The sequence below is a fragment of the Mongoliitalea lutea genome (genome assembly GCF_014652135.1).
GTDB lineage: Bacteria > Bacteroidota > Bacteroidia > Cytophagales > Cyclobacteriaceae > Mongoliitalea > Mongoliitalea lutea.
Genome location: NZ_BMYF01000005.1, coordinates 1 through 57,671, shown reverse-complemented (window position 1 = coordinate 57,671; position 57,671 = coordinate 1). Strand labels below are relative to the sequence as shown.

The 57,671-nt window shown below is 35.5% G+C and carries 44 protein-coding genes (1 of these 44 running past the window's edge); all 44 read left to right on the top strand.

All coding sequences use genetic code 11. From position 1 onward, the window contains the following. A protein-coding gene (locus tag IE080_RS05310; protein WP_189579421.1) for a Coenzyme F420 hydrogenase/dehydrogenase, beta subunit C-terminal domain crosses the window boundary here: on the top strand, positions 1–874 show its 3' portion. It extends 491 nt beyond the left edge of the window; only the last 874 of its 1,365 coding nucleotides appear in the window; the start codon falls outside the window, past its left edge; the stop codon is at positions 872–874. Between the two features lie 4 nt (positions 875–878). Beyond that, the gene (locus IE080_RS05305) at positions 879–2,033 is read left to right on the top strand and encodes a polysaccharide pyruvyl transferase family protein (protein WP_189579420.1); all 1,155 of its coding nucleotides are present in this window, start codon (positions 879–881) and stop codon (positions 2,031–2,033) included. Positions 2,034–2,043: 10 nt separating this feature from the next. Then, positions 2,044–3,168 carry a glycosyltransferase family 4 protein gene (locus IE080_RS05300; RefSeq protein ID WP_189579419.1) on the top strand — a complete coding sequence of 375 codons (1,125 nt, stop codon included), beginning with the start codon at positions 2,044–2,046 and terminating at the stop codon, positions 3,166–3,168. A gap of 47 nt (positions 3,169–3,215) precedes the next feature. Further along, the gene (locus tag IE080_RS05295; protein WP_189579418.1) at positions 3,216–4,091 is read left to right on the top strand and encodes a glycosyltransferase family 2 protein; all 876 of its coding nucleotides are present in this window, start codon (positions 3,216–3,218) and stop codon (positions 4,089–4,091) included. Then, the gene (locus IE080_RS05290) at positions 4,088–5,011 is read left to right on the top strand and encodes a glycosyltransferase family A protein (RefSeq protein ID WP_189579417.1); all 924 of its coding nucleotides are present in this window, start codon (positions 4,088–4,090) and stop codon (positions 5,009–5,011) included. The genes IE080_RS05295 and IE080_RS05290 overlap by 4 nt, the downstream gene beginning before the upstream one ends. 53 nt (positions 5,012–5,064) lie before the next feature. Then, positions 5,065–6,105 (top strand): hypothetical protein, encoded by a 1,041-nt coding sequence (locus IE080_RS05285; RefSeq protein WP_189579416.1) that lies wholly within the window; start codon positions 5,065–5,067, stop codon positions 6,103–6,105. 104 nt (positions 6,106–6,209) lie between these two features. After that, the gene (locus IE080_RS05280) at positions 6,210–7,340 is read left to right on the top strand and encodes an O-antigen ligase family protein (protein ID WP_189579415.1); all 1,131 of its coding nucleotides are present in this window, start codon (positions 6,210–6,212) and stop codon (positions 7,338–7,340) included. Position 7,341: 1 nt separating this feature from the next. Continuing rightward, positions 7,342–8,220 (top strand): glycosyltransferase family 2 protein, encoded by an 879-nt coding sequence (locus IE080_RS05275; protein ID WP_189579414.1) that lies wholly within the window; start codon positions 7,342–7,344, stop codon positions 8,218–8,220. Between the two features lie 11 nt (positions 8,221–8,231). Continuing rightward, on the top strand, positions 8,232–9,785 hold the full coding sequence (locus IE080_RS05270) for a right-handed parallel beta-helix repeat-containing protein (protein ID WP_189579413.1): 1,554 nt from the start codon (positions 8,232–8,234) through the stop codon (positions 9,783–9,785). A 4-nt stretch (positions 9,786–9,789) separates the two neighbouring features. Next, positions 9,790–11,454, top strand: a complete 1,665-nt coding sequence (locus IE080_RS05265) for a capsule assembly Wzi family protein (protein ID WP_189579412.1) — start codon at positions 9,790–9,792, stop codon at positions 11,452–11,454. Between the two features lie 98 nt (positions 11,455–11,552). After that, entirely contained in the window at positions 11,553–12,362 is an 810-nt protein-coding gene (locus tag IE080_RS05260) for a glycosyltransferase (RefSeq protein WP_189579411.1), read from the top strand. 10 nt (positions 12,363–12,372) lie between these two features. Then, entirely contained in the window at positions 12,373–13,770 is a 1,398-nt protein-coding gene (locus tag IE080_RS05255) for a nucleotide sugar dehydrogenase (RefSeq protein WP_189579410.1), read from the top strand. Positions 13,771–13,901: 131 nt separating this feature from the next. Continuing rightward, on the top strand, positions 13,902–14,777 hold the full coding sequence (rfbA, locus tag IE080_RS05250; protein WP_189579409.1) for a glucose-1-phosphate thymidylyltransferase RfbA: 876 nt from the start codon (positions 13,902–13,904) through the stop codon (positions 14,775–14,777). Positions 14,778–15,123: 346 nt separating this feature from the next. Further along, positions 15,124–15,846, top strand: a complete 723-nt coding sequence (locus IE080_RS05245) for a polysaccharide biosynthesis/export family protein (RefSeq protein ID WP_229800513.1) — start codon at positions 15,124–15,126, stop codon at positions 15,844–15,846. Between the two features lies 1 nt (position 15,847). Then, positions 15,848–18,193 (top strand): GumC family protein, encoded by a 2,346-nt coding sequence (locus IE080_RS05240; protein WP_189579407.1) that lies wholly within the window; start codon positions 15,848–15,850, stop codon positions 18,191–18,193. 11 nt (positions 18,194–18,204) lie between these two features. Beyond that, entirely contained in the window at positions 18,205–19,188 is a 984-nt protein-coding gene (locus IE080_RS05235) for a formyltransferase family protein (RefSeq protein WP_189579406.1), read from the top strand. 165 nt (positions 19,189–19,353) lie between these two features. Continuing rightward, on the top strand, positions 19,354–20,214 hold the full coding sequence (locus IE080_RS05230; protein WP_189579405.1) for an ABC transporter permease: 861 nt from the start codon (positions 19,354–19,356) through the stop codon (positions 20,212–20,214). 1 nt (position 20,215) lies between these two features. After that, the gene (locus tag IE080_RS05225) at positions 20,216–21,505 is read left to right on the top strand and encodes an ABC transporter ATP-binding protein (protein ID WP_189579404.1); all 1,290 of its coding nucleotides are present in this window, start codon (positions 20,216–20,218) and stop codon (positions 21,503–21,505) included. Next, positions 21,486–21,899: a sugar 3,4-ketoisomerase gene (locus IE080_RS05220; protein ID WP_189579403.1), complete on the top strand. Its 414-nt coding sequence runs from the start codon at positions 21,486–21,488 to the stop codon at positions 21,897–21,899. The genes IE080_RS05225 and IE080_RS05220 overlap by 20 nt, the downstream gene beginning before the upstream one ends. Continuing rightward, complete coding sequence (locus IE080_RS05215; protein WP_189579402.1) at positions 21,889–22,311, top strand: sugar 3,4-ketoisomerase; 423 nt, start codon at positions 21,889–21,891, stop codon at positions 22,309–22,311. Before IE080_RS05220 ends, IE080_RS05215 begins: the two co-directional genes overlap by 11 nt. An 11-nt stretch (positions 22,312–22,322) precedes the next feature. Further along, on the top strand, positions 22,323–23,432 hold the full coding sequence (locus tag IE080_RS05210) for a DegT/DnrJ/EryC1/StrS family aminotransferase (protein WP_229800512.1): 1,110 nt from the start codon (positions 22,323–22,325) through the stop codon (positions 23,430–23,432). Further along, the gene (locus IE080_RS05205) at positions 23,425–24,300 is read left to right on the top strand and encodes a glycosyltransferase family 2 protein (protein WP_189579401.1); all 876 of its coding nucleotides are present in this window, start codon (positions 23,425–23,427) and stop codon (positions 24,298–24,300) included. Before IE080_RS05210 ends, IE080_RS05205 begins: the two co-directional genes overlap by 8 nt. A gap of 3 nt (positions 24,301–24,303) precedes the next feature. After that, complete coding sequence (gene asnB / locus IE080_RS05200) at positions 24,304–26,163, top strand: asparagine synthase (glutamine-hydrolyzing) (protein ID WP_189579400.1); 1,860 nt, start codon at positions 24,304–24,306, stop codon at positions 26,161–26,163. Further along, the gene (locus tag IE080_RS05195; protein ID WP_189579399.1) at positions 26,153–27,394 is read left to right on the top strand and encodes a glycosyltransferase family 4 protein; all 1,242 of its coding nucleotides are present in this window, start codon (positions 26,153–26,155) and stop codon (positions 27,392–27,394) included. The genes asnB (IE080_RS05200) and IE080_RS05195 overlap by 11 nt, the downstream gene beginning before the upstream one ends. Then, a complete protein-coding gene (locus IE080_RS05190) occupies positions 27,381–28,628 on the top strand; it encodes a glycosyltransferase family protein (RefSeq protein WP_189579398.1) in 1,248 nt (415 codons plus the stop codon). Before IE080_RS05195 ends, IE080_RS05190 begins: the two co-directional genes overlap by 14 nt. Beyond that, positions 28,616–30,562, top strand: coding sequence for an asparagine synthase (glutamine-hydrolyzing) (gene asnB / locus IE080_RS05185; protein WP_189579397.1), 1,947 nt, complete (start codon positions 28,616–28,618; stop codon positions 30,560–30,562). Before IE080_RS05190 ends, asnB (IE080_RS05185) begins: the two co-directional genes overlap by 13 nt. Positions 30,563–30,811: 249 nt before the next feature. Next, on the top strand, positions 30,812–31,699 hold the full coding sequence (locus tag IE080_RS05180; protein WP_189579396.1) for a glycosyltransferase family 4 protein: 888 nt from the start codon (positions 30,812–30,814) through the stop codon (positions 31,697–31,699). Positions 31,700–31,974: 275 nt separating this feature from the next. After that, entirely contained in the window at positions 31,975–33,000 is a 1,026-nt protein-coding gene (locus IE080_RS05175; protein ID WP_189579395.1) for a glycosyltransferase, read from the top strand. Beyond that, positions 33,000–34,835, top strand: a complete 1,836-nt coding sequence (gene asnB / locus IE080_RS05170) for an asparagine synthase (glutamine-hydrolyzing) (protein ID WP_189579394.1) — start codon at positions 33,000–33,002, stop codon at positions 34,833–34,835. Before IE080_RS05175 ends, asnB (IE080_RS05170) begins: the two co-directional genes overlap by 1 nt. A gap of 177 nt (positions 34,836–35,012) precedes the next feature. Further along, positions 35,013–36,332, top strand: coding sequence for a hypothetical protein (locus IE080_RS05165; RefSeq protein ID WP_189579393.1), 1,320 nt, complete (start codon positions 35,013–35,015; stop codon positions 36,330–36,332). Continuing rightward, entirely contained in the window at positions 36,329–37,351 is a 1,023-nt protein-coding gene (locus tag IE080_RS05160) for a CgeB family protein (protein WP_189579392.1), read from the top strand. Before IE080_RS05165 ends, IE080_RS05160 begins: the two co-directional genes overlap by 4 nt. 99 nt (positions 37,352–37,450) lie before the next feature. Further along, a complete protein-coding gene (locus IE080_RS05155) occupies positions 37,451–38,428 on the top strand; it encodes a glycosyltransferase family 4 protein (protein ID WP_189579391.1) in 978 nt (325 codons plus the stop codon). A 34-nt stretch (positions 38,429–38,462) separates the two neighbouring features. Beyond that, the gene (locus tag IE080_RS05150; protein ID WP_189579390.1) at positions 38,463–39,458 is read left to right on the top strand and encodes a glycosyltransferase; all 996 of its coding nucleotides are present in this window, start codon (positions 38,463–38,465) and stop codon (positions 39,456–39,458) included. Positions 39,459–39,460: 2 nt separating this feature from the next. Next, positions 39,461–40,477 (top strand): glycosyltransferase, encoded by a 1,017-nt coding sequence (locus IE080_RS05145; RefSeq protein WP_189579389.1) that lies wholly within the window; start codon positions 39,461–39,463, stop codon positions 40,475–40,477. Positions 40,478–40,481: 4 nt separating this feature from the next. Then, positions 40,482–42,401: an asparagine synthase (glutamine-hydrolyzing) gene (gene asnB / locus IE080_RS05140; protein WP_189579388.1), complete on the top strand. Its 1,920-nt coding sequence runs from the start codon at positions 40,482–40,484 to the stop codon at positions 42,399–42,401. Beyond that, positions 42,376–44,511, top strand: a complete 2,136-nt coding sequence (locus IE080_RS05135; protein ID WP_189579387.1) for a bi-domain-containing oxidoreductase — start codon at positions 42,376–42,378, stop codon at positions 44,509–44,511. Before asnB (IE080_RS05140) ends, IE080_RS05135 begins: the two co-directional genes overlap by 26 nt. Further along, the gene (locus tag IE080_RS05130; RefSeq protein ID WP_189579386.1) at positions 44,493–46,439 is read left to right on the top strand and encodes a heparinase II/III domain-containing protein; all 1,947 of its coding nucleotides are present in this window, start codon (positions 44,493–44,495) and stop codon (positions 46,437–46,439) included. The genes IE080_RS05135 and IE080_RS05130 overlap by 19 nt, the downstream gene beginning before the upstream one ends. Next, positions 46,436–47,695: a glycosyltransferase family 4 protein gene (locus tag IE080_RS05125; protein ID WP_189579385.1), complete on the top strand. Its 1,260-nt coding sequence runs from the start codon at positions 46,436–46,438 to the stop codon at positions 47,693–47,695. The genes IE080_RS05130 and IE080_RS05125 overlap by 4 nt, the downstream gene beginning before the upstream one ends. Positions 47,696–47,731: 36 nt before the next feature. After that, entirely contained in the window at positions 47,732–48,337 is a 606-nt protein-coding gene (locus IE080_RS05120) for a sugar transferase (RefSeq protein ID WP_189579384.1), read from the top strand. Further along, positions 48,334–48,942: an acetyltransferase gene (locus IE080_RS05115; RefSeq protein ID WP_189579383.1), complete on the top strand. Its 609-nt coding sequence runs from the start codon at positions 48,334–48,336 to the stop codon at positions 48,940–48,942. The genes IE080_RS05120 and IE080_RS05115 overlap by 4 nt, the downstream gene beginning before the upstream one ends. Before the next feature lie 35 nt (positions 48,943–48,977). Further along, positions 48,978–50,144, top strand: a complete 1,167-nt coding sequence (locus IE080_RS05110; protein WP_189579382.1) for a DegT/DnrJ/EryC1/StrS family aminotransferase — start codon at positions 48,978–48,980, stop codon at positions 50,142–50,144. 7 nt (positions 50,145–50,151) lie between these two features. Then, positions 50,152–51,033 carry a polysaccharide deacetylase family protein gene (locus tag IE080_RS05105; RefSeq protein WP_189579381.1) on the top strand — a complete coding sequence of 294 codons (882 nt, stop codon included), beginning with the start codon at positions 50,152–50,154 and terminating at the stop codon, positions 51,031–51,033. Then, positions 51,030–51,815, top strand: a complete 786-nt coding sequence (locus tag IE080_RS05100; RefSeq protein WP_189579380.1) for a formyltransferase family protein — start codon at positions 51,030–51,032, stop codon at positions 51,813–51,815. The genes IE080_RS05105 and IE080_RS05100 overlap by 4 nt, the downstream gene beginning before the upstream one ends. Positions 51,816–52,054: 239 nt before the next feature. Then, a partial coding sequence (locus IE080_RS05095) for an FG-GAP repeat domain-containing protein (protein WP_229800511.1) occupies positions 52,055–57,671 on the top strand: 5,617 nt, incomplete at its 3' end.

The following is a 57,671-nucleotide window of genomic DNA, read 5'->3' as shown; positions in this document are numbered from 1 at the left end:
AATGACAGATTCTCTTGATTTTATTAGAAATAATGAGGGTAACTATGTAGTAACAGCTATCCCTTGTTTCAGTAAAGCATTGAGAAATTTGGCTAAAGAGGATCTAATTATCAATGAGAGACTGAAATATATCATCGGAGTCGTATGTGGTCATCTTAAATCAACTGCATTTGCTGAGTTATTAGCATGGCAGGTTGGAGTAGCTCCTCATGAACTCAAGGAAATAGAGTTTAGAGGAAAGCTCGAAGGGAAAAAAGCGAATGATAAAGGTGTTTTTGCAAAGGATCTCAAAGGAAATACTAGTGAGATAAAGTCTTCAAAGGAACTCTATGGTGGGAACTGGGGATATGGTTTCTTTAAGTACAAGGCATGTGATTATTGTGATGATGTTCTAGCGGAGACAGCAGATGTGTCTATCGGGGATGCTTGGCTTCCTGAGTACATGAATGACCATTTGGGAAACAATATAGTAGTGGTTAGGAATCCTGAGATTCATTCTGTTATTCAAGATGGTATGTCTTCTGGTAGGCTAAGTTTTGAAATTGTTAAGCCCGGAGCAATTGTGAAGTCCCAACTAGGTGGTATAAGGCATAGAAGGGAAGGTTTGGCCTATCGCTTGTTTTTGAGGAGAAAGGAGTGGCTTCCATCCAAAAGAGTTAAAGCATCTTCTAAAGGTTTGAATGCACGTAGAAAATGGGTGTATAAAGTGAGGGAGGAAGTTAGAGATGCCTCTCATAAGTTTTTCAAAATGTCAAAAGAACAAAATGATTTGAACCTGTTTATTTCAAGCCTTGACCCTTTGATTCATAAACTCAATACTCCCCCATTCTTTGTAAAAATAGTGGCTAGATTAAACAAAATTTTTAAATTCTAATCAAATGATCATAGAACTTAGAGGTGTTGAATTTGTAAATAAAGGAGCTGAATTAATGTTTCATGCCATTGTTGATCAATTCAACAAAAGAAATATTCATGTTACTTTTGTCATGGAAGTAACCGATCGCTCTCCCTTTAGCAAGATTCGTTCAGAGGGAGTCTATGCGAAAAGTAATATTCAGCGTAAAGGGATACAATGGAATCCAGTTTTAAGCATGCTTCCAATTAGCCTCAGAAGGAAGTTGGGGTTTGTTGCGGATCATGAAATTCAAGTGGTGATGGATGCGTCAGGATTTGCCTTTGGAGACAAATGGGGTGCAGCTAAGGCTGGAAAAAGAGCAGCAAATTTTATCAAGAAATGGAAGAAAGACGGGAAACAGGTTATTTTGTTACCGCAAGCTTTTGGACCCTTTTCTAAACTGGATTTATCTGCAAAAATGAAGACTATTCTTGAGAATGCTGATCTTGTGTGTGCAAGGGATGCTGTTTCAGAAAGCTATTTGAAAGAATTAAAGGTCAAAAATGCTCCGATTTTTCTATTCCCAGACTTCACTAATATGGTCAAGGGCACTTTTCCATCTTCTATAAAGAAGGATATTCTTGAACTTGTCATCATCCCGAACCAAAAAATGATGGAAACCGGTAATCAGGAAGATAATACTTGGTATCCTATTTTTCTACAAAAGGTAATTGAGATTGCACAACAAAAAGGAATAATGCCTGTATTCCTTATCCATGAATCAAAGATGGACGCTGCAATTGCAAAATTAGTAAATGATAGTCTTTTAAAGCCAATACCTGTTATTCACGAAGAAAATGCATTGCATGTTAAAGGCATTATCGGTGAGTCAAAAGCAGTAATTACTTCTCGATTTCATGGTTTGGTCAGTGCTTTATCCCAAGGGGTGCCTTGCTTAGCTACAGGCTGGTCTCATAAATATGAGATGTTGTTTAAAGATTATGAATATGAAGAAGGTCTTTGCTTATTGCATCAAAGTGATGATTACTATCAGGAAAAACTCACTTCTATACTAGATCCTGAAAAAGCTGAAAGTGTACGAAAAAAATTGGTTGCTCGCAGTACGGAGGAGAAAAAGCGTACCGAAGGTATGTGGAACATGGTTTTTGGATTGCTATCTCATATCCAAAAAAAATAACTACCCATAAATGAATATAGTTAAAATAGTGTATGGTCAGGATAGAGGAGGGATTTATAGCTGTGAAACTCAATACTTGCAATTTCTCAAAGAAAAAGGCGTTCATATAACCTTAGTAATTGTAGGAAAAGGTGATAGTGTTGAGACATATAAAAGTCTAGCCGACCAAACCATACAATTAGAAAATGTTGGAGTACGGTTTGAAGGGGGACTCATTAAACGTTTTCAATTGCTCTACAATGCGTATGCTTTTGGCAGGCGAAATGTTAATGAAGTTTTTAATGTAATCAATGCAGCAGAGGTAGATGCGGTAATTTATAGAAGGGAAGCTTACATGTTTTTAGGAAGCTTTATAGCTAAAAAACTGAAAACTTCTTGTTATTGGCATATGGCTAATTCAATCAATAATTCATCTAGTAGGTTATTACACAAGGTTTTGTCTAGAGTATTGGAGATTACGCCTATTGCAAATAGTATTTACACAAGTCAGACTTTCGGTAAAGGATGTGAACTAGTTGTTTATCCTGGTTTTAATGATGAAAGATTAATTCAAAATTCTTCTAATGACCAACTAGCCTTGGGGATAGACCCCACAAAACCAATTTATGGTATGATTGCCCGGGTATGCAATGAAAAAGCTCAAGATTTATTAGTTGAGGGTTTTGTACATTCCCAAGCAGCTGAGGAAGGCGCATATTTGCTTTTGGCAGGGAATTATTCTGATAAAGGCTTTTTTGAAAAAATTAGGCAAAAGGCAGGTAAACTTTGGGGATCCCAGGTCATTTATTTGGGATTATTAGAAGAGGTGGCTAGCTTTTATAATACAATAGATGTGGCTATTAATTCAAGAAGAAACGCAGAACCATTCGGGATTTCTATTGCGGAGGCATTATTTATGAAAAAACCTGTTATTTCTTACTACAAAGGAGGGCCTGAGGAAATGATTCAGCATGGTGAAAATGGTTGGTTAGTATATGAAATAAGCTCTGAAGCTTATGAAATGGCTTTTAATCAATCCTTCAATGATAAAAATAAATGGACTGAGATGGGCATACGCTCATTTGAAAAATCTCATAAGTTTAATTCGAAAGTGAACGTAGAAAAACTTCTGAAAATTATTTCCAAGCAGTATTGATGATTCATAATAACCTGTTAATTTTTTAATTTGACTTATTATTGTTTATGAGATTTTCGGTGATTATTCCGACGTATTTAGATTGGGACAGGCTTTCGAATTGCTTGGAAGCACTCAATAAACAACAATTTCCAAAAGAAGATTTTGAAGTGATTGTAATCAATAATCATTTGGAACATGAAGAGGGAAAACTACTAACAGGTTCAAATATAAAAATTTTGCATGAGCCTAAACCGGGTTCGTATGCTGCGAGGAACTTAGGGATTCAAAGTGCGAAAGGTGAGATTCTGGCATTTACAGACTCTGACTGTGTTCCCGACACCTTTTGGTTATCAAGAGCAGATGCATTTTTCAAAGAAAACCCTCATTTGCAACGAGGAGCAGGTAAAATTGAATTGCTTTATTCTAATTTGGATAATAATCCCGTTGAACTATACGAGTCAGTATACGCATTTAATCAACAAGAAAATGCGAAAAAAGGATTGTCTGTCACGGCTAATTTTTTTGCTTTCAGAAAATTATTTACTGAAATAGGTTACTTTGATGATTCCCTATTTTCCGGAGGGGATTATCAATGGAACAGGCTCGCTACCTCTTCAAATATGCCAATGGGTTATATAGCCGATGCCAAAGTTTTTCATCCAGCTAGGTGTTCTTTTGAGCAGTTGCAGAAAAAGGCCGTCAGAGTGGCAGCTGGAGAGTTTGGCGAAAATTTGAAAAAGATTTCAAAGGTGAGTTCTTGCATATTATTGTTAAAGGATTGTCGTCCTCCGTTGTTTGAAATAAAAAAAATCAGCAAAGAGAAGCATCTCTCATTTTTGCAAAAAACTAAAGTTTGGTGTGTGAGATATTGGTTTAGGGTAACCAAAGCCAAAGAGCAGTTTAAGTTGAGAACTACGAATAAATCCCCTGAGAATATATGAATAAGGCCGAGCTGTCTTTTGCCGTGGTGATTCCTGCTCATAATTCTAAGGAATGGATAACCTTCGCTTTGAATTCTGTAAAATCCCAAACGTATCAACCTCAAGAAGTTTGGGTTTTTAATGATCGATCAGATGAAGTGTTGCAATTAGAGCATTTACAACTAGATGGATTACAATGCTATTCGGTTGATTTTGGGAATGCAGCGGCCACTAGGAATGAAATACTAGGGAAGAGTTCCTGTGATTATCTGGCATTTCTTGATGCCGACGATATTTGGTACAATAATCATCTAGAAAGAGCAGCTCTCCTATTATCTCAATACCCGGAGGCCGTAGGTTACCTAAATTACTTTGACCATCTTGGGCTAGATGGCCACATTATTGAAAGGAAATGTCCTTGGGATATACCAACAAAGGGTATGCAGATGACCGATTTGATGTATCTTGAATTTTACAAAAAGTACAAGTATTTCACAGGTATGTCAGCCTGTATTATTAGAAAAGACCGATTTGAAGAAGTTAAAGGATTTGATCCGACTTTTAAAAAAAGGCATGATATAGAATTGTGGTGGAGGGTCATTGCAAGTAAGACATGTATTGTAGATCCCACAAAAACATCCGCTTATAGGAAAAATGTGCCTGGCTCGGTTTCAAGTAATGCGCACTTAACGGAGTTTTACAAACTCAAAGGATTACTTAAAAATCAGGACTTATTTAAAAACAACAGGGATTTTCAACGTATTCTTTCTGAGGTCAGTCGGTCAGCCTGTCATCAATCTATTTTGAATGGAGATAAAGAATTTATTCAATCCGTTGCAGCATTAGGTTATGATTATTTGAATCCAAAGCATAAATTATTGTTTCAAACTATAGGAAGTTATCCCAAAGCGTATAAATTTATTTATTCAATGATTAATTAATGAAACCATCTGTGAGGAACTCTAAAGGATACTATTTATTGAATCTAATTTCTTTGTATAAAAAAGTGATTTTATACTCATTCGTAGGAGCATCGGTATTAGGGCTTGTTCTTTATTTCGGAACTCCGGATGAATTTAAAGTTGATGTAAAATTACTTCCTGAGTCTACTAATCAAGATTCCAATAATATGCTAAGGCAACTAGGAGGAGGTGCAGGAGCTTTGATGGGAGGAGGATTAGCAAGGCCTCAAAGTGAGCTGATTGATCCGATCCTATACAATGAAATCTTAGCATCTACACCTTTTTTGTTTAAACTGTTGGAAAGCTCTTATAATCATACTGAACTAGGAGAATTGACTCTACGGGAATATTATTTAAACCATAAAAGAGATGATATTTTTTCGATTCTTAAAGCTTACACGGTACAGCTTCCCAGTTTATTTTCTAAAAAAAACCACGGAATGACGGATCAGCAATTAAGAGAAATATTTGAAGAAAAGGGCATTTTGCAGGCTTCTGATGCGAAGGCTCTCGGGGATTTAAAAGGGAAATTTTCAATTTCATATAAGCCTAATCTTGGACTAGTTAGTTTTTCTGTAAGTTTTTATGATAAACAGTTGACTAAACAATTAGCAGAAAATGCAACACAGTCTATCATTACATATCTGATAGATTATAAAGCTGGCAAAGCAAACCAAAACCTTGGGTTTGTTCAAAAAAGACATGATGAGGCAAGAGCTAATTTTTTTAAGACCCAAGAAGCATTGGCTATGTTCAGAGATGCTAATTTAAACGTTCAATCTTCTGTTTATAAAATAAGAGAGGACCGTCTTGTTGCTGAGTTTAATCAAGCGAGCACTCTCTATAATACGCTTATTCAACAATTGGAACTAGCAAAGGTGAAAGTTCAAGAAGAAACACCTATATTTTCTGTGATTGAACCACCGATTATGCCTCGGTCAAAGTATAAACCAAATGGCTTATTGATATGTGGAGCTGTTATTTTTTTAAGCATTATTTTATCCTTTTCTATTATTTACTTTAAGGAGGTAGTTTTTGGAGATTCTTCGCTTGATAGCTCTCCGGCATTGTGATTAAACTGAACGATACATAGTTTTGAGGAAGTTTAGTAAGGAGGAGTTTTTGAAGTATAGATTGGAGTTTTTTCTTCAATTCATGGAACTATAAATTAAATTAGTTGAACGTTCTGGGAGATTTACAAGAGAGATACAAAGCCAATAATTGGTTTACGGTTGTAATTTTTTCAACGCTATCTTTGCCAAGTATTAAGTTAGTGTATTCATCAGCTATGCTTAATGCAGGTTTGATGGTTATTTATAGTTTTTATTTATTACACTTTTATATAACCGATCCCGTAAAGTTGGAAAATAGACAACGCATCTTTTTGGGGTTATTCTTATTGTTGATTACACTTGTTTTTCTAGGATATTTTATTTTCCCATATAGTTACTTTTCGATAGATAAAATTGTTAAGTATGTGTTTATTTTTATTGCTGGATTAACTGTTGCCACTTTTGTAGAGAAAGTAAATATTCGTTTACTTATCAATTTAATGATTATTTGGGGGCTGGTTTTATGTGTTTGGAAACTCACAATTGGGATTCGTTTAAACTTTGATAAAGGTCAGACATATCTTACATATGGAATGCCTATTGGTTGTTCTTTATTATTACTATTGTTGCGTGTTTTTCAAAAATTATCATGGCAACAAATTACCGTGCTAATTGTGTTGATTGGTTTAAATGTGTTTGTAATTCTTACCTCGAGAGGTCGATCTTCCATTATTTTTCCATTCCTCTCATTTGGTATAATTCTTTTTGCAACATTTTTCACCAAGAAAAACAAGGCGGTAGCTACTAAAATATTGGTTACTGGAGGTGTCATTGGCCTTGTCGCTGGATCATATGTACTGGCTAATTTGGAAATGTTTAAATCTTTGGCGAGAGTTATTGCATTAGTTGAATCTGGGGGTGAAGACAGTAGATTGGATTTATGGATTCCTGCTGTGCAGGCTATTAGTCAGAATCCGTTTGGTTATGGGACAGATGCGCATGAGTATGTACTTATTCACTATCCTCATAATATCTTTTTGGAAATAACGCTTGCCTATGGCATCATTGGACTTTTGTTGTTTTTGGGAGTATTAGGACTTACTTTTCAGCAGTTCAGGCGAAATATTAAAAGAGACATCTATTATTTAAGTGTTTCATCTTTAGGGCTTTATTTTCTTTTGAGCTGGAATACATCACATGATTTTGCTACTGCTACAATACCGTTTGTTGCGTTTGCATTATCCTTAAAATCTTGAAATGAAATTAACTTGTGCGGTAATTATTCCAACCTATAATAGACCATCCGATTTGATTCGGGCTATAGACTCTGTCTACAGTCAAAGTAGAGTTGCCGACGAGGTATGGGTTGTTAATGATGGAGAAAAGCATAATGGTTTTGATCATTTGATTAAGAAATATCCAACGATAAAAATCATTCATAATCCATTCAGTCGAGGCGCAAATTTTTCAAGGAATTTGGGTGCTAAATTGGCGGCAACTGATGTGTTGATGTTTTTGGATGATGATGACTGGTGGGCTAGTTCCAAAATTGATGCTCAAATGAGTCTTTTTGAAAAAGATCCGTTCCTAGGGTTGATTTATTCAGGTAAAAACGTCGTCTATGACAGTATTCCAAAAAAAGTTCAATACAAAATTCATTGCCAAGATTATTTTAATCCTTATAAGGAAATTTTAATGGAAAACTTTATTGGAACTACATCTTCGGTAGCGATCAAAAAAGAAGTTTTTGAGCAGGCAGGCTGCTTTGATGAGTCTCTTCCAGCGATGCAAGACTATGATCTTTGGATAAGAATTTGTAAAATTTCAAAAGTGAGATATGATCAAGGGTTCCACGTTTTTTATACTGTAAATAAAGGGACTAGTAAAGGTCAAATCAGCAAATCAGGCGTTAACCAAATCAAAGCATCAGATATTATCTTTGATAAATATTTGGAAGATTTTAAAAGGTTTGAAATTAATCTTTCAAAGAGGAAGGGTAAGTTTTATTTTAAAATTGCAAAAGCAATTAGAAATACTAGTTTTAGAAAAGCTTTACCATGGATATTGAAATCATTTTTTTTAGCACCTAGCTTGAAGACCCTATATTTGATGATTTCAACTGAAAAACCTTTTTAATTTACTCAATTATGGATAGAAGGAAGTTTTTGAAAGTTGCAACTATAGCTGGAGTAAGTTCTTTCTTTGATTTCAGCCCAGTTTTAGCTGATTCCTCATTTGATTATCCAAGGCCGGAGTTGATTCTAGAAAAAGTCAAACAAGTACCGAACTTCGCTGAATTAAAAAAAGTTGCAGAAGATCATTATGCTGTAGTGTTTGAAAAAAGTGCTACTGACGGATTGTATAAAATTCAAAATGGTCTCCCAATTAGGATAATCAATACTTCTATAAATTTGGATTGGATTGATGAGCATGCTAAAACTGAGACAATTCAAAGAATTATTGAATTGAACAGACAAGAAAAACTTCAGTATGCTATTTATTTGGGAAATGGTACAATCTCTTTATCCGAGACATTGTACTGCGACAACCAAATTTTTTGGGGAGACTGTAAAGTTATTCCGGATGTGAATAACCAAAATTTTGTGTTGAAAATAATTGGAAATCATAATGTGTTAATGGATTTAGAATTTTTTGAAGAGACTTATACTAGGACACTTTTAGAAGTAAAGGGGAGTGATAATTTGGTTGAAAATTGCCATTTTAGAAAAGAAAGGAAAAGCACGGCGAATAGAGTAATTTATTCAGATAGGTTTTTATGGCTATCTGATCCGAAAGGGAGAAGAAATAAAATAACTTCTTGCACTTTCAATAATGGAAGAATTGGGACCTATCTAGAGGGTAATTATACAGTCACAAATTGTGAGGTGTCTAATTGCATCACTGGGCTTTTGTTACGACCAAGTTCAAATGGCTCGGAAATTTCTTATAATCGGATCTTTGATAATAATGTAAACAACCATTCAGGGGCTGATGGAATTTTAGCTCAAAGAAATGTAACAAATTTACATATTCATCACAATAGTATATTCAACTCAGGAGAACATGGGATTTATTTTCAAGGAGATAACAGTTTGATTGAAAAAAATACTGTAAATTTCAATCATAAGTCTGGGATAAAATTGGCTAGTTACTCAAATAATTTATTTCTTCATTCCTCTAAAGCTATTGAAAATTATTTAGGAAATAACATTATCGTTAAAGATAATAACTGTGATAATAATTGTAAGCACACTAAAGATCAAACCAATGCAGGTATTTATTTACAGGCTCCTCTCATTAATATCCATGTGATTAATAATTCTTGTTCATTCAATACATATGGTATAAGATCTACCTCTCTAGGAAGATTAAAAACTGAAGAGTTCTCTACAAAAGCAATCCTTAAAGACTTAATTATAGAAAAGAATGAAGCTTTTAATACATCAAAAGCTTCCTTGTATATTGAAGGAGAAACAGGGGTGAAGATTATCAGCAATAGGGTTGCTTCTTTGTTGACTAATGCCAAATCGAGTTCTCACAGAATACAGGGAGTAGTTATAAGAGATAATTTTATTCAGGATCGTTTGACATTGAACAGGGCAAATGAAGCTAAAATTAAAAATAACCAAATGGGGAATTTGGTTATTATATCTAATAGCAGAGGTGGGAATCATACCATTCGAAATAATAATCAAAAATAAATTAATGAGAAGCATTTTGATTGCATTGCTGTTATTTTGTTGTGGGAACATGGTAATGTCACAGACAGTTCTTCCTGCTGGGTTTCCATTATTGGAGGAATTAGAGCGTAGAAAACAACTCCAAGGTTTTGTGGATAGATCTCATTCGTTTAGTATTAGACCTATCCATTTGAATGAAACCTCTCCTGACACAAGTAGTGTACCCTTAACAAATAAAACGGAAATTCATTATTTACCCTTGTTGAATAGCACAAGGTATACTACTGGCAGGCCGTATGGTTGGGGGAGTTTTATGATGACTCCAAGTGTTGGGTTTCAAAACTATGTTTCCGGTGGAGTAGAAGGTGGAAATAAATGGTTTAGATTTAGATTTCAACCTGAAGTACTTCTTTCCGAGAATAGATCATTCAATGGATTTCCAGATTATTTTCCTTCCAGTGTAAATCAAGCGAGATTCAGATATTGGAATACAGGTGACTTTCCCGAACTTTTTGCTGATAGTTGGAATATAACTCCTTGGTGGGGGCAGTCTAAAATTGCATTAGGCTATGGTGCGTTTGAGTTGGGTTTAGGTACAGAAAATATTTGGTGGGGCCCTGGGCAATGGAATGCATTAATTTTTAGTAATAATGCTCAAGGGTTTCCTCATGTTTCATTTAATACAAGGAAGCCGGCTAAAACTTTTTTAGGAAATTTTGAAGGTCAATTAATCGTTGGAAGACTTGAGAATAGTATGAGGCCTGCAACTCAACATCCCTCGCTCAATTCAAGTCTAGGCAGGGGTTTCACGGGAGATTGGAGATATCTAAATGCGGTGAATATTACATTTAATCCGTTTTTTGCGAAGTCATTGTTTGTAGGTATAAATCGATCCCAGCAACAGTATTCATCTGATATGGGTAATTCTTTTGTTGATTTTTTACCAGTCTTGGAACCCTTTCAAAAAATTGTTTATGGTTTTGAAAGAGATGAGGAAGGTAGAGATCAACAAACTTCAGTTTTTGCCAGGTTTGTTAGTGTTCCAGCAAAAACGGAATTATATGTTGAATACGGTAGAAGAGACCATGCACTTAATTGGAGAGAGTTTATATTAAACCCAGAACATGCCCGAGCCTATCTACTGGGATTTACTAAGTTGGTTTCATTGGAAAGCTCTCCTTTTGATTTGCAAATAAGAGCTGAAATGGTTCATCAGCAAGAATCTGTTAATCGGTTTGTTAGGTATCCAGGTCTTGGTGGGAATATAACTTGGCACACTCATTGGCGAGCTAGAGGATTTGTTCAAAATGGACAGCCTTTGGGAGTAGGAGTAGGGGTTGGTTCAAATGCACAAACAGTAGAAATTGCATTAGTCGATGGAATTCAGAAAAGAGGTATTTTGTTAGAAAGATTGGAAAACCATCAGGACTTTTTCTACCGGGCATTTGGGCAGGATTCTAGGATGCGACCATGGGTAGATTTAAGTATTGGCTTTATTTTTGCTAATAGATGGAATGAAAGATTGGTAACGAATTCCAAGCTACAATTTATTAGTACTAATAATTATCAATGGAATCAAAATCAATTATCAACTGTAGCGGAGTTTTCACAAGCAGACATCAAAGTAAACGCGCTATTTCAAATTGATTTCGTATATCAAATTAACACAAAAAAGAATATAATCAAATAAAAAAGTACTAACTTGTATCGTTTTATTAATTAGATACGTTTAGTAAAATAACAAACCAACCAAGCTTTAACTTAACAAGTTAAAAGCTATATTTTATTATGTGTAAATTTTCTGTTCTAATGTCTTTTTATGGGAAAGATAATCCCGAATATCTCCACGAAGCCTTTAAAAGTCTTGAGGTTCAAACTTTGAAACCTACTGAAATTGTACTAATTCAAGATGGGAAAATAAATTCAGAGCTTCAACGTACAGTGCTTACATGGGAAAAAAGACTTCCAATTAAGTTAATTGTAAATGAAAAGAATCTTGGCTTAGGGCTTTCTTTGAAGAAAGGCCTTGAGGCATGCTCCGAATCAATTGTTGCGAGAATGGATTCAGATGATATTTGTCATCCTAAAAGATTTGAAGTTCAGTATCAATTTTTAAAAGAAAACCCGGATATTTCAGCTGTAGGCTCTTGGATTGCTGAATTTTCATTAAATAAGGATAAGATAAATACCTATAGAAAACTACCAGTAGATTCAGAAGAATTATTTGATTTTGCAAAAAAAAGATGTCCATTGAATCATCCGACAGTAATGTATAGAAAAGAAGATATTATCTTTGTTGGTAGTTACGATAATTTCAGATTTCAACAAGATTATCATCTGTGGGGTAGGCTACTAAACTCTGGTTATAAAATTTATAATATTCCGAAAGTTTTATTGTTCATGAGGGCCGATAATAAACTCTTCAGTCGAAGAGGCGGACTAGAATATTTCAAAAGTGAAATTGCTGTTCAGAAGTATTTTCTTAAAATAGGGTTTATTAATAAGTTCGAATTTGTTAGAAATTATTTTATAAGGGGAACTGTACGTGTTGTTCCTAATTTTGTAAGAAAAGCAGTTTATCAAAATTTACTACGATAATCATTTTAATATGAAAATTACAAAAATTTGTTGCATTGGTGCTGGCTATGTAGGTGGGCCTACGATGGCGGTAATTGCGCAAAAGTGTCCTGAAATCAAAGTGACAGTTGTGGACATTAATCAAGCCCGAATAGATGCTTGGAATGGAGAAGACTTGGATAAGTTACCAGTTTATGAACCTGGGCTGGATAAGGTAGTTAGTGAGGCGCGTGGTAGAAATTTGTTTTTTTCTACAGATGTAAACAAAGCCATTGAAGAGGCAGAAATGGTATTTATCTCAGTAAATACACCTACAAAAACTTACGGAGAAGGAAAAGGGCAAGCTGCGGATTTAAAATGGGTTGAATTATGTGCTCGTCAGATCGCTGCTGCTTCGACTACAGATAAAATTGTTGTTGAAAAATCCACCCTTCCAGTTAGAACTGCGCAGGCGGTAAAAGATATTTTAGATAATACGGGTAATGGACTAAAGTTTCAAATTCTATCCAATCCTGAGTTTTTAGCTGAGGGGACTGCAATAGAAGATTTGTTATTTGCGGATAGAGTGTTGATTGGTGGAGATTCTAGCCCGGAGGGTCAAGAAGCCATTCAGGCTTTAGTTGATATTTATTCGCATTGGATTCCAAGAGAGAAAATTTTAACGACCAATGTTTGGTCATCTGAGCTATCTAAGCTGACTGCTAATGCATTTTTAGCGCAACGTGTATCTTCTATCAATGCAATTTCTGAGCTTTGTGAAGTTACTGGCGCTGATGTTAATGAAGTGGCACGTGCAATAGGTGCAGATTCAAGAATTGGTTCAAAATTTCTTAAAGCTTCGGTAGGATTTGGAGGTTCTTGTTTCCAAAAAGATATTTTAAATATGGTTTATATCTCAAGAAGCTATGGCTTACATGCCGTGGCGGATTATTGGGAGCAGGTCATTATTATGAATGATCATCAAAAAGCCAGATTTGCAAAGAACATCATCAAAGCTCTTTATAATACAGTATCAGGTAAAAAAATTACGTTTTTTGGTTGGGCTTTTAAAAAAGACACCAATGATACACGAGAGTCAGCAGCAATTTATGTAGCAGATTATCTGATAAGTGAACAAGCACAAATTTGTGTATATGACCCGAAGGTTAGTGCAGAGAAAATTTATGCTGATTTAGATTATTTAAATACTCGTTCTTCGGAAGAAAACAGGAAATATGTGACTGTATTGTCTGATCCTTATGAAGCAGTAGATTCTGCTCATGCAGTAGCAGTATTGACTGAATGGGATGAGTTTTTAGAATATGATTGGGATAAAATATTCCAAAGTATGCTTCAACCAGCTCAAATATTTGATGGGAGGAATATTCTTCCGCATAAAGATTTGTCCAAAATTGGATTCAGAGTTAAGGCTATTGGAAAGTCATTTTAATTAATGGTTCGCTCAAAGGTTGTCAATAAGGGGATTTTTGAGCGAGCTTTTTAGTATCTAAAACGGATGTTCCGTGTGGATTTTTTAGGTAAATTTAAATGTTTATTTTAATGTAAATTAACTTGTAACCAATGAAAGGAATAATCTTAGCAGGAGGTTCTGGAACGAGGCTTTATCCCATAACAAAAGGTACTTCCAAGCAGCTATTAGCTATTTATGACAAGCCAATGATTTATTATCCATTGTCTGTGTTAATGCTTGCAGGTATACGGGAGATATTAATCATAAGTACACCTCATGATCTACCTAATTTTATTAAGTTATTTGAAGACGGTTCACATCTAGGTTTATCTATTTCGTATGCAGAGCAACCTAGTCCTGATGGCTTAGCGCAAGCCTTTATTATTGGTGAGGAGTTTATTGGTAGTGATAGTGTTTGTTTGGTTTTAGGAGATAATATTTTTTATGGGCAAGGTCTGACCGAATTATTAAGAAGAGCCGTACATAATGTTGATAACTCAGATTTAGCAACAATTTTTGGCTATTATGTAAAAGATCCCGAAAGGTACGGTGTTGTCGCTTTTGATGATGAAGGAAATGCAACTGACATAGAGGAAAAACCCATTAATCCAAAGAGTAATTATGCAGTGGTAGGTTTATATTTCTATCCAAATTCTGTTGTAGAAATTGCCAAAAGAATTAAACCAAGTAAAAGAGGTGAATTAGAAATTACTACTGTAAATCAAGAATATTTAAATCAAAATAATCTTAAAGTTGAATTAATGCGTCGTGGTTATGCTTGGCTTGATACGGGGACGCATGAATCAATGATTGATGCATCCAACTTCATTCATGCTATTGAAAAAAGGCAAGGTCTCAAAGTAGCTTGTCTAGAAGAAATTGCATATGATCTGGGATATATTGATAAAAAGGATTTAGAAAAGCTAGCAATGGATTTGGCTAAAAATGAATATGGACAATACTTAATTTCTAAAATAAAAAACTAAACATAGTAAATTTAACTCTACAACCTTTATTTTTAGGTTTGTTCAAAAATTAGAACTGTAATTTTTTATTTGCTAAATGGCTTGATATTAGTAATTTCGGGCCAGCTTAATTTAATCGTTTTGTTTCTCAAAATGAAATTATGTAACGCTCCGTAAGCCTTGTTTTCAAAAGTTATTTCGCCCTTAAATAAGACTCTAAGTTTAATTTTACATCAATTATTCTATTTATAATGAGTATACTATGAAGCCCTTTATTAAACTATTACACCCGATTTACATTTACTTTTTTTGCATTTTAATCTTTAGTTCTTGCGTTTCCAATAAGAAGATAATCTATTTTCAGGATTTGGAACTTGAATCATCACTAATTGAATCATCTGAACTTTTCCCATATAGTTTAACTGAGTATAGGCTTCAGGCGAATGATATAGTTGATATTCAGCTAAAGACTACCTCAATTGAATTAAATCTGCTACTTGATGCAGTTATTGGTGATGTCAATGCCGCTGGCATGATGGGAGGCCCTAATGGAGCAGATATTTTCTTCATTAATGGATATTCATTAGATGATGATGGTTATGTAGAATTACCTTTGTTGGGGCCGATCAATCTTTTAGGAAAGACATTGAGGGAATCTAAAGAAATTGTTGAAAAGGAGCTTAGATACTACGTACAGGAAAACGAATATTTTGTTCGTGTTAGGTTGGGGGGTATTAGATTTTCTGCCTTAGGAGAATTTAACATGCCTGGCAAACAGGTGATTCTTCAGAACCGTGCTACAATTTTTGAAGCTATCGCAGTGGCTGGAGATTTATCAATACTTGCCAAAAGAGATGAAATTATTTTATTAAGGCAATATCCTGATGGTTCTCGACTACACAAATTGAATTTAAATGATAAGACTATTCTGAACTCAGAGTTTTATTTTATTAAACCAAATGATGTGTTGTATGCGGAACCTCTGAAGGTCAGAGAAATTGGAGCTGGTGCTAACTTATTGCAAACTTTGACCTTTGTTACATCAATTATCACAACAACAGCTTTGATATTTACGCTTATTTCTAGGTAATATGAATGATAACTATACTGATCTAAAAGATAAAAGTTCGATTGATTTTAGAGCGATTTTTCCCAAAATTTTAAGGATTTGGCCTTTAATACTCTTATCTGTTTTTTTATTTGCAGCAGCAGGGTATTTAATTGTAAAATTCACTACTCCTGTTTACAAAGTTTCGGGCCTTTTCTTCGTTAAAGAAAGGAGTTCTGGTTTTTCTATTTTCGAAGGTCCGAGTATGTTAAATAACAGTAATCTAGGACTTCAGAATGAGATTATCATAATAAAATCTAAACCAATAACTAGGAAAACGTTAAATGAACTAGATTTTAATGTAGAATATTATGAGAAAGGCTCTTATACTTATAACGAATTATATGCGAATTCCCCATTATTAGTTGAGATTGATTGGAAGTCTCCACAGATTATCAATACGTTAGTTAAAGTTGAATGGTCGGATGATTCTCAATTTAAACTTTCTTTTAATGAAAGAAAAAATTATAAGTATTTGCCCAATGGTTCTACTGTACCGCTGACTTTGATTCCTGAGCCAACTCTTCATCCTTTTAATGAATGGATTGAGACATCGAATTATAGAATAAAGGTGACAAAAACGACTATTGATGAGTCTGGTAGTATCTACATAAAAGTTAGGGATACTGAATCACTTGTCTGGGAATATTCAGGTAAACTTCAAGTTAATAGGCTAGATAGGAATGCTTCTATTTTGAACTTATCCATGGATGTTCAAAATTATCAAAAAGGGACTACTTTTCTTAATCACCTTATGGAAAAGTATATGGATTTAGAGTTGGAGGAAAAGAATGAAGTATCTTCAAATACCATAGATTTTATTGACTCCCAAGTCAGTGGTGTTGCAGATTCTTTAAAGTTATTCGAAAGTCAACTTCAAGCATTCAGGTCGACTAATAAAATTTATGATTTGCAAAGTGAGAGTACAATAGTGTATGAACAATTACTTGACTATGAAACAAGGTTGCAGCAAGAGCAATTTAAAAGACAATATTACAGTAAGCTTAAAGATTATTTGGTAAGGGAGAATTACAGAGAACTCGTTGTACCTTCCGGTCTGGGGATTGATGATCCTATATTGAATGGATTGATCACGAGTCTCATAACGCTTCAGAATAAAAAATCAGAGCTTTTAGCTACAAATACAGAGCAATCTCCCGTAGTTAGAGAAATAGAAAGAAAAGTTAAAGAACTCAATTCATCTATAAGGGAGTCTTTGATCAATGTAGATCAAAGTTCTAAATTTGTAATAGAGAATCTAACCGAAAGAAAAGCTGCAATTGAGTCATCATTTAGGAATCTCCCTGAAACAGAGCAAAATTTGATTAGGTTTAAGCGACAGTTTGATCTTACAGAAAATATTTACAACTTTTTGATGCAAAAAAGAGCTGAATCAGCTATTTCTAAGGCTTCTAACAAAGCTGATAATAAAATCATTGAACCAGCATCATTTGTACAGCAAATTAAGCCTCAGTTAAGGCGTACGATTATTTTATTTAGTTTGGTGGGTTTTATGTTACCAGTAGGATTGGTAATTCTTATTCAAATTTTTAAAACAAAGATAGAAGAACTTGAATATCTTGAGCAGCATTTAAAAATCCCGGTACTTACAAGTATAATGAAAAATCAAAAACCAAATAACCTTGTTGTTTTTGAGCAAAGTAAAAGTGGCATAGCAGAAGGTTTTAGAACTTTGAGAGCCAATATCAGATTTTTGCATCCTGCTGATGAAAAAGTTGTCATAATGGTAACCTCATCTGTGTCGGGAGAAGGGAAAACGTTTTGTTCGATTAATCTTGCCTCCGTATATGCACTTACAGGTAAAAAGACGATTTTGGTAGGTTGTGATATGCGTAAGCCAAGAATTTTTGATGACTTTAAATTAGAAAATAGTCAAGGATTATCGACTTATCTTAGTGGTCAAGTGAGTGAATGGGATTCTATGGTTAACCCATCAGGCTATGAAAACTTAGATATTCTATTATCTGGACCTATTCCCCCAAATCCAGCTGAACTATTGTATTCTGCAAATTTTGGAAAGCTTATTGAAGAACTGAAGGGAGTGTACGATGTGGTAATATTAGATACTCCGCCTGTAGGCTTAGTAAGTGAAACACTAGGATTGATTTCTTTTGTTGACCTATCCTTATTTGTATTTAGGCAAAACTATTCAGAAAGAGGTTTTATAGATGCATTGAATTCACTTAAAGCTAAGAATAGCATTAATAATTTATATGCAATTTATAACGGAGTAGATGGTAGAAGATCAGGCTATGGCTATGGCAATAGCTATGGGTATGGTTATTATGATGATTCTTCAACCAAATAGTTTCAAAATTCATGAGGATTGTAATTGCTGGAAAGAATTCTATTGCTGTTTCTGCTTCAAAATTTATATTAGACAGAGGATTTGATGCTGCTAATTTGTTTATAGCAACTAATGCTACAGATTTTGGTGTAGATACTTGGCAACCTTCTTTATTAGGTTTTGCCAAGGAGAATAATATTCGTGTAGTGAAATTAGAAGAAATTTATGAATGGGAAGATCTGATATTCTTTTCTCTTGAGTATGATAAATTGATAAAGCCATCTAAATTTTCAAGTAAAAAATTATACAATATACATTTTTCGTCACTACCTGAATACAAAGGAATGTACACTTCATGCCTTCCTATTTTACATGGAAAAACGTACTCTGGTGTAACATTGCACATGATCGATCCAGGTATAGATACAGGAGATATTATTGATCAAATAAACTTTGAAATTCCCCTAAATTGCAATGCATACAATCTTTATTTGTTGTATTTGAATCATAGTTTTAAGTTATTCGAAAAAAACTTTGATAAAATTTTGAACAATGATTATACCACGAAAATCCAAAGCAGTATAAATTCTACTTATTACTCTAAAAAAGATATTGATTTTTCAAATGTTCAGATAAATTTCCAGCAATCTGCATTTCAGGTTTTTAATCAAGTAAGAGCATTTTCATTTCGACCTTATCAGCTTTTAAGCGTAGATGGTAAAAAAATTGCTTTCGCTAAAATAACTCAAATTAAATCTTCTAAAAAATCAGGGGTTTTAATTGAACAGACAGAGTTTTCTTGCAGATATGCTACCATTGACTTTGATATTGAGCTGTACCATGATGTGTACGATGAGATTAAAAGTGCAATTGATAGAAACGATCTTGACTATTTAAAACATGTATATGAGTTGGGTTATGATCTGTCAGAAAAAAGTTCATGTGGTCTTCGCCTTATTGATTACGTGAATAATGCAACGGATCAAACTATTAATGCTTTTTTAGATAAGCTTTGATTTGCATGTCAGCCCGAATTCATTGACTTAATTCTATTTAGGGTACATGAGTGACGATTTTCTGTGCTAAAGAGGAATGTTTTGCTTTTATCCTTTAATGATATCTGTAATTACGTTACCTTTGCACCTGCTTAAAAAATAATATTTTGGTATTTGAATTAGTATATGTTAAATAAAACAACAAAAGAATCTCAATGGGATTTTATTATTGAGCCATCAGGAGGTCCTTTAAGTATTGGAGTACGAGAAATTTTCAGATATCGGGATTTACTCTTTTTATTTGTAAAAAGAGATTTGATTGCTGTATATAAACAAACCATTTTAGGGCCAATTTGGTATTTCATTCAGCCGATTTTAACTACAATTACATTTGCAGTGATTTTCGGAAATTTAGCAGGGATCAGCACTGATGGTGTGCCTCAAATTTTATTTTATCTTGCTGGCGTTACTATTTGGAATTATTTTAATGAAACATTCACTCAAACATCAAAAACATTTATAGATAATGCTCAGATTTTTGGAAAAGTGTATTTTCCGAGATTGGTGTTACCATTAAGTAAGGTTTTATCCAATTTAGCAAAGTTTTTTATTCAATTGGGTCTTTTTCTTGTTGTTTTGGTTATCTATGTTCTTTTGGGAAAAGATGTTCATCCAAATTATTTTATGCTTTTCACGCCTATTCTTGTATTGATGATGGGGGGACTGGGACTTGGCTTTGGTTTGATTTCCAGCTCACTTACAGTTAAGTACAGGGATTTAACGTTTTTAATTACATTTGGTGTACAATTATTAATGTATGCTACTCCTGTAATTTATCCTTTGAATTCTATATCAGAAAATTACCAATTACTTTTATGGCTTAACCCTTTGACTAGCATTATTGAATTTTTCAAATATGCGTATTTGGGTTCAGGCTTAGTGAGTTATTTTTGGCTTACTTACAGTTTGCTATTTACTATTAGCTTATTGATTTTGGGAGCTATGATTTTTAATAAGGTTGAAAAATCATTTATAGACACTGTATAAGATGAACCAAGCAATTGAGGTAAATAATTTATCTAAGCTATATAGGCTCGGCGAGATAGGTACAGGAACATTGACTCACGATGTTACTCGGTGGTGGGCTAAGGTTAGAGGTAAAGAGGATCCATTTCAAAAAGTGGGTGTTACAAATGACAGGACTGTAAAAACGGATGATCAATTTGTCTGGGCATTAAGAGATATTAATTTTAGTTTGAATCAAGGTGACGTTCTTGGAATCATTGGAAGAAATGGTTCAGGTAAAAGTACTTTGCTTAAAATTTTATCTAGAGTGACTTTACCTACTCAAGGCCATATTAAAGTTAAGGGAAGAATTGCGTCTTTATTAGAAGTTGGTACCGGTTTTCACCCAGACTTAACAGGAAGGGAGAACATCTTTTTAAATGGAGCTATCCTAGGGATGACCAAAAGTGAGATCAAATCTAAATTTGATGAAATAGTTAGTTTTGCTGGCGTAGATCAATATGTTGATACTCCTGTAAAAAGATACAGTAGTGGTATGTATGTGCGTTTGGCATTTGCTGTAGCAGCCCATCTAGAATCAGAGATTTTAATTATTGATGAAGTCTTGGCTGTAGGTGATGCGGAGTTTCAGAGAAAGTGTATTGGGAAAATGGATGATGTTAGCAAAAAAGAAGGTAGAACTGTCTTGTTTGTTAGTCATAATATGGCTTCTGTTAGAAGTCTATGTCAAAATGGGTTGGTTTTACAAAATGGTACTTTTGGCTATTACGGGTCAGTCGATAGCGCAATTAGTTATTATCAGCACCAATCGACGCTCAATTCTTCTGTTAATTTCTCAATAGATGATCCGGCTATTATCGGAAATGAAATTATAAAAATCTGTGATTTTTCTGTAAGGCCAATGTCAGGAGACTTATTATCAATCTCTTCTGGAGTGGAATTTGAATTAGTTTTTTGGAACAATACACCAAATATTAATTTGGATGTAACTTTTGAATTAGTCAACTTGGAAGAAGTTAAAGTATTCCACCATGCTGCGATAATTAGTCAGGAAAAAGATAGTAAAGAAGGTTTCTACATCCTTAAAGGGACCTTACCTGCTAATTTGTTAAATGCAGGTCAGTATAAATTCAATTTATTGTTTGGCGAAAATCAAAAGTATTTGTTATTTAGAGTAAATGACATTATTGGGTTTGAAGTTTTGAATGAAGCATTAGGTTTTAATAGTTCCATTCTTCCCGGCATCATTAGACCTGATATTCCGTATCAGATTTCTTTCAAGGAAAATGTTTATGAATTATCCAAAAGTTGAATTATTAAAGTTTCCCAAAATTCTTGACCCTCGAGGCAATCTCACTTTTTTACAGGCTCCTAATCAGATACCATTTGAAATCAATAGGGTATTTTGGACTTATGATGTACCTGGTGGTGAAATTAGAGGGGGACATGCATATAAACTCCAGCATGAAGTAATTATTGCATTGAGCGGTAGCTTTGATGTAATCATCACCTTGCCTGATGGATCTTTTGAAAAGTATTCCTTGAATAGGTCTTTTTTTGGTCTATACATACCGCCTATGACATGGAGACATATGGAGAACTTTTCTACTAATTCACATGGATTACACTTGTCAAGTGCATTGTTTGACTCCAATGATTATATTAGAGATTTTGAAGAATTCAAACATCTGCATTATGAAAACTAGTACTATTTTTGATTGTTCTGTCCTTGATCTAAAGAAAATCAATAATTTTAATGGGAGAATAACCGCTGTAAATAATTTACAGGAAGTGCCATTTGAAATTAAAAGGATTTTTTATCTGTATGATATTCCAAGTGGTGTATCGAGAGGGCAACATGCACATATTTCTTTGCATCAGGTGATTTTGGCGTCCACTGGTAGCTTTGATGTTATAGTTGATGATGGGAAAATGAAAAGAACATTTTATTTAAATCAACCAAATACAGCACTTCACGTTCCTCCTGGAATATGGGCAGAGTTAGTGAATTTTTCAGGAGGCTCAATCTGTATGGTGCTAGCTTCTGATATTTATGAAGAAGATGACTATCTTAGGGATTATAAAGATTTTTTGAACTATAAAAATACTCATAATTAAAAAATAATTACATGATGTTAGTTCCTTTTCTCAATTTTGAACATCAGCATTTGGCCATTAAAAATCAAATCACTAAGGAGTTTGAGCGTGTCTATGATAGCTATTGGTATATTCTTGGTGAAAACCTTTCTAAATTCGAAAAAGAATATTCTGATTTCAATCGTGTAGAGCACACTGTTGGTCTTAGCAATGGATTGGATGGTCTCATTCTTTCATTAAAAGTTTTAGGAATTAAGGAAGGGGATGAAGTAATTGTACCATCCAATACATACATTGCCACGGTGCTTGCAATTACGCACCTTGGGGCGAAACCTGTTTTTGTAGAACCTGATTACCAAACATACAATATATGTCCTGCTAATATTGAGTCGGCAATTACACCCGCTTCTAAGGCAATTATGCCGGTACATTTATATGGACAGGCTTGTGAAATGGATAAAATTATGGAAGTTGCAAGTAGGCATAGCTTATTTGTTGTAGAGGATAATGCGCAAGCACATGGGGCAACATATAAAGATAAACTTACTGGGGCTTGGGGAGATATTAATGCCACAAGTTTTTATCCAGGTAAAAACTTGGGTGCTCTAGGTGATGCGGGTGCCATAACGACAAATAATTCAGATCTTGCATCTCTGGTTCGTTCTTTTAGAAATTATGGTTCTACTGAAAAGTATAAAAACGAACATATGGGGTTTAACATGAGATTAGATGAAATTCAAGCTGCCTTTTTATCTGTTAAGCTTCAGTATTTAATGCAATGGACTGAGGAAAGAAAGGAAATTGCAGCAGTTTATACAGATCAATTAAAAGATTTAAAAGAAATTATCCTGCCTGTTACAGCTGAGCAAAGTTCTCATGTGTATCATCTTTTTGTGATTAGAACAACCAAGCGAGATCAATTGAAAGCACATTTGGAAAAAAATGGTGTTGGAACACTTATTCACTATCCAATACCTCCACATCTTCAAAATGCATATAAACATTTAGGCCACAAAAAGGGTGATTTCCCTATAGCTGAAGAACTTGCGGATTCAAGTTTAAGCCTACCCATTTGGCCTGGCATGAATGAAAATCAGATTAATCATGTAGTAACTACTATTAAAGGTTTTTTTAGTGAATAGTTCTCCTCTTGTCTCTATCGTTGCATTATGTTATAATCATGAGCAGTTTCTTGTTGAAACGCTTGATAGTATAATTAACCAATCCTATAGAAATATAGAGTTGATGATTATTGACAATGCATCGTCAGATAATTCCAAAGAAAAAATTAATGAATGGATCCATAATCATCATGACAAGAATGTTAGGGTAGTTTTTAATGAGCAAAATGTAGGTATTTGCCCTGCTTTAAATTATGCTATTAAACATTTTAAAGGAAAGTACTTTCAGATGATTTCTTGCGATGATGTGATGGTTTCTGATAAAATAGAAAAGCAAGTAAAAGTATTTGAGAGTTCATCTGACTCACTTGCATTTGTATATGGAAACTATAGGTTTATTGACGCAAATAGTGAGTTTATAAATAAAGCAAATTTTTACCAAAATAGCGGTTGGAATACAGATGATGACTTTCCATCAGGCAGAATTTTTGAATTGTTGTTTATAAATTATTTTTTGAGAGCTCCAACTGTTCTATATAAACTTGATTGTATAAAGAATATTGGAGGATATGATGAAACCATTCCTTTTGAAGATTATCAAATGAATTTAAGGTTGTCCGAGAAGTTTGCCTGCAAAGGAATGGCAGATGTTCTCTGTAATTATAGGATTTTGGAAAACTCGTATTATTCAAGCTCAACAAATGATTTAATTAGTAAAAATTTTTTTAAAACCATGAGTCATTTTTATGGGAAAAATCATATGTTTGATTGGGTAATTCAATTAAAGTTTCTCAATTTTAACAGAGCATCATTGTTTTTTCCTTTGCGAAAAACGATTTTTGGATTACTAAATTATATATCTAAAGAGTATAAAAAATTTTTGAAATAGCGTATGTGTGGCATAGCAGGATTTACTTCTAATCTTATAGATAGTTTCTCGGACTTTTTAATACAGCATAGAGGAAAAGATGGTGCTGGGCACTTTGAAAATGAAAAGGTGACACTTTTTCATACAAGACTTTCAATCATAGACCTTAGTGCTAATGGTATTCAACCATTATACAATGAAGATAAAACATTAGCCATTATTTGTAATGGGGAAGTGTATAATTATCAAGAAATAAGGGAACTACTTTTGAATGAAGGACATCAATTTAGTTCAAATTCAGATTCTGAGGTTATATTGCATTTGTACGAACATTTTGAAAAAGATAAAAAAAAGACTGTTGAAAAACTTATCGGAATGTTTGCCTTCGCAATTTGGGACGCGACTTGTGATGAGTTATGGCTTGTTAGGGATAGGCTTGGAATAAAGCCTTTATATTACTATTTCAACGGTCAAAACCTTGGCTTTTGTTCTGAAATCAATCCTTTAGTTAAGGCGTTAAAGATTGAACACGACTTAGACGAAACATCTGTTTTTGAATATTTTTTATTTGGTTCAGTGCCCGAGCCAAATACTTGGTTTAAATCAATTAAGGCGCTTGAACCTGGGAATTTTTTGGTCTTTAACGCTGGTGAGGTTAATATCGAACAGTATTGGGATGTACAATATTTACCAGATTTTAGAAAAACAGAGAAGCAATGGCTCTCAGAACTTGAAAAGCAACTTTTAGAAATTATTGGGGATCACCTAGTTGCAGATGTTCCCGTTGGGTGTTTTCTTTCGGCTGGAATTGATTCAAGTTTGATTACTTATTTTTCTGCCAAAAATGATCAAAAAGTTACCGCATTTACTCTAGGCTTCCCAGGTGAAGTACAGGATGAAAGTGAAGCATCCAAAATACTTGCGGAGAATTTACAAATTCCACATGAACTTCATTTCTTGAAAAATGATTTTTTTAGTGGATTTGAAAGGCATTATCAGAGTATAGATCAACCATTTGGGATTGCAAGTGGTTTGAATTTATCAAGGGTTTCTGAATTAGCAAGTAAGAAAGTGAAAGTAGTGCTTAGTGGTGATGGAGGAGATGAGTTATTTGCTGGCTATGATAGACATAGACCATTTTATGAACCCAGGAGTTTACGATTTGTTCCGGTAAAGCTTCGTTGTCCGGTAGTCAATTTTTTATCAAACACCGTAAAAATAGAGAACTTTAAAAAACTAGATTGGTATTATAAGAGACCTGATTATCTCAAATATGCTGATCGTTATATTGTCAATAGCGAAATTGTAGCTCTTAATTTATTGAGTCCTGATCTTCAATCTAAAGTAGATGTGAATAGGTATAAGGCAAGATTGGAGAAAATATGGAATAAGCTACCTAATGCTGATTTGATTCATAAGATGTTGTATACAGACATCAAAACAACCTTAGTACATGAAATGCTATTTAAATCAGACCGGTTTACGATGCATAATGGTATTGAGGGTCGAGTTCCTTTATTAGATCATAGATTAGTGGAATTTTCGTTTACTATGCCCGCTTCATTTAAAATTAAAGATGGTGTTGGTAAATGGATATTAAGAAAATTGGTTGAATTGAAACTTGGAGGAGCTATTGCTAATAGGAAAAAGACAGGTTTTAGTTCACCAATTAATTCTTTGTTGGAATCAGATTTAAAAACACAAGTAACCATTGATCAAGCAATGGAACTTTTGGAACAAATTCCGTTTCTTAATAAACGTGTAATTGCAGAAATCAAAGATGTAAGTGAATATAAAAAGCTTCACCCCGATTTTTTGTTTAGTCTGGTAGCTTTAGCAAATTTCCATTCTAAAAATATTTCAATTTCTACGAATGTCAATTGACAAGGTAATGAGGATTTGGGCTTTCCCTTCTTTTTATCCATATCCAGAAAAAGGCTTGCCTTCAACAGGGATTTTTGGTCATAGACAATATGTGGCATTACAGGAGTTAGGAGTTGCCATCCAAGTAATTATCCCAATTGAGGGATATCCCCCTTTTCCTTTTTATCTTATTGACCATTCTTGGCGTGATTCAGCTAAATTAAATTTTCCATCAGAAAGGGTTTTAGATGGTATTAAAGTTCATCACCCTAAGATTAAATCTCCCAAGCCTAGTCGTTTTTTTAAGAGAACATACGAAGAAAGATATGTTGATGCCGTCATAAGTTTTTTTAAAAAAAATAACATTTTACTTGATGCTGAATTGGATGTATTTTACTCGCAATGGCTTCCCGAATCTAGGCTTGTTTTAAAGGCTGCAAAAGAGCTAGGTGTAAAATGTGCCATTTTAGCTGTTGGTGATGATGCCTTAATTTGGCCTAAAGAACGTGAGCAGAATTTTAGAGCTCTCAAAGAAATGTGGAAAAGTGCTGATTTTTCATTAACAGTAGCAGATTACCTGGGAAAAGAAATAAATACACTAATAAATGAAGATGTTAATTACAAGGTTGTAAGAAGAGGAGTGAATCACACTTACTTTCAACCTTCCGGTATTTCAAAAACTTTATTAAAAAACAAGCTCAATCTACCTCAAAAAACAATAATTCTGACTGTTGGTACCGTTTTAAGAAGGAAGGGATGGGTAGAACTTTTGGAAGCTTGTGGACAATTAAAATCCAAAGGAGTTGATTTTTCCTTAGTGGGTATATATGCAGGACCTCCTGATTTAGATTTACAACAGTTGGTTTCAGATAATGGACTTAAAGATAATTTTATTGATTTAGGAAGTGTAAAACCGGATGAAGTTGTGCAGTATTACCAAGCAGCAGATATTTTTTGTCTCCCATCTTATTGGGAGGGCATTGCCAATGCTGTAGTAGAGGCTATGGCATGTGGATGTGCTGTAATTACAACAAATGTTTGTGGACATCCTGAATTGATTGAACATATGAGAACAGGGGTTTTGATCAATCCTAAAAATTCCGCTGAGGTGAGAGAAGCCATCGAGTTGCTTTTGAATGGTGATCTTCGTAAGGAAATTGCACAAACAGCCAGAGAGTTTATCGTGAAGGAATGGGGTGATTATAAGGTTAATGCTGAAAAAGTTTTAAACATTTTGTATGGGAAAGTTTAGTTTAATTTTTGTTTGTGATGAAGAAGAATTGTTTACCCCTTTGGTAGCAAGTCAGGTTTTTGAACAAGCCAATATTCAAGCTCAAAATTTAGATCACCAAGAATCTTTAGAAGTTCATGTACTCATTCCTCTTTCACTTCGAAACTACTTTAAGTCGAATTATCAGTCTTATAAGGCTCAATTAAATGAGAGGTTTAAAAATATTAAGATTCATTTCGTACCGGGAGTTAGTAGATTAAATCATTTTCCTAGACAGATTTTTCTTTACCTTTTTCGCAAGAGTTTATCCGGTAGCTTTGCGATTTGGCACTTTAGAGGTGATAGCCTTATTCCCCAGTTTAAGTTTCTGAAAAATGGTTTTCCAGAAGATAAATTTGTAGCAGATGTTAGAGGAATTTGGCCAGCTGAGAAGCTTTTATTGAGTGGTATCGAAGTTATGGAAGTTTCTGAAATGTACAACCATGCATTATCGGTAGAACTTTTAAAAAAGTTAAAATTTAATCTTGGGATGGCGGACGGAGTTTGCACAGTATCTCCAAATTTGGCTGATTTTTTAAAAAACCACATTCAAGTTCAAAAACCTGTCTGGGTTGTGCCCTGTGCGACAAAATTAAAAGAAGAAAGTTTAGATTTTTTTAACCAAAGCGAAAACCAATTTTCTAAACTGAAGGAAAAGTTTGTGATTGGTTATCTTGGAGGAACTGCTTCGTATCAAAATTTAGATGATATTGTCCTTCCTTTCATGCAAGCCTTATTGGAATTGGATAGTAGGGTGCACTTGCTTTTTGTAACTCATCAAGTGGCTGAAATGGAGAAAAAAATTACTGAATTTAATTTTGACAGCTCTCGCTTTGATATTTTGACGGCTCCTCAAAAGCAAGTAATTAATTATTCCAAAATGATGGATTTAGGGTTGTTATTGAGAAAACCAAATGTTGTAAATTTGATGGCACAACCGGTTAAGCTTGGAGAGTATTTGTCTGCATCTGTCCCAGTGGTAGTTTCTAATGGACTTGGTGGTGTTCAAGTGGAATCTGATTCAATTATAAACATAGATTTAATAGGAGGTGATTTTTTTGAAGAAGCTAAGAGGTGCTTGACTTATTTGCAAAGTACGAATAGGCTGGACAGAAAAATCAAAGCTTTAGAAACTGCTCGTGATTATTTTTCATGGGAAACAAACGTAAAGATTCATTTTAAAAATTATTTAAAAATAGGACTGTGTGCGGAATAATTGGAGTAATTAATTTAAGGAGAAATTCCAAAGAAGTAACTGGTAAGCATTTGGTGGAAGCCACTTCCATTATAAATCATCGAGGGCCTGATGATTCAGGTTATTTTATTCTTGGTGATGATAATAATGGAAAGGTGCTTGCTGACCATACTACTGCCCAAGGGAGTATTGAATTTTTTGATTTGGATTTTATTCAAAATGATCGTTTCAAGATTGCCTTAGGTCATAAGAGATTATCGATTTTAGATTTGAGTCCACTTGGACATCAGCCCATGAGATTCAATGATTGGGTTATCAGCTTTAATGGAGAAGTGTATAATTACCTCGAAATTAAGGATACTCTTATCGGTTTAGGTAGGAAGTTTCAAACTCAATCAGATACGGAGGTAATTATTCAGGCTTGGGACGAATGGGGCGTCGATGCACTTCAAAGGTTCAATGGCATGTTTGCTTTTTTATTACTTAATGTAAAAAATCAGCAGCTTTTTGTCGTTCGTGATAGATTTGGGGTAAAGCCTTTGTATTATACTTTCAATGAAAATTATTGTGCATTTGTATCAGAAGTAAAGCAGTTAAGGGTACTGCCCGATTACAAGTTTCAATTAAATCATCAAATTGCTTTTGATTATCTTGGCTTTGGGTTTTTAGATCATTCCAAAGAGACATTTGAACAGTCGATTTTTCAATTAGAGCCGGGACATTATATAGAACTAAATATCAATGATCCAGCTAATTATAGAAAACATAATTGGTACAAATTACGATATAAGGCGTTTAATGGAAGTCAATCTGATGCTGTCGAGGAATTTGAAAGACTATTGAAAGATGCTGTAAGGTTGAGACTTAGGAGTGATGTTCCTGTAGGAAGTGCGCTTAGTGGAGGCTTAGACAGTAGTGCTATAGTATGTATCATGAGACAGTTATTAAATGAGGAGGCTAATCAGGGCAAAGTACTCGAAACGGTCACAAGTTGCAGCAAAGATTTAAGATTTGATGAGTCAAAGTTTGCAGACCTTGTTATTCGTGCTACTCAATCAAAATCACATAAAATTTTTCCAGACTTTGAGAAGTTAACAAATGATCTTGAGAAATTGATTTGGCATATGGATTATCCATTTGGAAGTACCAGCCAGTTTAGTCAATGGTCGGTCTTTGAGCAAGCGAGAAAGGCAGGACTTACAGTGATGATTGATGGACAAGGCGCAGACGAGCAATTGGCAGGATATGGTGGAAATGACCTTCCTTTATACACAGGATTACTCAATAGTTTTCGGTTGAATGATTTATTAAGGGAGATTGACAGTTATAAAGTTAGGTTTGGCGTTTATCCAAAGGGATTCTTACTTGGGGCTCTTCAGTATCACCTTCCTAATAAAATCAAAAATCTTTTCCCGGAAAATTATAGGCCGGGAATACTAACACCGCCAAATTGGTTAAATAATAATGGTTTCAAAATGTATCCAGGTAATTTTAAATCATTGAGAGCAAATTTGTATAATCAATTGTATTTTTCTCCTTTACCTTCATTATTGAGATACGAGGATAGAAATAGTATGGCATTTTCAGTTGAAAGTAGAACGCCATTTATGGATTATAGATTAATTGAATTTACGCATAGTCTTCCCGAAAATCTCATTTACAGAAACGGTGAAAGAAAATATATTCTTAGACATTCTTTCAGAGGGCTCGTGCCTGACGAGATTCTTGATCGTAGGGATAAAATGGGCTTTGTATCTGCTGAAGAAAGGTGGCTTCGGGAAGATGGTAAAGATTGGTTTGTAGATCAACTGAAAAAATCTATAGATACTGAAGGGCTAATTAATGACATGGAAAGCCTTCAAACGCTTGATCAAATGCAAAATTATGCCAAAGATTTTAATTTTGAAATTTGGAGAATTCTCAATTTTAAATTGTGGATGAAGTCCATGACTTAATTTATTGGCATGTATAAAAAGTTTAGTAGAATTTGGCAACGTGTTTATTTAAAGGTTTTATCAAATCATTTGGTAGTGCTTTTTATTTTATGTTACCATAAACTAATAGGTAAAAAGCAAGTACTATATACCAAACAGCATCCAATTTATACAGATTTTTTCACATGTAATCAGGCTATTTCTGGGTATGTGTGGGTGTATTTTGATGTAGGAATAACATCTAAGTGGTATCGTAATTTTTTTTTAAGAATGGTTGATTATTTTCATATTGATGCTGCTACATTTAATCAATTTCCAATTGAGAGCATTAGGGGTAAAGTGATTGTGGAATGCGAAGGTGTAGCCCGACCAGAGTATTTTGAAAGTACTCAAATTGCATCAATAATTTTTCAAAGTAAATATGCAGGAAGGTTTCAATTAGACCGTGATAAAGCCCAGCTTATTTATCCAGCTATCAGAGACTATGGTAAAAAATCAAAAGTTATTCAGTCAGGCAAACCGATCACCTTATTAGCCGTTGGATTTGGTTCATTTATCAAAGGCTTCGATGTTGCTTTTAAAATTTATAAAGCCTTAAGAAATCAAAAATATGATGTCAGATTAGTTATTGCGGGTTCTTTTGGGCATAACTTTAATCACTACCCAGAAGTAGATAGAGATTTTTACAACAGTATTAATTTTGATGAAATTCAAGCCGAAGCAGCTCTTGATCCAAATTTGATTATCCGTCCTGTTAGTAGGGATGAACTATTAAATGAGCTCTATCCTGATTCGGATATTCTCTTACATTTTTCACGAATGGAGACCTTTGGTTTCACGCTATTGGAGGCCTTAAATTTTGGAATACCAGTAGTAACAGTTAATTTTAAAGCTATACCTGAAATCATCCAACATGGGTATAATGGTTTCTTATGTGATCCATTTCAGTGGGATGGAGTTTCCGCTATTGATGAACTAAAAATGAATACGTTTCAGTGGCAAAACAAAAGTTTTGAACAGGGAATGACTTATGTTACTCATTTAATCAATAATAAGCATGAATATGAGGTAATGTCCAAAAATGCAACCGCTAGTATTCAAAAATTCAGTATTGAAATGCGAGCAAATGCCTTGAAAAAAGTTTATGAAAGGGATTGAATGATTTTTTTATCCGACATGCTAGAGTCAGTTGGATTCTTAATTATTTTCGCATTTAATTATATTTAAGTAAACTTAAGAATTCACGAAGAAACTATGGTTTTGAAACGCTATTATTCATGAGGTTAGTTTTTGTTTGTCATCCATATCACAGAGGTGGTGTCACAAGTTGGATGGCGTCATCTTTTTTGTATTGCTTAGCCCATAAGATTGATTGTCTATTCATAACACTTTCACCGATAGATCATTTGGCTTCTAAAGGAAATAGTGTGGATATGTTAGAGCGATTAGGTACTCTTGAAAATGTGTTTTTCAAAAAAGTTGGTAATGAATATGATTTGGGGCTATTTGGAAATAAAGTAGGTGTCTATAAAAAACTTATTGCTGAAAAAATTAAAGAAAATGATGTATTGATACCTTCTGATGATGAGGCGTGTTGGGCAGCTTGTGCTTCATTCGGTGATCAGGCAAAGTTAATTGGTGTACTCCATAGTGATGATAAGCATTACTTTGACCTAGCAAAGAAATATAAAAAATATGTGGCTGGCTTTGTATCAGTATCCAATAGAATACATGTCAAACTGTCATCTGAAATCCCAAGTTGTATTATTCCATGTGGTATTCAACTGGAAGTCTATAAATTTGAATTACCCAAAGAAAATCAAATAATTTGGATTGGAAGATTGGAAGAAGAACAAAAAAGGTTTTCGGATATCATCCATTTTGCCAAGCTATTAAAACGTGATAACTCGGATTGGTGGATTGAAGTATATGGAGATGGGGAAGGGCGAGAACAGCTTGAGGGGCTTGTAAAATCGTATTCTTTGGAAAGTTATGTGATTTTGAAAGGTTGGCAAAGTCCTCAAAAGGTTTCGCAGGCTCTTTCCAAAGCTAAAATTTTATTGCAAACTTCTAATCACGAAGGAATGTCTGTTGCAGTTATGGAGGCTTTAGCGTCTGGTTGTATCATTTTGAGCAGTCGTGTAAGCGGAGTAGAAGATTTAGAGAAAGAAAATAAGCATGGGATTTCAGTTGTAAATTTGTTTGAAATTGGAAATATTGCTAAAGCATATGAGGATTTTAAATTACTAGCTTCAAATGATATAAGTTTTTTGGTGCATGAAGCAAGAGCACTTGCTGAAAAACACTTTGAATTAGGAACTTGTCTTCATCAATTCCGTGAGTTTTCAAGTAACCTGAAATTACAAGAGGGCTTAAAGGATGCAGCGCCAATAGTTCATATTTTATTATCACCTTTGGTTTCATCCCTGAGGCAATTAAAACTTAAGTATTTCGTATAATGTGTGGAATAGCTGGATTACTGTGGGGTTCTCCATCAGTAGGAAAATCGAAAGAAAAGCTTGATTTAGAGCTTATTAAGCATAGAGGTCCTGACTCTTCTGGGGAATGGGAAAGCAATAACGTATGGTTGGGCCACACACGTCTTTCTATTTTAGATCTATCAGAAGCTGGTAAGCAGCCGTTTATATCCCCTTGCGGAAATTATGTGTTAGTATATAATGGAGAGATTTATAATCATCTTGAGCTTCGTAAGGAATACCTTCAGTCTTATAACTTTATTGGGCATTCTGATACTGAAACGATCATGGCGCTTTTTCTTTTGATGAAGGAAAAGATGTTGGAGAAGTTTGTTGGGATGTGGGCGCTTTTACTTTGGGATAAAAAAAAGCAAGAACTTTTTGTGAGTAGAGATAGATTTGGCCAAAAGCCACTCTACTTCAGAAAGCAAGATGATTACGTTGCATTTGGGTCCGAAATGAAATTACTGGGTTTTGGGAATGAAGCGTTAACATACAACCCAACAGCTTTAGCAGATTTTTTGTCTAGTGGGAATTATGGACATTTAAAAGAGGAAACATTTTATCAGGAAATTTCTCAATTTCCGGCGGCATCATTTGCCTATCTCAGTCCAACAAATCAACTTCTGCAGCCAATAAAATTCTGGTCTCCACCATATCATAAGCCAAAGGTTTCTTTTGGAGAACAACAGAAAAAGCAATTGAAACAATTGATGGTGGACTCTGTCCTTTCTCAAACAATCTCTGATGTACCTATTGGGATAACACTTTCCGGAGGTATTGACTCTTCGGTTATTGCTGGGATTTTAGCCAAACATTATCCTCATACACTTCACATCTTTACAGCTCAAACAGTTGGCCATAAAAATGATGAGTCCATGTATGTAAATGCTGTTTTGGAAATGTTTGATCCATCAAAAATTGTTGTTCACAGAATAGACTTGAGTAAAGAAACATTGGAAGACTCCTTAGATTTATTTTTGAAAATCCAAGAGGAGCCTTTTGGAGACCCAAGTATAACGGCACACGGATTATTGATGAAAGCAGCTAGAGAAGCAGGTATTAAAGTAATTCTTGGAGGGCAGGGAGCAGATGAAATATTTTCTGGCTATGACCATGCATTACCAGCAATTTTGTCTTCTCAGCTTTGGTCCGGAAAATTATCTTCCTTTTGGTCAAATTTTAAAAATCTACATTGGTCGTTAACAAATAAAATAAAAACTGTTACGGGGTTATTTTTTCCCCAATTAGAGAAAACTATAAGGTTACATTTAAGAGAAAAGAGAGAAAATTTTATTGACGAAAACTGGATACACTCCCGAAAAATTACTCCTCTAGCATCAATAAATGATATTAATGGGATTAGAGATGAGTCTTTTTTTGGTATACATTTACCTCATTTACTTCATTATGATGATAGAAATGCCATGTATTTTGGAGTAGAGGGAAGAACCCCATTTTTGGATCACAGAATTCTAGAAATGGTTTGTTCTATTGATCCAGCTGATTTTTTTCAAAAGGGTTACAGGAAATATTTATTGAGAGAAGCTTGTGCTGAATACTTACCTGAATTGGTTAAAAAAAGAAAAGATAAAATAGGTTTCTTTACTCCTTTAGAAAAAATCCTATTGAAGGAGACAGATCAAATATCGTCCTTGTTTGAAAATCACTTATGCGGTGAAATGAAAAAAACATTGGTAGCTGATTTGATTGATTTAAAAGCAGGTAAATCTACAATTATACAAATATTAAGGATTTACAGAGTGATGCAAATCCTTAAAATAAAACAAAACCATCTGGTTGGTTTTCCAAACTAGCTTGGAATGTTTGGTTGTACCTTGTTTCTTTATAGGGTAAAACTGAAAAAAAAACTTATCAAAGTCGCCTGTTAACTCCGCTAATCGTTCTGGGCTGTATGATAAGTTGTAAATTCTTATAGAATAAGTGCCTAGTTAAGAAATATATTAGTTGATGTAGCATTACCATTTATTAGAATGATAAATATATTTTGGATAGTTTTCCATGTAATTGGATTTTTGATCTTGCCTGATTTTGGTGCCTCCATTACATTGTCGGCATACTTAATTTATGAACTTGTTAAAAAGGTTAGTAGGAGAGAAGTATTTCAGCTAATTGATTTCTACTTTTTAGGCTTGCTGATAACGGTCATCTCTAATATCTCATTAATTTATTCCTTTATTTCAGGGACATTTCTTTTGAGTTACAATTATGCAGCTCCTGATTTTTTTCCTCTTGCTTCACTAATCCTAGCTATTAGTAATCAGCTTTTTGTAGTGGGATATACTATGAAACTTGGATTTTCTCTTCCAAAATTAAAATTACCATTGAAGGTATCGAATAATTTTATTTTGATAACATTTACGGCGGGGTTGATCTTTTCTATCAAGGGTTTTTGGATGAATGTAGCACTTCCCGGTGCTTTTCAGTCATTGATTAGTTTGGCCCCATTAGTTGCTATTTTTGTTTTGAGTAGATTTGCGGGTAAATTAAATTATTCTTTCCTGTTTAGGAGAGCTGTTGCTTTAGCTATTTTCTCTTCATTCAATGCATTGTTATTTAGTTATTTAAGGGTAGAAATATTGCTTCCATTTATTGTTTTGATTCTAGGGTTTTATTTGGGGGCTAATTCCTTGAAACCGTTTTTTACGATTAGTTTTGTGCCCATTGCTATAGCTATTGCATTTTTCTTCTCTATTTTTGAATTACTCGGAAGTTACAGGGAGAATATTAGTACAGGTTTTGCCAGGTTGGGTCAGTTAAATGAGTTGTACTATAGTCAAAATGCCGTAAATGAAGATCCTGAATACAAGTTAAGTGCCTTTGATAGGAGTTCTAATCTTGCACAATTGTCTGCGGCGGTTGATCTAGTGGATAACTATGGGCCTTATCAAGGTGAGGCCTCTGCACCCTTGCTTGTTGCATTTATTCCGAGGTTTCTTTGGCCAGAAAAACCTAAAATTGCTTTGGGAGTATGGTATGCATTAGAGCTAGGAGTTGCGATTGAAGTTGATGATTGGTTTAATAATTCTGTAAACATGACCATACCAGGTCAGCTGTATCTTGATTTTGGATGGATAGGGTTGATAATTGGGTCGATTTTTACCGGGATTTTACTTCAATTGCTTTGGAAGGCTACGGACTTTTATAGCCCTACCTTTAATTTATTGGGTACTTTTTATGGGGTTTATTTATTGTTTTCTGCTTTTACAGGTATAGGAGCAGACTTACAGATTTTTGTCACATTTATTGCAGTATATTTGATATTACTAGTAATTAGTTTAGTAAAACCATGAAGATTTTATGTGTTGGTCCTTTATTTAGAGGAAGTAATGCTGGTGCTTTCTTTAGAGCTTTAGCTAGAAACGGTGTGTTTATAGAAGTATTGGACGAGTTTTACCATATTCCTTTAACTCCTTCAAGCCTTCAATCGAAGATAATATCTAAGGCAAGCCGACCTATATTTATAAATGATTTCAATACTGAATTTATTCGTCTTTTTCATCGGTTTAAACCGGATGTAGTATTGGTCTATAAAGGTGCGTTTGTTAAATCAAGTACATTGGAATATATCAAATCGAAAGGTGGAAAGCTTATTAATTTTTATCCTGACGTCAGTTTCCATACCCATGGGAATTTGCTACAAGACTCTTTAAAGTTGTATGATAAAGTATTTACTACCAAGTCATTTGGGATTAAAGATATGGAGCTTCAGTTGGGAATTAAAAACTCTTGCTTCATTCCTCATGGATTTGATCCCGAGATCCATAGGCCTATCCCTAAAGATGTTATTCCGGCTGATTTTTTCTGTGATGTAAGTTTTATTGGGACCTACTCGCCAAAGAAAGAGAAAATACTAAGTTATCTGATGGATAAAAATCCTTCATTGGATCTAAAAATCTGGGGAAGTCAATGGGAAAAATCCAAAGCGCCTAATTTGAAAGGGAAAATTCAATTAGGCGTCATTAATGGAGATTTATATGCAGCGGGAATTACTGCTTCGAAAATAAATCTGGCAATTTTATCTGAACAAGTCAGAGGAGCGTCTTCAGGTGATTTGATTACATCTAGAACCTTTCATATCCCGGCGGCAGGTGGTTTTATGATTCACGAAGAGAATAAGGAATCTATCTTGTATTTCAAAAAAGACGAAGAAGCTGTTTTTTTCAAAGAGCTTGATGAATTAGATCAAAAAATTAACTTTTATCTGACAAATGAAGATTTAAGAATACAAATTGCTCGTAATGGCAGAGATAGATGTCTGAATGATCATAGTCTTGATAATAGGGCAAAAGTGTTTTTGGAAAATCTTTAAGTAAAATTGCCCGTTTTAGAGTCTGATCCTGGATATAGATGACTCAGACATGTGGTCAAATAGGACTGGATAATTTTCAAGTTTGGGACAAGTTTAAAAATGAAAGTAATTCATCATTTCAATAGAGAAGTAAGGCCTGGAAATGTAACTTTTGAGCAACTTTTTGGAGCTCTAAGAAAGGAGATAGCCAATTATTATCCAATCAACAATTTTGACTTACCAATAGGATTAAATAAATGGCAGGCGATTCAATGGGCAAAAAAAAACAGTGGGCTCCTCAACCATATTACAGGAGATGTTAATTTCCTAGCCTATGGCCTTCCTAAAGGAAATACTATTTTGACAGTCCATGATTTAGGCCACTATCAACAAACACTCACGCATCTAAAAAAGATTGTTTATGGGGAGTTTTGGCTTAAAGGACCATTTAAAAGGGTGAGGATGCTCACATCAATCTCTGAATTTACAAAAAATCAGATGGTTAATGCCTTTAATATTTCTCCAGAAAAAATCAAGGTAATTCACAACCCTTTATTACCAGGTTTTTTTCCAGTTGCTAGAACTCAAAATAATGTGCCTGTTATTTTGCAGATAGGGAGTGGGGCCAATAAAAATTTAGCATCTTTGATTCATGCGGTTAAGGGGTTAGATGTAAAGCTGCTGTTAGTCAATCATCTAAGGAATGATCATGAAAGAATGTTATTGGAAAAATTTAAAATAAATTACACTCAGTTAACTAACTTGAATTTCGATCAATTAGTCCAAGCTTATGCAGCATGCGATATACTCTATTTTGCTTCCTCCTATGAAGGCTTTGGACTGCCTATTCTTGAAGCACAGGCAGTGGGAAGAGCGGTTATTACATCTAGGTCTTCATCTATGCCTGAAGTTGCAGGTGATGCTGCTGTGTACGTTGATCATTTTTCTATAGAAGAAATAAGGGATGCAATAGTCCGTATATCATCATCGACAGACTTTCAGGAAAAGCTAATCCAAAATGGATTTGAAAATATAAAAAGGTTTAATCTTTCGGTCATTGCAAAACAATATGCAGAATTGTATGAACAACTATTTTAAAAAAAATAAGATACTAGTTCTCTACTCTGAGGTTATGCCTTATACAGTTGCTGTATTAAACTCTTTAATCCGTGATTTTGATACACAAATTATTCTTGTCTATTGGGATCAAAAAAAGCTTACTCCTTTTGTTTTTGATTTTCCGCCTTCGGTCTTGAAACTTGTCCCAAGAAGTAGTCTTTCAGAGCTGAGTGATTGTGCCTTACTCTTTGAGTTTAATCCGGATTTGATAGTTACTTCTGGGAGAATGGATAAGTTGTACTTGAATATCAACTTGGAATTTAAGAAAAAGGGTGTGCCGAGAGTGATGAATTGTGATAACCAATGGGAAAATACATGGAGGCAAAGACTAAAGTCTTTTTTGGGGTATCCTTTATATAGGAAGTATTTTAATTATTGCTGGGTTCCAGGATCCCGACAATATCTATTTGCTCATAGCATAGGTTTTTCAATGAATGCGATCATTCCCAATTTCTATAGTGCCTCTGATCTGTTTTTTGACAAATATTGTACAATAAAGGAGAAAAGAATATTGTTTGTTGGTAGATTTGCCAAGGTGAAAAACGTTGAAGCCTTAATTCAAGCATTCACTGGATTGACTGATAAATTTCCTGAATGGAAACTAAGATTGGTTGGTTCTGGAGTTCTTGATCAAAATCAAATTTATAATAAAAATATCGAAGTTTTCTCTTTTGAATCTCAAGAGAAACTGGTTGAGCATGCACAGGAATCGTCTGTATTTTGTCTCCCAAGTGTGCATGAAGCATGGGGTGTAGTTGTTCATGAATTTGCAGCATTAGGTATGCCGCTGTTACTTTCTGATAAAGTAGGCGCATCCGACAAGTATTTGATATCCAATTATAATGGTTTAAGATTTGAAGCAGATGATCCTGATTCACTGAAGGAAAAATTAAATATGCTCATGAGTCTTTCCCTTGATCAACTGCAAATCTGGGGAAATAGGAGTAGAAGTTTAGCCATCAGTAGAACTCCGGAAATTTCAGCAGCCTCTTTATTAAGTGTTTTGTAAAAATGATATTAATTGATTGTTTACATATTAACAATGGTGGAGGGAAAATTCTACTAGATGTTTTGATTGATAATATAGAATCTGCTGGACTAGAGGTACACTATATTTTAGATAATAGGGTAAAGGGTAATCATCCTCCCATAAAGTCAAATCCTATCACTTATTTAGAGGCTTCTTTTTTCAAAAGAAGGGCATTTTACAAAAACAATAAAAATATCATTTCTAAAGTATTCTGTTTTGGTAATATTCCTCCTCCGATAAAGCTTAGCTGTGATGTTTACACCTATTTTCAGAATACTTTATATTTGGTCTATGAAAGTGGATTGAATTTTAAATTGGCAATCATAAATAAGTTGAAATCCAAAATTGTCCGTTTGCTTTCGTCCAATACGAGTGAGTGGTGGGTTCAGACGGATAATGTAAAAAAACTAATGATTGATCGATGGGGTGTAGAAGCAGATAGAATAAAAATTTATCCATTCTATCAAGATATTGTGCTTGATGACAAAGAGTCATTACAAAAAGATTTTCAAAAATACTTATATGTAAGCAATGGACATCCACATAAAATGCATCAAAACTTAATTGAAGCATTCAAACGAGTGGCAGAAGATAATAGCTCATTAGAGCTTTTCCTCACAATATCCGAACAGTATCCATTACTTATTGAGCAAATCAATACTTTGCAAAGTGAAGGATATAAAATATGGAATTTAGGCTGGAAAAGCCGAGATGAGTTGGTTGATTATTACATGGAAGCTGGGATTTTTGTTTTTCCCTCGGTTTACGAGAGTCTTGGCTTAGGTTTAGTTGAAGCTTCACAATTTGACATGGTGATTCTTGCATCCGATTTACCATTTGTCAAAAATGTAGTGGAGGCTTCCATGTATTTTGATCCGAATAGTGTAGATTCAATTGAAATGTGTCTACGCCAAAGCCAAGAGTTAAAATTGAAACCAAGTAAAACATTGCTTCCCAATACTATTCATGAGATGTTGGAGAGGTTAAAAATAAATTAAGTTTATGTGCGGAATTTTCGGATTAATTAATGGAGTTTTATCTAAAGATCCATTAAGTTTTTTGGCTCACCGTGGACCTGATGATTCAGGTAGCTTTCAGAATGAATGGCTTTTTTTGGGACATACTCGATTATCTATCTTGGATGTTTCCCAAGCAGGTCACCAACCGATGTTTTACAATGATGATGATTTAGTAATTGTATTTAACGGGGAAATTTATAATCATTTAGACCTTAGAAAGGAGTTGGAGGTTGATGGGTATCAATTTGCATCGACTTCCGATACTGAAACTATTTTGGCAGCATGGAAAAAGTGGGGGACCGAATCTGTTAAGTTACTTAATGGTATTTTTGCGTTTGCTATTTATCAAAAATCTACCAATCAATTGTATGTGGTAAGGGATAGATTTGGAGTAAAACCACTTTATATTTATCAAAAAGAGAATCAGCTTGCATTTAGTTCTGAGATAAAAAGTTTTTTTAGTATCGATTCCTTTGACACTACTTTAGAGCCTACTAATTTCCATTACTATAACAATTTTTTATACGCTCCTGGATCCCCTACTCCTTACAAGTATGTGTATAAACTTTTGCCTGCAACCGTTTTAAAAATTGATGTTGAAAGTGCTTTAATTACGGAGCAACTTCAATTTCATTCTTTTAAGAAAGAGGTTACCTACTCCAAAAGTAGTTTAGAAGAGATTGTTGATGAATTGGATACGCGAATGAGGACTGCTATTTCCAGGCAGCTTTTGTCCGATGTTCCTGTTGGTTATTTTTTATCCGGAGGGCTTGATAGTAGCCTCATTGTAGCCATGGCGAAATCTATGCATCCTACAAAGAATCTTGATTGCTTCACCATTGACGCAGGGATAAAGAAAAGCAAAGAAGGATTTACAGAAGATCTTCCATATGCTAAAATGGTAGCTGATTACCTTGGAGTCAATTTGCACATTGTAAATCCACAATTTAACTGGGTAAGAGATTTCGATCAAATGATCTGGCATTTGGATGAACCCCAAGCTGATTTGGCTCCTATCAATCTGAAAGAAATATGTGGTCTTGCGGCTGAAAAAGGCATTAAAGTCTTGCTAAGTGGAGCAGGTGGTGATGATCTTTTCTCAGGATATAGAAGGCATCAAGCATTAGGATTAGAAAAGGCACTCAATCTAATTCCAAAACCACTATTAAAAATTGGTCGCAGTTTAGCATTGAAGATTCCATCAACCAATCCAAAAGGAAGAAGAGTGCATAAATTAACGCGTGATTGGACTGAGAGTAAAGAGGATAGATTTTTAAATTATTTTCTTTGGACTTCAAAATCGGATGCTTCAGGCAATTTGTTTAGTCAAGCCTTAAAACCGACGGTTAAGGCCATTGATCCATTTAATTACCACCGTAGTCTATTGGTGAATATGGGTAATAGGACCTTATTGGATAAAATGTTATTGCTAGAAAGATATACTTTTCTTTGCGATCATAACCTTAATTATTCAGATAAATTGTCAATGGCAGTGGGAGTTGAAGTAAGAGTTCCTTTTTTAGATAATGAATTGGTAGAGTTTTCTGAATCTATTCCATCATTATTTAAGTTAAAAGGGACTACTACTAAGTTTGTCCTCAAAAAGGTTGCTGAAAAATACCTACCCAAAGAAGTTATTTATAGACCAAAAACAGGATTTGGCTCGCCAATTAGGCAACTCATTGAAAATGATTTTCAAGACATGATCCAACAGCGCTTGAACGAAAAACGCTTAACAGAACAAGGGATTTTCAATCCCCAAGAAGTGCAAATATTGTTGAGAGATTATCTTTCAGGAAAGCGGGAGGATGGATATATTATTTTATCTCTATTAGCGATCCAAAGTTGGTTGGATCAATTTAAACATAAACAATCTTATGAAACAAATCATACAGTCCTTTAAGACGGGTCAGACAATTTTGGAGGAGGTTCCGGCTCCTGTAGTAAGTAAAGGTTCTCTTTTGATCCGTACTACCCATTCATTAGTGTCTCTGGGGACTGAGCGTATGCTGGTAGAGTTTGGAAAAGCAAACCTAATTCAAAAAGCTAGACAGCAACCGGATAAAGTAAAAATGGTCCTGGATAAAATCAAAGCAGAAGGTTTAATTCCAACTCTAGAGACAGTATTCAATAAATTAGAACAACCATTACCACTTGGTTATTGTAATGTAGGGGTTGTAGAAGCTGTGGGTGATGGGGTGTCTGGGTTTTCAGTAGGAGATAGAGTGGCTTCTAATGGACCTCATGCAGAATACGTACTCGTTCCACAAAATTTGGTTGCAAAAATCCCAACCAATGTAAGTCAAGAGGAAGCAGCATTTACTGTCATTGCTTCTATTGGCTTGCAGGGTATCCGACTAGTCAATCCTACTTTTGGTGAGACAGTCGTAGTTATTGGACTAGGGTTAATTGGATTACTTACTGCCCAAATGCTTTTAGCAAATGGGTGTAAAGTGATCGGAATAGATTTGGATCAAAGTAAATGCGACTTAGCCCAATCATGGGGTGTGATTTCGATCAATCCTTCTCAAGGTGTTGATACAGTTAAAGTTGTTATGCAGGAAACTGATTTTATTGGTGCGGATGCTGTGATCATTACAGCCTCAGCAAAGACCAATAGTATCATTTCTGAAGCTGCACAAATGAGCAGAAAAAGAGGTAGAATTGTTTTAGTAGGTGTTGTAGGATTGGATATTTCAAGGGCCGAGTTTTTTGAGAAGGAGTTGACTTTTCAAGTATCTTGTTCTTATGGACCTGGTAGGTACGATGAAAATTATGAGCAAAAAGGTATAGATTACCCACTACCTTTTGTAAGGTGGACAGAAAAGCGAAATTTTCAAGCAATTCTCCAGTCGATTAGTAGTGGACAGATTCAAGTGAAGCCACTCATCAGTGAGATTGTAGCTTTAGAGGATTTTCAATCGGTTTATGGTACTATTAGTGCTTCTAAATCCATTGCTTCTATATTAAAGTATCCAGATGTCGGTGTTGAAAATAGCTACAGTAATACACTAAAGCTGAAGCCAATAGAATTTACAGGTAAAAAAGGCACTATTGGAATAATTGGAGCTGGTAATTTCACAAAGATGACTATGCTTCCAGCGCTTAAAGGCTCAGGAGCAAACTTCAAATATATCGCATCATCTGGTGGACTTAGTGGTACTGAGTTGGGCAAAAAGTTTGGATTTGCTTTCTCCACTACTGATTATAAGTCTATTTTGCAAGATCCGGATGTAGATGCAGTATTGATTACAACCCGACATAATTCTCATGCGAAGTTTGTTCAGGAGGTTCTTGAAGCAAACAAACATGCCTTTGTTGAAAAACCGCTGGCCATTAATTGGGAGCAATTCCATCGTTTAGAAACATTTTTAGAGGAAAAATCGAATAATGTCCCTTCCATTATGGTTGGATTCAATAGGAGATTTAGCCCTCATATACAGGCCATAAAAAAATCGATGGGAAATTCACCTCAAGTGAATATTGTAGCTACTATGAATGCTGGTTTTATTCCGTCTAACGTTTGGGTGCACGATATGGCAGTGGGTGGAGGTAGAATTATTGGAGAGGCATGTCATTATTTGGACCTCTGTGTCTACTTGACTGGTTCATTAATTACTGAGGTTTGTATGAGCTCTATGGGGCAAAATCCAGAAGAGAACACAGATAACGCCAGCATTATTGCCAAATTTGCTAATGGCTCTCAGGCAGTAATTAATTACTTTTCTAATGGCTCTAAAGCGTATAGCAAAGAACGTATTGAAGTTTATTCCAATGAGAAGACTTGGATTATGGACAACTTTCGTAAGACAAGTGCATATGGAGTAAAAGGCTTTTCAAACCTTTCTACCAAGCTTGATAAAGGACATAAAGAGCAATTTCATCGGTATATAAAATTCTTAAAAGAAGGTGGAGCACCGCTTATTTCATTAAATGAAATTTTAAATGTGTCTAAAGCTTCTTTGGCAGCAATAGACAGTTTAAAAGTTGGCAATTGGGTAAAAATAAGATGATAAAGACATTACGGTCTAAAATTATTTTTGGAAGTCAGCTTATTCAAAATATGGGGCTTCGATATTTGACCTTTCGCTTGTCCCATGAGTTAAAAAGAAAAATTGGAATTTTAGAGGTATCCCATCCTACTAGAAAGTCTTCTCCAGTAGGATGGGATTTGGAAAAGTGGAGAAAAAATGTTCCGGTTTTTTTGGTTGGAAATCTTCAAGCAGCTGGCAAGTATCAAAAAAATGATTTTACACAACTGGAAGAAAGGATAAAAAAATATCTGGGAGGGGAAGTCAGAATGTTTAATCATTCATTTGAGAAGCTTCCTGCTACTAATCCTTGGCTTACCCATTTAAAGACGGGTTTTCAGTTTCAAAGCGATGTTCATTGGTCTAAAATAAAAGATCTTGATGACAAACAGGGTGATATAAAATATGTTTGGGAAAAATCACGCTTTACCTATTTATTGGAAATAATCCGATATGATTATTTAGCAAAAACAGATCATTCAGCATTTGTATTTGACGAAATCGATTCTTGGATAAACGCCAACCCTGTCAATCAGGGTCCCAATTGGGTTTGTAGTCAAGAAATCTCTCTCAGGGTATTTAATTGGCTTTTTGCTTTACATTTTTATAAAAATAGCGAACATTTAACATCCAGCAGATGGGAAAAAATCCAACATGTCTTGTATTGGTCTCTCCATCATGTCTACCATCAGATCAATTTTTCAAGAATAGCAGTAAGGAATAATCATGCGATAACGGAAACCTTGTTTTTAGCATTGTCAAGTATTTTATTGCCGCAATTTGAAGAGTCAAAAATATGGTCAGTTAAAGGCCGACGATTTTTCGAGCAAGAAATAGCCTATCAAATTTATGAAGATGGTACTTTCCTGCAGTTCAGTATGAATTACCATCGTGTGGTCATTCAATTGCTGACATTTGGTATTAATTTAACCGAGCTTTATGGTCAACCTTTTAGTCAAAAGGTTTATGCCAAAGCCTATGCTTCCTTAAATTTTTTATATCGTTGTATGAACCATGAAGATGGGTTTTTGCCAAATTACGGAAATAATGATGGCGCTTTGTTTTTTCCGTTTTCAGACTGTCATTACAGAGATTATAGGCCTGCCCTTCATGCACTTCATTTTACGCTGACAGGTAGTAATCTTATTGTTGATAGTCTTGAAAATCAAGATTCGTGGAAAGAAGAGGCATTTTGGCTATGTCATAATAAAAAAGTGAGTTACCATAAATTTTCAGTTCTTACTAATGAGTTGGGAACTTTTAGATTTGATGATGGAGGCTATTATTTACATAAAGATGTGCAGACGTTTACCTTTTTAAGATGCGGAAACCATAAAGATAGACCACATCAATGCGATAACTTACATTTGGATATCTGGGTGGATGGGGAAAATATTTTAAAAGACGCAGGGTCTTACACCTATAATGCCCCCGTTGAAACACTTGATTTTTTTTCAGGAAATAAAGGTCATAATATCCTAAGCATAAATAGCGAAAATCAAATGTTAAGAGGAGGTAGGTTTATTTGGATATATTGGACACAGCGAGAGTCTGTGACTATAGATGAGACGCAGGATTTTTGGATATTTAAAGGTAGGATCAAAGCCTATGGACAAATTGGAGAAAATATTATGATTGAGAGAATTGTAAAAAAAGATAAGAATCAAGCACATTGGACAATAGAAGATTCAGTTATTAATTCTCCTGATAAAAGTTTATTATCGCAACATTGGAATGGACTAGATCGTACCAAGTATCAAATTGTATCACAGGATGAAGAGGGGAAACCTCTAACCGCTACTTTAAACACAACTTTTTTTAGTGAATTTTATGGAAACAAAACTGAACAGAACCAAATATCTTTTTGCAATTACTCTTCAAAAATTATAACTTTGATTTTTAAGATATGAGAATATTACTAATTCATCAGTATTTTTTAGAAGAAGGTGACCCAGGTGGTTCTAGGTTTAATGAAATGACTATGAACTGGCTTGAACAGGGACATGATGTGACAGTAATTGCCGGGATGATTCATTACAATGGCAATGAAAAAAGATCAGAGTACAAGGGTAAGTATATTGTAAAAAAAAATCAGGGAGGAGTAGAAGTATTTAGATCACATGTGTCTGAAAGCTATAATTCTGGATTTCTAGGAAGGCTTTGGGGTTATTTTTCTTTTGTGTTTTCATCACTTTTTGTAGGCTTGTTTAAAACAAGCGGGAAGTTTGATGTGGTGATAGTCACATCTCCACCTTTGTTTGTAGGGATTAGCGGCTATATTATTTCTCGAATAAAAAGAATTCCGCTTGTATTTGAAGTTAGGGACTTGTGGCCGGAAAGTGCGATAGATACTGGAATGGTTAAAAGCAAAGTCTTGATTAATTTAGCATATAGTTTAGAATCCTTTATCTATCGAAAGTCTTTACTTGTGAATGTATTGACTCCTGCTTTTAGAGATGTACTGATCAATGAAAAAAAGGTGCCCTCAGACAAGGTGATTTTTATTCCAAATGCCGCAGATTTCCGCTTATCTGAAAGCTTATTACAATCTTTTGACCCTATATCCTTGAGGACCTCTCTTGGTTGGGATCAAAGCTTCGTAATCACGTATGTAGGTGCGCATGGTATTGCCAATCATCTTGTTCAGATTTTGGATGCTGCAGAATTGTTAAGAGATAGTTCAGTAAAATTCGTATTGATAGGAATGGGACCCGAAAAAGCTAAACTAGTTAAGGAAGCGACAAGCCGTGGACTGACAAATGTTCAATTTTTGGATCCTGTACCCAAAGAAGAGGTCTTCAAATATATTTTAGCCTCTGATATGGGAGCAAGTGTGCTAAAGAAAGTGGATACTTTCAAAACGATTTATTCCAATAAGACTTTTGATTATTTAGCATGCAAAAGACCGGTTTTGATGGCTATCGATGGAGTATCCCGTGCGTTGATTGAAGAGGCTCAGGGAGGTGTTTATGTAGAGCCAGAAAACCCAGAAGCATATAAGCTTGCCATTCAAAAATACCTAGATGATCCATCCCTTGTCAAGAGCCAAGGGGAGCATGGGTATTCTTTTGTTAAACAGAATTTTGATAGGACCATTTTAGCCGAAAAATATATTCATCTAATCGAATTGAAGATGGGATTAAAAAAAGAAGTAGTTTCCAACTGAACCTTTCCAAATATTCACGTAGTTTCTACTCAAATGATGTATAATACTTTAGGGAAGCGTATCATCGACTTGGTTTTGAGTGTGGTAGGATTTTTGATTTTGTCACCATTTTTCATTATCGTTTTTTTACTGTTGCTTATTGCAAATAGGTCTAACCCATTATTTTTTCAAAAAAGACCTGGAAAATCTGAGGTTCCTTTCTATCTCATCAAGTTTAAAACGATGTCAGATGCAAAAGATTCAGAAGGAAATTTATTGCCAGATGATCAGAGACTTACAACTGTTGGAGCCTTTGTGAGGAAAACATCTTTAGATGAAATTCCGCAACTAATTAACGTAATCAAAGGGGATATGAGTCTCATTGGTCCAAGGCCATTATTGATGGAGTATCTTCCTTTATATTCCGATTTTCAAAAGAGGAGGCATGAAGTAAAACCTGGTATTACTGGATGGGCGCAGATTAACGGTAGGAATTCAATTAGTTGGGAAAGAAAATTTGAATTAGACATATATTATGTCGATCATATATCTTTGAAGCTTGATGTCTTAATTCTTGCAAAGACTATTCTGAAAGTTTTTAAATCAGAAGGTATCTCGGCAGAAGGTCATGTGACGGTAGAAAAATTTACAGGTAACAAGTGAAAAAGCAGGTAATCATTGTAGGGGCAAGCGGTCATGGTAAAGTAGTTTATTCCGTGTGCTTAGACCTAGGGCTAGAAGTTATTGGCTTCTATGATCAAAATGAGCAGATTTTGGATTTTTGCTCACTGCCAGTCTTTCATCGTGAAGATACCTTACCGCCTGAGAATTACTATATGATTGGAATTGGTAACAACAGGCATCGAGAAAATTTAGCCAATAGACTTCAGAGACAATTTATTTCCTGTATCCATCCATCAGCTGTTGTTCATAAAAGTGTCGATGTAGGTGAAGGAACGATCATAATGCACAATGCCACTATTCAGATAGATTCTTATATTGGAAAACATGTGATTGTAAATACAAGCTGTAGTATCGACCATGATTGCAGGTTAGAGGATTTTTCTCATATCTCTCCTAATGCTACCTTAGCTGGCAATGTTTCGGTTGGAAAAGGTTCTTGGATTGGTGCTGGAGCTACGATTCTTCAGGGTGTTAAGATTGGCGAGTATGTGAAAGTTGGTGCGGGTGCAGTAATTCTCAATGATATACCGGATCATGCTGTGGTAGTTGGGGTTCCAGGTAAAATAATTAAGTTTGAAAAGTAGAAATCTGTCAACTGGATTTCTTTTAAATAGCATCAATGAATAAACCTGAAAAAATTTGGCTCTCTAGTCCTCACATGGGGGGAAGTGAGACTACCTATGTACAAGAAGCATTCAATCTCAATTGGATTGCCCCAACTGGCCCTCAATTAGCTAAATTTGAGGAGAATTTGAGTACATACGCCAATAATCAATCGGTGGCGGCTTTGTCATCGGGTACAGCTGGAATCCATTTGGGCTTGAAGTTGCTTGGAGTGCAAGCAGATGATTATGTAATTTGCCAAAGCTTTACTTTTTCAGCCTCAGCCAATCCAATTAGATACGAGGGAGCTATCCCCGTTTTTGTAGATAGTGAGGACAAAACGTGGAATATGTGTCCGGTATTATTGGAAGAAGCCATAGAGCGCTGTCTTTCTGGAGAGTTTTTAACAGGTGATGGTAAAAGGTGGACAGGCCCCAAGAAACTTCCTAAAGCAATTATTCCTGTACATCTGTATGGAATGCCTGCTCAAATGGAAGCCATACAAAAAATAGCAAACAATTATGGTATACCCATTGTCGAGGATGCCGCAGAAGCATTAGGCTCAACGATTGCAGGACAGTGTTGTGGTTCATTTGGGGAAATAGGGGTCTTTTCTTTTAACGGAAATAAAATCATTACCACTAGTGGCGGTGGGGCTTTGACCAGTAAAAACCCTTCAATGGTTGATGAAGCAAAGTTTTTGGCAACGCAGGCTAGGGAGAATACTCCACATTATGAACATAAAGTGATCGGATACAATTATCGCTTGAGTAATGTGTCAGCGGCCATTGGTATTGGTCAGTTGGAAGTGCTTCCTCAAAGGATAGAAAAAAGAAGAGCTAATTTTGAATTTTACAAGGAAGCTTTTGCTGGTTTGGAAATTCAATTTTTGGATGAGCCGATGGGATACTTTTCAAACAGATGGTTGACAACTGTCTTGTTTGATGATGCCCCTCAACCACTGAATACAGCAGTAAGATTGGCACTTGATGCCCATGCCATAGAAAGTAGACCTTTGTGGAAGCCAATGCACCTGCAACCTGTATTTCAAAGCTTTCCCTATGTGGGAAACTCATTTAGTGAAAAGCTTTTCAAGCAAGGTCTTTGCCTTCCAAGTGGGTCTAATCTGACATTAGACCAATTGGATAGAGTAGCTTCTCTTGTCTGTTCAGTATGTAAGTAATTATTCCATGAATTTTGTAACATCATACAGGGAAGTTTGCGATAGTAGGTCTTTTGAGCCCAGGAATTTGGCTAGAGCTATTGCCATCAGGGCAATGGCTGTAAAAGATTACCTGTTACAAGCTGAAGAACATTTAAAAAAGCCGCGGATTCAATTCCTCTATTTCCATCACCTGTTTAAGGATGAAGAACAGAATTTTAAAAAAACTTTAACTTTTTTAGCTAAAGCCCATGAGTTTATTTCTTATTCAGAGGCTATTCAAAAAATCCTTACAAACACAATTGATAAGCCGTACATTGTGTTTAGTTCTGATGATGGTCTAAAAAATAATCTGCGGGCAGCAGCTATTTTGGAGGAATATGGAGCAGTAGCCTGTTTTTTTATCAATCCTTCGATAATAGGAGAGCGTTCATACCAAAAAATTGAAGGTTTTTGTAAAGAGCGCCTGATATTTCCTACAGTAGACTTTATGGATTGGAAGGACGTGGAGTTTTTATTAAAGCAAGGCCATGAAATAGGCTCGCATACGATGAATCATATCAATATTGCTGAGGAGCCTATTGAACGAGTTCGGGAAGAGTTACTGGAATCAAAAGAGATGATCACTAAGAAAATTGGAGAGGTCATGCATTTTGCTTATCCCTATGGGCGTTTTTTTCATTTCAATGAGCAAGCTAGAAAGCTTTGCTTTGAATTGGGTTATCAGACAGTCGCATCTGCCGAACGCGGAAGCCATGTTAATGGGCCTAGAGAAATTACTCTTCAAGAACTTTGTATCCGAAGGGATCAGGTGATTTTTGGTTGGGATATGCACGAAATCAATTTTTTCTTGGTGCAGAGTGCTCGAAAGGCCTGTTTTGACAATAGCTTTTTCCCTTACAGCAGATGAGAATTGTAATACTTACCACCGGTCTCCATGGGGTTGCCTCCCACCATTTGAAAAAATTAGTAGAGGTCAAAGATGTCGAAATTGTATCAGTCATATATAATGCCAATACAAAGGTGGATGTGAAGAAGAGCCGTAAAAGACAAGTTGAAAAAATTAAAAAGATAGGCTTGCTAGGAGCGCTCAATGGGATTCGGATGCGTCAATGGTACCAATCGGGTATTCATAAGTACTTGAATATTGTAAATTTGGAAGAAATTTGTCGGGAGTATACGCTCCCTTTTTTTAGAGTGGAGTCTATACAGGACCCCTTACTCGCGGAGCTTATAGGGCAACAATCCATAGATTTGGGATTAAGCTTGGGCAATGGGTATATTCCCAAAAGAATTTTTTCTTTACCAAGACTGGGGATGTTGAATATTCATCACGAAGAACTGCCGGCGTATCAAAATGCTCAAAGTGTTTTATGGCAGTTGTATAATAAATCCAAACACACAGGATATACCATCCATCAGATCACCTCCAAAATTGATGAAGGTGATATTCTCTATCAGGAACAGGTGCCTATTCAATTTAAGGATAGCTTGGGAGAGACTGTCTCTGCTACTTATGCCTTACTTTTTGAAAAGTCTGTGGAAGGCTTGAGTAAAGTTTTATCGGATTTTGACTATTTCCTTTCCAATAGTAGCCCTCAGGGAGAAGGAAATAAATATACTACGCCATCTCTTTGGCAGTATTTACAGATATGGATTAACTTCCAAAAGCTTAAAAAAAACAACACCTGACCACCATATTTGCAAATAAAAAAAAGCTCAAGAATTGATTTAATTCAAACTTGAGCTTTTTTTATGCTGTAATAAATTAGATTTTCATTAAAAGTCCTTTAAGGGGTTGAATTCTATTTTTATACGGGTAAATTTGTCTTTGAGAAGGAGGGTTATTTAGCATAGATAATCCGCGCTTTAGATCAATAGCAACTGTGAATAGCTTATATAAAATCTTTAATTCGATAACAAAATATCTTTTGGGGATAGTTGTAATGATTACACTATCTTTTTTCCATGAGGTAAAGGGGCAAGGGTTTATTGGAGACGTTTTTGATTGTGTATTGGAACCCGACTTTGTTGATATTGGGGACTTTTCAATTACAAGAGCAGGTACTACAAGTTCGCTTGGTGCTAATGGCAGAGTGGTTAGTTTTGCTACCCCACTAGTTGCAGATATTGATGGAGATGGGCAGCCTGAAATTATAATTCTTGGTTACGATCCATCAGAGGGCACAAGCTGGCTCACCAGAAGGCCTCGGTATACCAATAACATTAAGATTTTTAGATTTGTAGGAGGAAGTTTTCAGTGGGTCAGAACTATTGATACACCTAGAATTCCTTACGATGCCTTGACACCCATGGCTGTGGTAAATATTGCACCGGAGGGGTCACCAGACCAAATTGCTCTAATTGTTGCAACTTCACATACCGATCCGGATGTCTCCAATCGAAATCGACTTATCGCATATAATCCTAATACCGGTGCACCGATTTGGATATCTGATGCAACCTATGGGAATAATGTTCAGCCAGGAGTAGATGTTGGAGTTCCGACAGCAGATAGATTCAGCAGTGGGGCTGCTGTAGGAGTGGCGGATTTCAACAATGATGGAATTCCTGAAGTTTATATTTACAATGAAATTTTTAATGCGAGGACTGGAGTGAAACTTGCCGATGGTGGTAATCATGGACAAGGAATTAATGCTATTTTTCAAGATGGAGGAGCGTATGGTTTATCTGTAGCCGCAGATATTATTCCTGGAGATAATCTCGAACTTGCTGCTGGTAGAACTGTGTACAGCGTAAATATTGCACCAGGTGCAAATTCTTTTTCTATGGCCGCAATGACTCCAAATAATTTGGCTGCTGATATTTTTGGGGTGCCTGCCTTTGATGGATTCACATCAATCGCCGATATTAATGGAGACGGGAGGTTAGATGTAATTGTTACCACAGCCGTTAGAGAAACTGCGGGAGCTGTTAAAAGAAGGTATATCTATGTTTGGAATCCATGGGATGGTCTTATAGGATATAGACAGTTGGCTTTTGCAGGAGATAGTGATGGGAATGAAATCCGAACTGGTGTCGCCTTTGTAGGAGATTTACAAGGTTCAGGCCAAGCGTCTATAGGTGTGGTTTCGCCTTTAAATCTTCAAATGCTGCGTTATCAAGCAGGTATTTCCAATGCTTTTGGTCAAAACTTAAATTTGATTTGGACAGAGCCTACCAACGACCGATCTGGCTTTACCACGATTACCATGTTTGATTTTGATCAGGATGGTGTGCAGGAATTAGTTTATCGAGATGAGCGTAATCTTCGAATTTTAAATGGTAATGGGGACGATCTTCCTGGAATAAGTGGGAATAATGTTTACTCCATGACAGGTGGCGAAGGACCTGTAATTGCAGATGTGACGGGAGACGGTCAAGCAGATATTTTGATTACAAATGTAGATGAATTTCCTCCAAATGCAGTTGCAGAGACGCAGTTAGCGCATCTTGAGATATGGAAAGCTCCTGTAGGTGGACTCCCGTGGGCGCCTGCGAGAAATATCTGGAATCAATATGCCTATTTTGCTTTTAATATTAATGATGATTTGAGAGTGCCTCGCCCTCAGCTCAATCATGCAAGAGATGCGCAGGAAACATTCCCCCAATTTGATCCTGCAAGGGGATGTGTGAATGCTGGAACTAGGGTTTTTAATAACTTTTTGGTTCAAACCACTTTTTTTAATGAGGCTGGGTGTAGGACAACAGGGATACCCATCATGGATGCTGAGATTGAGGTTGACATGGCACGATTTACTTGCTATGATCCTGCCCAACCACAGATAGAAGTAACGGTAACAATTCGAAATGTAGGGGATCTTAATGGGGTTGATAATTTTATCCCGGAGTCTACTTTAGTTTCTTTTTTTGTGGGCAATACACCTGTAGCTCAGACTACTGTTGGGGATATTTTAGGAACTAATGTGTTAGCTGGTCAAACCTTTACCCAAACGATCACAATCAATAGTAGTATTGCGGATAATGGAAATTCAGGGTCTTTAAATCTCACAGCAATTATCAATGCGGGTTTTGATAAAGTTTTAATCTTAGACGAATGTAATGATGATAATGAGTCGATAAGGCCTATAATCTCTAGACCTCAGTTTTCGGTAGCAGCACCTAGCCCGGTATGTTTTCAAGATGATTCAGGAACCCTAAACTCCTTTGTATTATCTCCTGTAAATATATTAGAGGGTTTATCTGTTAATAGTTCTCAACTGCGATGGTATATTGACAATATATCAGGTACTCAAATTACAAATGGTACCATCGGTGGGGTAAATTATTTCATTAATTCTGATTTTAGTCTAGAGATTACAGGTTTACCTGCATCAGCTACTCCTTATAGATTCGTTTTATTGGATGGTTGTACTGGAAGGCAGGTGCCAGTACTTTTGACGGTAAATTTTATTCCCGCGCCGATGTTTACTACCGAGCCTGTTAGGTGTAATGGGGAAAGTAACGGGAGGATACTTGTTTCGAATGATCAAGCTTCTTACAGATATATAATCAATGGAACTACGTACACGCGGGCATCATTGGAGGCAACTGGCTTCCCCGCAGGAGATTATACCATTGAAGTAAGGAATATTACTACTAATTGTGTTGATTTTTTCCCTGTAAGCATCATTGAACCTGCTCAGTTGGTAATTGAAAATCCTCAACAAAACAATCCTGTGTGTGTTCCCAATAACGGAAGTATCAGCTGGACAGCAGCTGGAGGTAATTCAACTCAGCCTTATGTATTTAGTCTTCAGAGAAATGGAGTTAATCTAGGGGTTATCAATCCTCAGCAAGTGTCTGGAAGATGGGTTGTGGACAATATTGAAGGGGGGGAATATGTAGTGACGGTAACTGACTTTAAGGGATGTTCAGCAAGTATACCCTTCAGCGTTCCGGTTCAGCAAAACCCCGTATATGATGCTAACAATTCTGTGATTTGTTTTGGTCAGGAAGCGGTATTGGAAGGTGTACAAGCATTTGAAGGTGTTCCTGCTGCAAGTCCTGTTTATCAATGGGGTAGGGTAGATGGGAGTGGAGTATTTCAACCATTTACCGATGGTCAATCCATAGATGGAGGACAGGTAATTCTTTCGAATGGAGGTAGAACCATGCGCTTGGTTAATCTTCCTGTCAGTGCGACTCCCTATACCTATCATCTTCAAGTAACGGGTACAAATACTTGTGATCCCTCATTAATCTCCCGCACAGTACAAGTTAATCCAAATCCAGATGTAGTTGTTGACCAAATCGATGATGTAGTTTGCTTTGGAGAAAGCAATGGAAGAATTGTGATTTCTCGTGGCCCTAATGCTGGTTCAGATTCGTATAATTATCAATTAGTTGAATTAAGCAGGCCATTCGATAATGGAGCATTTAATAACCTTCCCGCAGGGACTTATTCTGTAGTTGTTTCCAATGCAGCAACAGGATGCACTACATTATTGCAGGATATTGTTGTGGATCAACCTCCGCTTTTAACCACTAATAATCAACAATTTATTGATCCTACTTGCGGAGATCCTAACGGATTTTTTAGGATAGAATTTGGAGGTGGAGTTCCAAATTATATCCTGCGTTTAATTCAAGATGGTACAACCATTCAGGAGGTTACTGATTTCGCCGGAAATACGTTTGAAAGGAGTGATTTGACGCCTGGTAGTTTCAGGTTTGAGGTGGAAGATCAAAACGGCTGTATAACCTTTTATGATTTTTCACTAGTTAATAATACGAAGGTACCAATTGATATCGATATTGATGACCTGAGTTTTTGTGAAGGCTTACCAGTCCTATTAACCCCTGTTATCGACACGCAAGGGTTTCCAAGAACAGTGGTTTGGTATAAAGATGAGGCTAAAAACCAACCAGTTATGGCTGGTCCAGATCCTAATGATGCGGACATTATCTATACTTTGAATGGGGAAAATTTAGAAATTGTAGGGTTGAAAAGTGGCGTTACCCGTTCATTTTTCATTGATGTGGTAGGGACTGATTATTGTCCAATTGACCCTGTAGAGGTGCAAGTGTCCATCACTGATCCGTTAGACTTAGCTATTGATTTCGTACAGGAAGTTTGTTTTGGCGATGGTGTAACAGTAACTGTAGATGCAAGTGGAGGGAATCAGGATTTTGAATATAGTTTGGATGGAAATCCATTTCAAACTTCTAATGTCTTTTTGAACGTTCCCGTAGGAGTACATACAGTTATCGTTAGGACGACACAAGGTTGTTTGATTCAAAGGGACTTTACAGTGACTGGTCCACCTGCACCTATAACTATTAATGACGATGTAATAATTGTTTCCAGCTCTTGTGGACTTGCTAACGGCTCTATTTCAAATATTCAAGCGATCGGAGGCTATGGTAATTTTACTTCTGTTTGGAATGTTGGTTCTTTGACAGGACCAGAAGTAGGGGTAGATGTATTTGAGTTGGAAGATATTGCACCAGGCACCTATTTCTTGACAATCACAGATCAAGGTGGCTGTGATTTTACAGCTTCCTTTGTCTTACAGGAACTGCCAAGGCCAGAGGTTGTCATTGCCCCGCAAGAAGAATGTATAGGTTCGGTGATCGAATTCAATCCTATACAAATTATCAGTGGTGCCGCAGCAACTGACTTGGTGTGGTATAAAGATGCCCTAGCAAATGTACCGATCGTGAATGGAGATGATCCAGATGATTCCAATATTACCTACGCTATTGATGGAGACGGGAATTTAGTTGTCACAGGGCTTCCTGCCGGTGATTTTACCTATTATCTTTTGGTAACTTGTACAGATGAAATTGTTGAGGCTAATGCTAGAATAAATCCCTTACCTAACCCAGACTTTGAGGTAACAGATATTCTTTGCTTTGGGGAAGTCACTGGGAAAATTAGGGTAGCGGCAAATGCGAATCCAAATTACAGGTATGTAGTTAATGGAGGGCTGTCATTGACTCAGGCGGAGTTAGAAGCCTTAGATTTACCAGCTGGTACGTATCAGCTAGCTATTACAAATCAATTGACGGGTTGTTTGGCTTCTCAAACCTTGGAGATTGAAGAGCCACCTTTATTAGTATTCCAAAATACCGGCAAGACAGATCCTACTTGTGGGGATTTTAATGGAACTATCAGGTTCAGCATTGCTGGAGGAGTAGCTCCCTATTCAATTATTCTCAATAACTTACCTTTAGCTGACTATTCGTTTAATGAAGATCAGGGTTCCTATGTGGTTACTAGCCTGGCACCTGGATTTTATAGTTTGGAAATTAGTGATGCCAATGGATGTCCCCTAGACTTTCCAAATGAATATGAATTGATCAATAATGATGGAGAGGTATTGGTCATTGACCCTATGAGTGATGTCATTTGTCAAGGGGATACATCTACCTTACTTCCATCAATTACGACAGCGGTACCACCAATCAAGCGTTGGTATTTAAATGCTGGTCTGACAGAAGAGATTTTTTCAAATTTTGATGCCTCAGGAACCGGGGTGATGTATGAGGTAGACCCTGTTACAGGAGAACTCAATGTGTTTAATTTAGATGCAGGAGTTTATA

What these genes read in the sequence shown, in the direction of transcription:
- IE080_RS05145 (WP_189579389.1), top strand. Translation starts at nt 39,461, where the DNA reads ATGATATTAATTGATTGTTTACATATTAACAATGGTGGAGGGAAAATT.
- IE080_RS05105 (WP_189579381.1), top strand. Translation starts at nt 50,152, where the DNA reads ATGAATTTTGTAACATCATACAGGGAAGTTTGCGATAGTAGGTCTTTT.
- IE080_RS05235 (WP_189579406.1), top strand. Translation starts at nt 18,205, where the DNA reads ATGAGGATTGTAATTGCTGGAAAGAATTCTATTGCTGTTTCTGCTTCA.
- IE080_RS05195 (WP_189579399.1), top strand. Translation starts at nt 26,153, where the DNA reads ATGTCAATTGACAAGGTAATGAGGATTTGGGCTTTCCCTTCTTTTTAT.
- asnB (WP_189579394.1), top strand. Translation starts at nt 33,000, where the DNA reads ATGTGTGGAATAGCTGGATTACTGTGGGGTTCTCCATCAGTAGGAAAA.
- IE080_RS05290 (WP_189579417.1), top strand. Translation starts at nt 4,088, where the DNA reads ATGAATAAGGCCGAGCTGTCTTTTGCCGTGGTGATTCCTGCTCATAAT.
- IE080_RS05210 (WP_229800512.1), top strand. Translation starts at nt 22,323, where the DNA reads ATGATGTTAGTTCCTTTTCTCAATTTTGAACATCAGCATTTGGCCATT.
- asnB (WP_189579388.1), top strand. Translation starts at nt 40,482, where the DNA reads ATGTGCGGAATTTTCGGATTAATTAATGGAGTTTTATCTAAAGATCCA.
- IE080_RS05225 (WP_189579404.1), top strand. Translation starts at nt 20,216, where the DNA reads ATGAACCAAGCAATTGAGGTAAATAATTTATCTAAGCTATATAGGCTC.
- IE080_RS05110 (WP_189579382.1), top strand. Translation starts at nt 48,978, where the DNA reads ATGAATAAACCTGAAAAAATTTGGCTCTCTAGTCCTCACATGGGGGGA.
- IE080_RS05175 (WP_189579395.1), top strand. Translation starts at nt 31,975, where the DNA reads ATGTTAGAGCGATTAGGTACTCTTGAAAATGTGTTTTTCAAAAAAGTT.
- IE080_RS05180 (WP_189579396.1), top strand. Translation starts at nt 30,812, where the DNA reads ATGGTTGATTATTTTCATATTGATGCTGCTACATTTAATCAATTTCCA.
- IE080_RS05100 (WP_189579380.1), top strand. Translation starts at nt 51,030, where the DNA reads ATGAGAATTGTAATACTTACCACCGGTCTCCATGGGGTTGCCTCCCAC.
- IE080_RS05295 (WP_189579418.1), top strand. Translation starts at nt 3,216, where the DNA reads ATGAGATTTTCGGTGATTATTCCGACGTATTTAGATTGGGACAGGCTT.
- IE080_RS05300 (WP_189579419.1), top strand. Translation starts at nt 2,044, where the DNA reads ATGAATATAGTTAAAATAGTGTATGGTCAGGATAGAGGAGGGATTTAT.
- rfbA (WP_189579409.1), top strand. Translation starts at nt 13,902, where the DNA reads ATGAAAGGAATAATCTTAGCAGGAGGTTCTGGAACGAGGCTTTATCCC.
- IE080_RS05215 (WP_189579402.1), top strand. Translation starts at nt 21,889, where the DNA reads ATGAAAACTAGTACTATTTTTGATTGTTCTGTCCTTGATCTAAAGAAA.
- IE080_RS05275 (WP_189579414.1), top strand. Translation starts at nt 7,342, where the DNA reads ATGAAATTAACTTGTGCGGTAATTATTCCAACCTATAATAGACCATCC.
- IE080_RS05255 (WP_189579410.1), top strand. Translation starts at nt 12,373, where the DNA reads ATGAAAATTACAAAAATTTGTTGCATTGGTGCTGGCTATGTAGGTGGG.
- IE080_RS05260 (WP_189579411.1), top strand. Translation starts at nt 11,553, where the DNA reads ATGTGTAAATTTTCTGTTCTAATGTCTTTTTATGGGAAAGATAATCCC.
- IE080_RS05165 (WP_189579393.1), top strand. Translation starts at nt 35,013, where the DNA reads ATGATAAATATATTTTGGATAGTTTTCCATGTAATTGGATTTTTGATC.
- IE080_RS05190 (WP_189579398.1), top strand. Translation starts at nt 27,381, where the DNA reads ATGGGAAAGTTTAGTTTAATTTTTGTTTGTGATGAAGAAGAATTGTTT.
- IE080_RS05305 (WP_189579420.1), top strand. Translation starts at nt 879, where the DNA reads ATGATCATAGAACTTAGAGGTGTTGAATTTGTAAATAAAGGAGCTGAA.
- IE080_RS05240 (WP_189579407.1), top strand. Translation starts at nt 15,848, where the DNA reads ATGAATGATAACTATACTGATCTAAAAGATAAAAGTTCGATTGATTTT.
- IE080_RS05155 (WP_189579391.1), top strand. Translation starts at nt 37,451, where the DNA reads ATGAAAGTAATTCATCATTTCAATAGAGAAGTAAGGCCTGGAAATGTA.
- IE080_RS05150 (WP_189579390.1), top strand. Translation starts at nt 38,463, where the DNA reads ATGCCTTATACAGTTGCTGTATTAAACTCTTTAATCCGTGATTTTGAT.
- IE080_RS05160 (WP_189579392.1), top strand. Translation starts at nt 36,329, where the DNA reads ATGAAGATTTTATGTGTTGGTCCTTTATTTAGAGGAAGTAATGCTGGT.
- IE080_RS05220 (WP_189579403.1), top strand. Translation starts at nt 21,486, where the DNA reads ATGAATTATCCAAAAGTTGAATTATTAAAGTTTCCCAAAATTCTTGAC.
- IE080_RS05265 (WP_189579412.1), top strand. Translation starts at nt 9,790, where the DNA reads ATGAGAAGCATTTTGATTGCATTGCTGTTATTTTGTTGTGGGAACATG.
- asnB (WP_189579400.1), top strand. Translation starts at nt 24,304, where the DNA reads ATGTGTGGCATAGCAGGATTTACTTCTAATCTTATAGATAGTTTCTCG.
- IE080_RS05120 (WP_189579384.1), top strand. Translation starts at nt 47,732, where the DNA reads ATGTATAATACTTTAGGGAAGCGTATCATCGACTTGGTTTTGAGTGTG.
- IE080_RS05125 (WP_189579385.1), top strand. Translation starts at nt 46,436, where the DNA reads ATGAGAATATTACTAATTCATCAGTATTTTTTAGAAGAAGGTGACCCA.
- IE080_RS05135 (WP_189579387.1), top strand. Translation starts at nt 42,376, where the DNA reads ATGAAACAAATCATACAGTCCTTTAAGACGGGTCAGACAATTTTGGAG.
- IE080_RS05270 (WP_189579413.1), top strand. Translation starts at nt 8,232, where the DNA reads ATGGATAGAAGGAAGTTTTTGAAAGTTGCAACTATAGCTGGAGTAAGT.
- IE080_RS05230 (WP_189579405.1), top strand. Translation starts at nt 19,354, where the DNA reads ATGTTAAATAAAACAACAAAAGAATCTCAATGGGATTTTATTATTGAG.